57 protein-coding genes (1 of these 57 running past the window's edge) are annotated in these 55,562 nt (G+C 63.3%); 30 read left to right on the top strand and 27 right to left on the bottom strand.

The annotated features are described in order from the left end of the window. Positions 1-103, bottom strand: the start of a protein-coding gene (locus LB526_RS26980) for a DUF1236 domain-containing protein (RefSeq protein ID WP_224529617.1). 197 nt of this gene lie to the left of the window's left edge; 103 of the gene's 300 nt are visible here — the first part of the coding sequence; it begins with the start codon at positions 101-103; its stop codon lies beyond the left edge, outside the window. Between the two features lie 274 nt (positions 104-377). Here LB526_RS26980 and LB526_RS26975 point away from each other — a divergent pair, with 274 nt between their 5' ends. Both LB526_RS26975 and LB526_RS26970 read left to right on the top strand, forming a co-directional pair. Beyond that, positions 378-1,253 carry a DUF1236 domain-containing protein gene (locus LB526_RS26975; protein ID WP_318013289.1) on the top strand — a complete coding sequence of 292 codons (876 nt, stop codon included), beginning with the start codon at positions 378-380 and terminating at the stop codon, positions 1,251-1,253. Between the two features lie 286 nt (positions 1,254-1,539). Beyond that, positions 1,540-1,887: an exopolysaccharide production repressor protein gene (locus tag LB526_RS26970; RefSeq protein WP_224529620.1), complete on the top strand. Its 348-nt coding sequence runs from the start codon at positions 1,540-1,542 to the stop codon at positions 1,885-1,887. Between the two features lie 297 nt (positions 1,888-2,184). On the opposite strand, the gene LB526_RS26965 is transcribed toward LB526_RS26970, so the two are convergent. Then, complete coding sequence (locus LB526_RS26965) at positions 2,185-2,592, bottom strand: hypothetical protein (RefSeq protein WP_140845421.1); 408 nt, start codon at positions 2,590-2,592, stop codon at positions 2,185-2,187. A gap of 347 nt (positions 2,593-2,939) precedes the next feature. Next, complete coding sequence (locus tag LB526_RS26960; RefSeq protein WP_224630373.1) at positions 2,940-3,434, bottom strand: cytochrome b; 495 nt, start codon at positions 3,432-3,434, stop codon at positions 2,940-2,942. Positions 3,435-3,677: 243 nt separating this feature from the next. Here LB526_RS26960 and LB526_RS26955 point away from each other — a divergent pair, with 243 nt between their 5' ends. Continuing rightward, on the top strand, positions 3,678-4,220 hold the full coding sequence (locus LB526_RS26955) for a J domain-containing protein (protein WP_224630372.1): 543 nt from the start codon (positions 3,678-3,680) through the stop codon (positions 4,218-4,220). A gap of 636 nt (positions 4,221-4,856) precedes the next feature. Here the strand turns inward: LB526_RS26955 and LB526_RS26950 are convergent. The 6 genes from LB526_RS26950 to LB526_RS26925 form a co-directional block, all read right to left on the bottom strand. Beyond that, on the bottom strand, positions 4,857-5,702 hold the full coding sequence (locus tag LB526_RS26950; RefSeq protein WP_224630371.1) for a hypothetical protein: 846 nt from the start codon (positions 5,700-5,702) through the stop codon (positions 4,857-4,859). A gap of 323 nt (positions 5,703-6,025) precedes the next feature. Then, complete coding sequence (locus LB526_RS26945; RefSeq protein WP_224548515.1) at positions 6,026-6,277, bottom strand: hypothetical protein; 252 nt, start codon at positions 6,275-6,277, stop codon at positions 6,026-6,028. 119 nt (positions 6,278-6,396) lie between these two features. After that, a complete protein-coding gene (locus LB526_RS26940; RefSeq protein WP_224630370.1) occupies positions 6,397-6,726 on the bottom strand; it encodes a hypothetical protein in 330 nt (109 codons plus the stop codon). A 71-nt stretch (positions 6,727-6,797) separates the two neighbouring features. Continuing rightward, positions 6,798-7,214, bottom strand: a complete 417-nt coding sequence (locus tag LB526_RS26935; protein ID WP_224630369.1) for a TadE/TadG family type IV pilus assembly protein — start codon at positions 7,212-7,214, stop codon at positions 6,798-6,800. Then, positions 7,204-7,653 (bottom strand): TadE/TadG family type IV pilus assembly protein, encoded by a 450-nt coding sequence (locus LB526_RS26930; protein WP_224630368.1) that lies wholly within the window; start codon positions 7,651-7,653, stop codon positions 7,204-7,206. The genes LB526_RS26935 and LB526_RS26930 overlap by 11 nt, the downstream gene beginning before the upstream one ends. After that, positions 7,650-8,900, bottom strand: a complete 1,251-nt coding sequence (locus LB526_RS26925) for a pilus assembly protein TadG-related protein (protein ID WP_140845415.1) — start codon at positions 8,898-8,900, stop codon at positions 7,650-7,652. The genes LB526_RS26930 and LB526_RS26925 overlap by 4 nt, the downstream gene beginning before the upstream one ends. A 280-nt stretch (positions 8,901-9,180) precedes the next feature. Here LB526_RS26925 and LB526_RS26920 point away from each other — a divergent pair, with 280 nt between their 5' ends. Next, positions 9,181-10,398, top strand: a complete 1,218-nt coding sequence (locus tag LB526_RS26920; protein WP_224630367.1) for a TadE/TadG family type IV pilus assembly protein — start codon at positions 9,181-9,183, stop codon at positions 10,396-10,398. A gap of 39 nt (positions 10,399-10,437) precedes the next feature. Here LB526_RS26920 and LB526_RS26915 read toward each other — a convergent pair whose 3' ends face one another. Continuing rightward, positions 10,438-10,668 (bottom strand): hypothetical protein, encoded by a 231-nt coding sequence (locus LB526_RS26915; protein WP_140845461.1) that lies wholly within the window; start codon positions 10,666-10,668, stop codon positions 10,438-10,440. A gap of 72 nt (positions 10,669-10,740) precedes the next feature. Beyond that, complete coding sequence (locus LB526_RS26910; protein ID WP_140845413.1) at positions 10,741-10,974, bottom strand: polymerase; 234 nt, start codon at positions 10,972-10,974, stop codon at positions 10,741-10,743. 379 nt (positions 10,975-11,353) lie between these two features. Here LB526_RS26910 and LB526_RS26905 point away from each other — a divergent pair, with 379 nt between their 5' ends. The 4 genes from LB526_RS26905 (at position 11,354) to LB526_RS26890 (ending at position 15,596) form a co-directional block, all read left to right on the top strand. Beyond that, positions 11,354-11,734 carry a cupin domain-containing protein gene (locus LB526_RS26905; protein ID WP_224630366.1) on the top strand — a complete coding sequence of 127 codons (381 nt, stop codon included), beginning with the start codon at positions 11,354-11,356 and terminating at the stop codon, positions 11,732-11,734. Between the two features lie 270 nt (positions 11,735-12,004). Next, positions 12,005-13,267: a DNA polymerase IV gene (dinB, locus tag LB526_RS26900; protein WP_224630365.1), complete on the top strand. Its 1,263-nt coding sequence runs from the start codon at positions 12,005-12,007 to the stop codon at positions 13,265-13,267. Between the two features lie 223 nt (positions 13,268-13,490). After that, positions 13,491-14,729: a patatin-like phospholipase family protein gene (locus LB526_RS26895; protein ID WP_224630364.1), complete on the top strand. Its 1,239-nt coding sequence runs from the start codon at positions 13,491-13,493 to the stop codon at positions 14,727-14,729. A gap of 162 nt (positions 14,730-14,891) precedes the next feature. Beyond that, positions 14,892-15,596 carry an SDR family oxidoreductase gene (locus LB526_RS26890; RefSeq protein ID WP_224529669.1) on the top strand — a complete coding sequence of 235 codons (705 nt, stop codon included), beginning with the start codon at positions 14,892-14,894 and terminating at the stop codon, positions 15,594-15,596. A gap of 38 nt (positions 15,597-15,634) precedes the next feature. Here LB526_RS26890 and LB526_RS26885 read toward each other — a convergent pair whose 3' ends face one another. Beyond that, positions 15,635-15,865, bottom strand: a complete 231-nt coding sequence (locus tag LB526_RS26885) for a hypothetical protein (RefSeq protein ID WP_095768274.1) — start codon at positions 15,863-15,865, stop codon at positions 15,635-15,637. A 154-nt stretch (positions 15,866-16,019) separates the two neighbouring features. After that, positions 16,020-16,463, bottom strand: coding sequence for an SRPBCC family protein (locus LB526_RS26880; RefSeq protein ID WP_095768273.1), 444 nt, complete (start codon positions 16,461-16,463; stop codon positions 16,020-16,022). A gap of 572 nt (positions 16,464-17,035) precedes the next feature. Here LB526_RS26880 and LB526_RS26875 point away from each other — a divergent pair. Genes LB526_RS26875 through LB526_RS26865 form a run of 3 tightly spaced genes read left to right on the top strand, consistent with a single transcriptional unit; the run spans position 17,036 to position 21,531 of the window. Further along, on the top strand, positions 17,036-18,460 hold the full coding sequence (locus LB526_RS26875; protein ID WP_140845407.1) for a family 16 glycosylhydrolase: 1,425 nt from the start codon (positions 17,036-17,038) through the stop codon (positions 18,458-18,460). 12 nt (positions 18,461-18,472) lie between these two features. Continuing rightward, a complete protein-coding gene (locus LB526_RS26870; RefSeq protein ID WP_224630363.1) occupies positions 18,473-20,218 on the top strand; it encodes a type I secretion system permease/ATPase in 1,746 nt (581 codons plus the stop codon). Next, complete coding sequence (locus LB526_RS26865) at positions 20,215-21,531, top strand: HlyD family type I secretion periplasmic adaptor subunit (RefSeq protein ID WP_224630362.1); 1,317 nt, start codon at positions 20,215-20,217, stop codon at positions 21,529-21,531. The genes LB526_RS26870 and LB526_RS26865 overlap by 4 nt, the downstream gene beginning before the upstream one ends. Positions 21,532-21,647: 116 nt before the next feature. Here LB526_RS26865 and LB526_RS26860 read toward each other — a convergent pair whose 3' ends face one another. The 4 genes from LB526_RS26860 to LB526_RS26845 are packed head-to-tail and all read right to left on the bottom strand — an operon-like array spanning position 21,648 to position 26,705. Next, positions 21,648-23,426 carry an ABC transporter ATP-binding protein gene (locus tag LB526_RS26860; RefSeq protein ID WP_224630361.1) on the bottom strand — a complete coding sequence of 593 codons (1,779 nt, stop codon included), beginning with the start codon at positions 23,424-23,426 and terminating at the stop codon, positions 21,648-21,650. Next, positions 23,423-24,442, bottom strand: a complete 1,020-nt coding sequence (locus tag LB526_RS26855) for a glycosyltransferase family 2 protein (RefSeq protein WP_224548471.1) — start codon at positions 24,440-24,442, stop codon at positions 23,423-23,425. Before LB526_RS26855 ends, LB526_RS26860 begins: the two co-directional genes overlap by 4 nt. Further along, positions 24,439-25,548, bottom strand: coding sequence for a glycosyltransferase family 2 protein (locus LB526_RS26850; protein ID WP_224630360.1), 1,110 nt, complete (start codon positions 25,546-25,548; stop codon positions 24,439-24,441). The genes LB526_RS26855 and LB526_RS26850 overlap by 4 nt, the downstream gene beginning before the upstream one ends. Before the next feature lie 2 nt (positions 25,549-25,550). Further along, positions 25,551-26,705, bottom strand: coding sequence for an acyltransferase family protein (locus tag LB526_RS26845; protein WP_224529776.1), 1,155 nt, complete (start codon positions 26,703-26,705; stop codon positions 25,551-25,553). Between the two features lie 456 nt (positions 26,706-27,161). Here LB526_RS26845 and LB526_RS26840 point away from each other — a divergent pair, with 456 nt between their 5' ends. The 9 genes from LB526_RS26840 (at position 27,162) to LB526_RS26800 (ending at position 35,461) form a co-directional block, all read left to right on the top strand. After that, a complete protein-coding gene (locus tag LB526_RS26840; protein ID WP_224630359.1) occupies positions 27,162-28,040 on the top strand; it encodes an ABC transporter permease in 879 nt (292 codons plus the stop codon). After that, positions 28,037-28,879 (top strand): ABC transporter permease, encoded by an 843-nt coding sequence (locus LB526_RS26835; RefSeq protein ID WP_224630358.1) that lies wholly within the window; start codon positions 28,037-28,039, stop codon positions 28,877-28,879. Before LB526_RS26840 ends, LB526_RS26835 begins: the two co-directional genes overlap by 4 nt. Then, positions 28,876-30,018: an ABC transporter substrate-binding protein gene (locus tag LB526_RS26830; protein WP_224529705.1), complete on the top strand. Its 1,143-nt coding sequence runs from the start codon at positions 28,876-28,878 to the stop codon at positions 30,016-30,018. The genes LB526_RS26835 and LB526_RS26830 overlap by 4 nt, the downstream gene beginning before the upstream one ends. Further along, positions 30,011-31,171 (top strand): ABC transporter ATP-binding protein, encoded by a 1,161-nt coding sequence (locus tag LB526_RS26825; RefSeq protein WP_224630357.1) that lies wholly within the window; start codon positions 30,011-30,013, stop codon positions 31,169-31,171. Before LB526_RS26830 ends, LB526_RS26825 begins: the two co-directional genes overlap by 8 nt. Positions 31,172-31,376: 205 nt before the next feature. Further along, positions 31,377-31,622: a DUF1127 domain-containing protein gene (locus LB526_RS26820; protein WP_224630356.1), complete on the top strand. Its 246-nt coding sequence runs from the start codon at positions 31,377-31,379 to the stop codon at positions 31,620-31,622. 237 nt (positions 31,623-31,859) lie between these two features. Beyond that, the gene (locus LB526_RS26815) at positions 31,860-32,438 is read left to right on the top strand and encodes an OsmC family protein (protein WP_224630355.1); all 579 of its coding nucleotides are present in this window, start codon (positions 31,860-31,862) and stop codon (positions 32,436-32,438) included. A 57-nt stretch (positions 32,439-32,495) separates the two neighbouring features. Further along, positions 32,496-33,722 carry a flavin-containing monooxygenase gene (locus LB526_RS26810; protein WP_224630354.1) on the top strand — a complete coding sequence of 409 codons (1,227 nt, stop codon included), beginning with the start codon at positions 32,496-32,498 and terminating at the stop codon, positions 33,720-33,722. A gap of 33 nt (positions 33,723-33,755) precedes the next feature. Continuing rightward, positions 33,756-35,009, top strand: a complete 1,254-nt coding sequence (locus tag LB526_RS26805) for an NAD(P)/FAD-dependent oxidoreductase (protein ID WP_224630353.1) — start codon at positions 33,756-33,758, stop codon at positions 35,007-35,009. Next, positions 35,006-35,461, top strand: coding sequence for a MaoC family dehydratase (locus tag LB526_RS26800; protein ID WP_224630352.1), 456 nt, complete (start codon positions 35,006-35,008; stop codon positions 35,459-35,461). The genes LB526_RS26805 and LB526_RS26800 overlap by 4 nt, the downstream gene beginning before the upstream one ends. Positions 35,462-35,480: 19 nt before the next feature. Here LB526_RS26800 and LB526_RS26795 read toward each other — a convergent pair whose 3' ends face one another. From LB526_RS26795 to LB526_RS26775, 5 genes are all read right to left on the bottom strand, one after another. Next, positions 35,481-37,025, bottom strand: coding sequence for an alpha/beta fold hydrolase (locus tag LB526_RS26795; protein ID WP_224630351.1), 1,545 nt, complete (start codon positions 37,023-37,025; stop codon positions 35,481-35,483). Positions 37,026-37,209: 184 nt separating this feature from the next. Continuing rightward, positions 37,210-38,166: a DMT family transporter gene (locus LB526_RS26790; RefSeq protein ID WP_224630350.1), complete on the bottom strand. Its 957-nt coding sequence runs from the start codon at positions 38,164-38,166 to the stop codon at positions 37,210-37,212. Between the two features lie 104 nt (positions 38,167-38,270). After that, positions 38,271-38,552: a hypothetical protein gene (locus LB526_RS26785; RefSeq protein ID WP_224630349.1), complete on the bottom strand. Its 282-nt coding sequence runs from the start codon at positions 38,550-38,552 to the stop codon at positions 38,271-38,273. Positions 38,553-38,764: 212 nt separating this feature from the next. Then, the gene (locus LB526_RS26780) at positions 38,765-39,937 is read right to left on the bottom strand and encodes an NAD(P)/FAD-dependent oxidoreductase (protein ID WP_224630348.1); all 1,173 of its coding nucleotides are present in this window, start codon (positions 39,935-39,937) and stop codon (positions 38,765-38,767) included. A 17-nt stretch (positions 39,938-39,954) separates the two neighbouring features. Continuing rightward, entirely contained in the window at positions 39,955-41,274 is a 1,320-nt protein-coding gene (locus LB526_RS26775) for an aspartate aminotransferase family protein (protein ID WP_224630347.1), read from the bottom strand. A gap of 434 nt (positions 41,275-41,708) precedes the next feature. On the opposite strand from LB526_RS26775, the gene LB526_RS26770 reads away from it, so the two are divergent. Together LB526_RS26770 and LB526_RS26765 are read left to right on the top strand one after the other, a co-directional pair. Further along, complete coding sequence (locus LB526_RS26770; RefSeq protein WP_224630346.1) at positions 41,709-42,704, top strand: hypothetical protein; 996 nt, start codon at positions 41,709-41,711, stop codon at positions 42,702-42,704. Positions 42,705-42,761: 57 nt separating this feature from the next. Beyond that, a complete protein-coding gene (locus LB526_RS26765; protein WP_224630345.1) occupies positions 42,762-43,532 on the top strand; it encodes a hypothetical protein in 771 nt (256 codons plus the stop codon). A 33-nt stretch (positions 43,533-43,565) separates the two neighbouring features. Here LB526_RS26765 and LB526_RS26760 read toward each other — a convergent pair whose 3' ends face one another. Then, positions 43,566-44,546, bottom strand: coding sequence for a GlxA family transcriptional regulator (locus LB526_RS26760; RefSeq protein ID WP_224607889.1), 981 nt, complete (start codon positions 44,544-44,546; stop codon positions 43,566-43,568). A gap of 302 nt (positions 44,547-44,848) precedes the next feature. Here LB526_RS26760 and LB526_RS26755 point away from each other — a divergent pair, with 302 nt between their 5' ends. From LB526_RS26755 to LB526_RS26740, 4 genes are all read left to right on the top strand, one after another. After that, positions 44,849-45,709: an FAD binding domain-containing protein gene (locus tag LB526_RS26755; RefSeq protein ID WP_224630344.1), complete on the top strand. Its 861-nt coding sequence runs from the start codon at positions 44,849-44,851 to the stop codon at positions 45,707-45,709. Next, positions 45,709-46,185, top strand: a complete 477-nt coding sequence (locus LB526_RS26750) for a (2Fe-2S)-binding protein (protein WP_095768250.1) — start codon at positions 45,709-45,711, stop codon at positions 46,183-46,185. The genes LB526_RS26755 and LB526_RS26750 overlap by 1 nt, the downstream gene beginning before the upstream one ends. Positions 46,186-46,187: 2 nt before the next feature. Continuing rightward, the gene (locus LB526_RS26745) at positions 46,188-48,452 is read left to right on the top strand and encodes a xanthine dehydrogenase family protein molybdopterin-binding subunit (RefSeq protein WP_224630343.1); all 2,265 of its coding nucleotides are present in this window, start codon (positions 46,188-46,190) and stop codon (positions 48,450-48,452) included. 173 nt (positions 48,453-48,625) lie between these two features. Then, entirely contained in the window at positions 48,626-48,871 is a 246-nt protein-coding gene (locus tag LB526_RS26740) for a MoaD/ThiS family protein (RefSeq protein WP_140726707.1), read from the top strand. A 19-nt stretch (positions 48,872-48,890) separates the two neighbouring features. Here LB526_RS26740 and LB526_RS26735 read toward each other — a convergent pair whose 3' ends face one another. Beyond that, complete coding sequence (locus LB526_RS26735; protein WP_224630342.1) at positions 48,891-49,034, bottom strand: hypothetical protein; 144 nt, start codon at positions 49,032-49,034, stop codon at positions 48,891-48,893. Positions 49,035-49,871: 837 nt separating this feature from the next. On the opposite strand from LB526_RS26735, the gene LB526_RS26730 reads away from it, so the two are divergent. Beyond that, complete coding sequence (locus LB526_RS26730; RefSeq protein WP_224548393.1) at positions 49,872-50,048, top strand: hypothetical protein; 177 nt, start codon at positions 49,872-49,874, stop codon at positions 50,046-50,048. Between the two features lie 283 nt (positions 50,049-50,331). Then, positions 50,332-50,520 (top strand): hypothetical protein, encoded by a 189-nt coding sequence (locus tag LB526_RS26725; protein ID WP_224630341.1) that lies wholly within the window; start codon positions 50,332-50,334, stop codon positions 50,518-50,520. 291 nt (positions 50,521-50,811) lie between these two features. On the opposite strand, the gene LB526_RS26720 is transcribed toward LB526_RS26725, so the two are convergent. Next, entirely contained in the window at positions 50,812-51,267 is a 456-nt protein-coding gene (locus tag LB526_RS26720; RefSeq protein WP_224630340.1) for a very short patch repair endonuclease, read from the bottom strand. Positions 51,268-51,275: 8 nt separating this feature from the next. Continuing rightward, positions 51,276-52,367 (bottom strand): DNA cytosine methyltransferase, encoded by a 1,092-nt coding sequence (locus LB526_RS26715; RefSeq protein ID WP_224630339.1) that lies wholly within the window; start codon positions 52,365-52,367, stop codon positions 51,276-51,278. A gap of 77 nt (positions 52,368-52,444) precedes the next feature. Here LB526_RS26715 and LB526_RS26710 point away from each other — a divergent pair, with 77 nt between their 5' ends. Together LB526_RS26710 and LB526_RS26705 are read left to right on the top strand one after the other, a co-directional pair. After that, positions 52,445-53,842: an ATP-binding protein gene (locus LB526_RS26710; RefSeq protein ID WP_224630338.1), complete on the top strand. Its 1,398-nt coding sequence runs from the start codon at positions 52,445-52,447 to the stop codon at positions 53,840-53,842. Then, on the top strand, positions 53,839-54,786 hold the full coding sequence (locus tag LB526_RS26705; RefSeq protein ID WP_224630337.1) for an O-methyltransferase: 948 nt from the start codon (positions 53,839-53,841) through the stop codon (positions 54,784-54,786). Before LB526_RS26710 ends, LB526_RS26705 begins: the two co-directional genes overlap by 4 nt. A 43-nt stretch (positions 54,787-54,829) precedes the next feature. Here LB526_RS26705 and LB526_RS26700 read toward each other — a convergent pair whose 3' ends face one another. Next, a complete protein-coding gene (locus LB526_RS26700; protein ID WP_224630336.1) occupies positions 54,830-55,252 on the bottom strand; it encodes a DOPA 4,5-dioxygenase family protein in 423 nt (140 codons plus the stop codon). Between the last annotated feature and the right edge of the window lie 310 nt (positions 55,253-55,562).

Raw genomic sequence — 55,562 nt, 5'->3', positions numbered from 1 at the left:
CGGTTTCCTGCTCCGGCGCGATCACGACATCCTGCGCGGCAGCCGCGCCGATACCAGCAAGCAGCAGGAAGCCAGCGGCGGCGGAGGTGAGGTGCATTTTCATTGGTCGTCTCTCCTATGTGGATCTGAATCGAATCGCCTGAATGCTGCGCCTGCGATTTTCCACAGCGGGTCGGCATTGCCGTAACGCCGTTCGTCTACCCTTGTTCCTGCAAAACTGGACCGGCGCCTGCAAAAACAGCTGCCGCCGTGTTCCGCGACCATCGCCTCCGACCGTGGCAACAATTTCGGAACAATGCGTTTCGGGCTGGGTTACCCATCCGAAGGGACCGACTTTCCGAGGAGAAAATCCAATGAAACATCTGCTGATCACAAGCATGATCGCGCTCGGCGTCGGTTGCGGCGCCGCGATGGCGCAGACCGAGTCCGCGCAGCCGAGCGGCGGCGACAACAATTGCACGGCCGGGACGGCCGATTGCCAAAAGGGCGGCAAGGCGGGCGGCCAGGCCCAGGGTGAGATGAAGTCGCAAACCCAGCAGAACGCCCAGGGCAAGGCCGGCGCAAACACCGAAGAGCAGGCTCAAGGCAAGACCAAGATGAAGACCGAAGAGCAGGCTCAGGGTCAGTCAGGCGCCAACACTGACCAGAACGCCCAGGACAACACACAGCTGAAGAAGAAGAAGCAGCAGGCGCAGGGCAAGAGTGGCACCAGCACCGAACAGAACGCCCAGGGCACCACCAAGATGCAGACTGAGCAGAACGCCCAGGGCAAGACCGGTACGACGACCCAGCAGAATGCCCAGGACAAGACGAAGACCGAGACCGATCAGCAGGCTCAGGGTAAGACCGGCACGACCACCGAGCAGAACGCTCAGGGCACCACCAAGATGCAGACTGAGCAGAACGCCCAGGGCAAGACCGGTACCACCACCACCCAGCGGAACGCCCAGGGCAACACCAACGTCGAGACCGACCAGAACAAGACGGCGTCGATCAATAACGTGACGGTGGAACAGAGGACGCAGATCACGCAGGTCATTCATGAGAGCCATGTCGAACCGGTTCGCGACGTCAGCTTCGACATCTCCGTCGGCGTCGAGGTGCCGCGCCACAAGGTGCGTCTGCACCGTCTGCCGGCCCGGATCGTCAAGATCGTTCCGGCTTATGAAAACTATGAGTATTTCGTCTTGGCCGATGGACGCATCGTCATCGTCGACCCGGACACCTACAAGATCGTAGTGATCCTGAGCTGATCCGGTCAGCATAGCGGATAAGGGCCCGCCCAGGTGGCGGGCCTTTCTGCATGGAGAGGCATCTTAAACCCGGCAGGCAGTCGCCCGCATAACGCTGCGGTCCATTAGGCATGACTTGAATGTCGCCGGCTCGGGAACGATCCGGCGCAATTGCCAGTTGTCACAGCGGAAGTCCTGCGTCCGTGGTCCCTGTCGGGGCCGGACGAAAGGGCAATGGGGCCGCCGGCAAACCGTTCAAGCTTGCGGTCCACCCGGAAAAGGTGCATGGGTCAAAATGGGTAGAGAAATGGGCGAGATCGCTGATGGCCGAATATGGTCGCGGCGCTCGGTTGGGCAAATGTATTTTCCGCAGTTTCTTGTGGGAATGGTTGGCACGCTTCTAGTGATCCTCGGCTGGACCTTCATGTCCACGGGATCTGTCTGGATGGCGATCGGTTGGACATTCCTGGCGGCCGTGGCTCTGCAAGCCGGCTATTTCGTGGCCGTGCTCTGGCTCGTGCACAGTGAGACCCGCGTAACCGACGAAGGCAAAGCGGACGTAAGCGCGGCACCCGCCAAGATGCCCGGACCGTTCGAGCGCGATGGCATCATCCACGCCCTCATCTTGCGGCTGTTCCCGAAACTGCTTCCCTGATCGCTTTGCGTCGGTTCCGGCCGCGGACCGATCATCTATTCCTTCTCGACAGGCATCCACGCCGCAATAGCCCGGCACGTTGCCTCTTGAATTCGACCGCAAAGGCCATGCTACACCTCGGCGCCAGGGGCCCGAGGCGCCATCCGTTGCATCGGAGCCGTTAGACCGCCACTAGCTTTGCATCGGCGATGGGCCGCCATCAACAAAATCGATGCGGCGCAACCAAACGCCGGCTGCAGCTCTCCTTGATCGGAGGCTGTAGCCGGCGCGCCTGAAATCCCTGCTCGGTTCGCCCAGCTAGCGCGCGGTGGCCGGTGAGGCCGAGCGCACCGTTTCCGTCGACGAGAAGACGACGAAGCCGAAGACCAGCACCGCGGCGGCCACGATCAGCGAGCCGATTGCCACGACCGGCTCGATCTCCGGGTGGCCTCCCGCCAGCATCCAGTAGAGCGCCGGCAGCATGATCACGATGCCGACCGTATAGAGGCCGTAATGGATCATGGCGATGCGGCGCTCGGCCTTGGCCGGGTTGAGCGCATAGTAGCCGCCGAAAATGGCGCTGGTGACCCAGCCAAGAAGGTTGATGTGAGCATGCGCCGGAAAGGCACCGTGATCGCCCGAAATCGCCATCTGTAGTCCGGCGGCGACGCCCAGGACGAGAAAGACGATGGCCGTCTTGAAGAAGAGTTCCGATACCCGTGGCATTTGTTGTCCTCCCAATGCCTTTGTAAACCCGACTCTGCGCAGTCTACATCGTGCGAGCGATATTAGCCATGACGCACCTAAGTCGGTGCGGCCTTCGGGCGAAAGCCGCGAGGTTTGGCGGCGGTTTTGCAAAAAAATGGCTCGCCTCTTTCGAAGCGAGCCGAAAAGGGAGCCGGGCTTGAGGTCGGCTCCATCCAGGTTGCCACCTGAATTCCAAGCAGAGCTAGCGTAACAAAGCCCGGAATTTATTCCACCGCAACGGGGCAAAGGTTTTCCGACACGCGGCCGCTAGCCTTTGCCGATCGGCCATCGCACAGAAGACGCCGCCGGCCCGCATATCTCCCCAATCAGCCGGCGGGCGAAAGCATGCGCTTCAGCGTCCCGTCCCTCAGCCAGAACTGATGGTAGAGCGCCGCCACGACGTGGACAGCGATCATCACGATGAATGCCGGCTTGGCAAGCGAATGAATGTCACCCCAAGGGTCGCCCAGATAGAACGCCAGAAGCCCGATTGCCGGCGTCGCCAGCAACAGCACATAGAACAGGCCGTGCGATACATGCGCGGCGACCCGCATCCATCTCGATCCATGACCGGCGGGGGCCGGCGCGCCGGATACCAGCCTGAGGACCAGTCGAACAAGCACAAGCGCGAGAACGGACAGGCCGACCCAGTAATGAGCTGAGCCCAGCGCCTGGTCGGTGGCCGATACCGGCTGGCCGTCTTCGGCGGCGTCCACGACGACCGTCATGCTCTCACCGAAGAAGAGCTGAAATAAAACCAGCGCTGCAATCAGCCAATGCAGCGCGATCTGAAAAATTGAATATCCACGTCTGGTTTCCATCGCGACCGTTCCCTGAATACAAGGCGTCCTACGCCTTAACGTTGTTGAATAGTCGCGAGGACGATGGCCGAATTTGGCTCGAAAGCTCCCGCAATTGTGGCCACAATCTTACATTTTCGTATGGCGAGCATTCGCGCCGGCCTTGGCGGTTCGAGACTGGGACCGGCACCTTGCAAGCGCGCAGCATTTGGGCAATGCTTGGGCTTGGGGGAATGGTTTCCGTAATTTCGGAAGCGCGATTACATGTTCATCGACTACTACGAAGTTCTGGAAATAAGCCCGAACGCCAATTCCGAGACCATCGAGCGGATCTTCCGCTACTTTGCCATGCGCTATCACCCCGACAATCGGGAAACCGGCAATGAATCGCGCTTCAGCGAGATCGTTGAAGCCAACAATACACTCCGCGACCCCGTCAAGCGGGCTCAATACGATATCCTTTACCGCGAGCATCTGGGTCTTCGTCATGAACTCACCGAGGGAGCGCGCGACGGCGGCGGCATCGAGCGGGATTCCGTCATCCAGGCCAATCTGCTGTCGCTTCTCTATGTGAGGCGCCGGCGGGACGTCAACAATCCGGGCATCGGCGACGACGAACTCGAGCGCCTGTCCGGTTGCCCCCGCGAGCACCTGGAGTTCCACCTGTGGTACCTCAAGTCGAAGGGCTTCATCGGCAGGACGGAGAACGGCACGTTCGCGATCACCGTGGAAGGCATAGATCACGCCGGGGTCAAGCAGGGCCGGAATCGCCCTGACGCCACCCGCCTGCTCGATCACGCCGAATGAGCCCGGTTTGCGTCGCCCTGATCGTCAAAGGTCCGCCTGCTGGCCTGAACCAGCGGCGGGCACGACGAAGGAACAGCTACATCCCGCAGGAATCGACCGTCCTCTCCTCACCTCCCGTATCTGGGCGGTTCCACCGGGGCCGCGGAGCATGCCATGCGCCTTGGAGGGCAGAACAGCATCGGTGACTTAGGCGCTGTGCGCCATCGAATACAAGGCGACTGAGGTCTGGCGCACTGCCGCAATTGGCACGGCTTGCGACGGCAAAGGCAGTCGCGAATGAAGGCACCGCCGGAGCTTGCTCTTGTGTGATGCAGTCCGTTCCTGGCCGGTGCGAGATCAAAGGGATTGCCTGCCCGCCCTGCCGGCGATAAACATGTCGTAGCACGATATATTATCCCGCGGCGCGCAGTAGAGCGTCCGCAAGCCGGCGTCTCGGTTTCGACCGCCGGCCACCCGGAAAACAGGTGGCAACCTGGTGCGGGATCAGCACCCGGCAATGGGGCTCCCGCTTTGGCTCGTCTCGACTGAGGCGAGCCATTTTTCTGCAGGAGACGGCGCGCCCGTCGCCCTGTCAACAAAAAACCGCCGGGCGAGGCCCGGCGGCTTTCGCTCGCCCTCCGGTCGGTTCGTCCGGCCTTATGGGGTTGTTGTGGTTGTCGCCGTGGCCGCGGCTTGCGCGTCGATCTTGCCCGCCAAAGTATCCTTGGCCCAGGCGGTGACGTCGGCGTCGACTGGCTTGTTGGCCATGTCGGCAAGGGCAGCGTCCAGCGACGCATCGGTGGGAGGCGGCGCGCTGTCAACCGCGGCCTGCGCATCGGCGATCGCCTGGGCATCGGTGGTGCTGATTGCCGCGTTCTGGGCGTCGATCTGCCCCTGAACGTCAGCGATCTGCGCATCGAGAGCCGCCTGCTGTTCGGGCGTGAAGCCCGTTGTGTCGGTCGCGTTGAGGTCGGCGAGTTGCTGAGTGAGGTCGGCCAGCTTGCTCTGGTCGGCGGCCAGTTGGGCGTTTGCCGCGTCGAGGTTGGCCTGGGCGTTCTTGGCTGCCGCGGCCTGCGTCACGTAAGCCTGGACGCCGGCGAACTTCTTGCTCTTGGAATTCATATAAGCGTTGATGTTGCGCTGCAGCGAGTTCAGCCGGCCGAGCTTGGCGTGAATGTTCTTGTCCTTGGGCGTGGCAGACGTGGTCGTATCGTCAGTCGTCGCGTCATCGGTCGAGTCATCCGACGCGCTGGCATCGGCGCTCTTGTTGTGGCCCGGAGCCGAGGCCGAGTTGCCGTGCGAGGCGCCGCTCTTGCCGCTGCCCCCGCCATTTCCATGACCGCCGCCGTTACCGTTTCCGTTGCCGCCGCCGTTTCCGTTGCCGCCGCCATGGCTGCCGCCATTGCCGTGGCCGCCGCCGTTACCGCCGGCGCCGGCAAGCGCGGGGGCGGTCGCGAGCGCGAGAATGGCCAGGGATGCCAGAAGTGTCTTTCGCAATGTCATTGTGCTTCTCCGCAGATGAATTGTCACTATGGCCCAACCGCTAGGCAGCCTCTTATGAGAATTTCCTAATGGCGTCGGATAAACTTTAAGCAACTGCGGTCGCGAAATGAGAGCATAGCCGCGGCCTCTCCGCAATTTTCCCAAAATACCAGGTTAACCCGTTGAAATTTAACGTAAATACAAAGGGCTTAGAATCTGTGGGCCGTTTGGAACAAAGAAGGCCCTTGTCTCGCCAGACCATGGTCCCAAGAGGCAATTGCCGCCGCGACAATCCCCTGCAATCGGATCACCTGCGCCTTTGGAACCCTGCCGAAAGGTCGGGGTTAAACAAGCGAAGGGACATTGCCTAAAAGGACAGTCACCATGAAACGAATTCTTCTCGTTGCCGCCTTTGTTGCTTTGTCCGGTGGTCTGGCGACGGCGCAGTCGGGCACGACATCGGGCAGCTCATCGACATCGTCATCCACCACAACGACGATGCCCAGCAGCCAGGGCACAGACACGACCACGACGAACTCGACCAATTCGAATTCAGCGAAGGACTGCGCGCCTGGGCAACAGACCGGCAGTGCCAAGCAGGCGGCGCCTGGCCAACAGGATACGAGCGCCAAATCCAACGCTCCCGGCCAGATGAAAACCACAACGGAAGGCTGCTAGCCACCAGGCACAAGTGGGGCTGGCTTTTTGCCGGCCATCAAGCGGAAGGATTTGGATCTTCCGTGCCATCAGTCTCGGTCGGCGTGTCGGTTGCCGTCTCCGGCTCCTGACCTTCGCCTGAACCGGTCGGGGAAAGCACGGTCAGGTCCATCCGGGCGATCCGGGACGCGGATTTTCCTTGGGCATTCGGCTCGCCGATGTCCGTCTCAAAGACCGAGGCTTTCGCGAGGTGGCCGACGCTTTCGGCGCGCTTGCCCGGGAAAGTTTCCGACGCCTGGGGTCTGCTCGCTTGATGCACGGCGCCTGGGCCGTGCTGGCTTCCAACAAGAGAGGTCATGGCTGCGCTCCTGATATTGGATGACAGCAACCCCTAGCATTCCTGGCTGGCGCCAGCCTTGCAGCTTTTTAGAGAATCCTAAGGTACATCCGTTCGTCCCTCTAGCTGCTGACCAGGGGCACGGTCACCGAGGTGGTGTAGCTGATCGGGTAATTGCTGAAATAGGGAAAGCTGATGACAAAGGCATAGCTGGCGTTGACGTGTGCCATGCGGAACCCGCCGCTCGCCGGATCGGTGGTGATGGTGACGTTCACATTCCGCAGGCCAAGCGCCTGAAGCTTCTGTGTGGCGATGGCCTGGATGTCGGCCTGCGTCAGCGTGTTGTTGAGCTGCAGGGAGCGCGCCGAGGCTTCGAGCGCGTAGCGCACGCTGGATACGCTGTTCATCGACCAGCCGAAGGCGAAGATGCCGAACAGGAGCATGATGAGAAAAGGCGCGACCAGGGCGAATTCGAGACCGGCGCCGCCCGCCTCATTAGCCGCAAATGCCGAAAGCCGGAGCCTTTGTTTAGCGCACACGGACCACCTGCACATGGCCGATCGCGGTATTGTCTGGGTATGGACCAAAGGTGAAGGGCGGGATCCAGGTGCCGGATGCCTGAATCTGGACGTAGACGGACGGCGCTTTCGGTCCACTGCATAAGGTCGACGCATCGACCACGGTGGTCCCACACTTATAGATGCGACTAATCGTAACCTGCGCGTCGGAAGGCTTGTTCTCCCAGCTCGACAGCGCGACAGTCTGGGTCGCGCTGTCGTCAGCGGAGCCAGCCATCACGAGGTTGGCCGCCGTTTTCACACCGGCGCGCATCGACAGCGAACCCGCGACATAGGACCAGCCGTCCATGATTCCGAGCAAGGCCGCGCACAAGACAGGCAAGACAAACGCGAGTTCCACCGCGGCGATGCCCGATTCATCGCGAATGGCCGGCATCAGTCGACGGGCAGCGGATTTCACTCTACCACCGCAACCGCCTGAGCGGCCGGGATGTCCTTCATCCCGAGGCTCGAGCAGTCCTGGTTGATGGTCGAGTTGCCCGACCACTGGATGGTATCGGCAACGACCTGGGTGCAGCCATTCACGCCCGAGAAATTGCCAAGATAGTTGACCTGTTGCCTGGGGAAGTAGATCGCGCCGGTCAAAAGCGAAGTCGCGGTGCCGTTGAAGGTGCTCTGCGCGGCGGTCCCCGTCCGGTCGCCATAGAACAGCACGCCGGAATAGGTGCCCGTAGTCGGGGCGGCCAGCGTCACGGTGGCGTTGCCGTTCATGCTGACAGTGTTGCTGCCGGCCATGAAGATCGTAACGTCGCTGCCTTGGATGACGGCACCCGCATTGATCTTCAAGTCGCCCTGGACGACGTAGACACCGGGGGAAAGCGTGATGTTGCCGTTGAGGCTCATGCCGCTGCAGTAGGTCCCGGGCTGGATCGTTTGCGTCGTCTTGTTGCCGTTGATCTTCTGGCATGGGGTCGTGGTCGCGGGAGCCGGCAAGCTGGCGAACGGATCGGCCGCCGGCAGCGCCTGGGTGATCGGGGCCTTGCAGACCATCGGCACCGGATTGTTCAGCACGACGCCGCCGGCCGAAATCAGGCAATCGGCCTGAAGCCCCGCCGACCCCTGCACCTTGATGGCATCGTTGGCGATCGAATTCGCCATGATGACGCAGCCGGCCAGTTTGACGCTGGTGCTGCCGGAGAAAAGTGCTGCCTGGGAGGCCGACGGATTGAGCGCTTCGATGCAAGCTTTGGAGGCGTCGGTGATCAGCGCCACCGCCCTCGCCCGCTCCGGTACTTTTGTCTGAGTGAAGATGGACGTGAAGATCCGGTCGAGATCCTGGTTGAGGATGACCTCGACCGCCTTCTTGGCCGTGTTCGGTCCCGACGCCGGCGGGGTGTTGACGACAATGGTGCCCGCACCAAGGCCATTCGAGGCGGCCGATGACGCGGCGGCGGCGGTGATGGCATCCGTGTTGGATCCGGCGATCTTTTCCAACGCGCCGGCATAGGCGGCCGCGTCGGCGATCGCCTGCAGCTTCAGGCTCGAATAGTACCAGTAGGAGGTCTCGACGCCGAGCCCGGCGCCGCCGACGACGACCGGCAGGGTGAGCGCGAAAATGGTGGCGACATTGCCGCTCTTGCCTTCGCAAAAGCGTCGAGAGCCGCGTCGAGAAAAAAGATTTCTGATGAACCGACCTGAAAAGGCCATGGCCGAGCGCACCCAAGCTATCCCAGCCGTTACGTCATCATTGCCGTATGAACGAATGCCTAATTATTTCGCTCGATTTTTGCCGGTGGGACCCTAGCGCTCCGCTGCCTCCGCCTTGCGCCGCACGCACTAAGACTTAAGGCCTATAAAAGATCGGACTTAAGGTTTAAGCGTCGGTAAAACCATGCATTTTAGCTCTCTCTGCATTTTATCTATTTTGGAAATCGACCGTAGAGACGGCGCGCATATCACTCTCGGACATATGACGAGGGCGAGCTCCATGTTGGGACGTTTTTTGGCATCGAGGGGCGGCAACTTTGCGATCGCAGCCGCGGTCGCCATGGTGCCGCTTATGCTTGGCGTGGCGGCATCCATCGACCTGATAGGCACGAGCGACGACGCCGCGCAGTTGCAGAACTCGCTGGACGCGGCCGGCTTGGCGATCGGCACGAAATACCTGCCAGGCATGTCGGCAAGCGACGTGCAGCAACTCGGCCAGACCTTCTTCGCCGCCAATATGAGCGCAGCCGACGCGCAGGAACTATCGGGCAGCCTCGCCGCCTTCCAGGCCAGCGCGAGCGGCGGTCCGGGCGCCTATTTCATTTCGCTGTCGTCGAGCGTCAGCCGGCCGGCCTTCATCAGCGGCATGCCGGCCTGGCAGGCGACGCGCACCGCCTCGGTCAAGCTCAAGCCCGGCGCGCAAGCCTGCGTGCTCGCGCTCGATCAGCACGCCGACGGCGCGGTCAACCTGCAGGGCTCGACCAATGTGGCGATGAACGGCTGCGTGATCGCGGCCAATTCAGACGCGCCCGACGCCGTCAATCGCGGCGGATCGGCGATCGTCAGCGCCGGCTGCGTCTCGACAGTCGGCGGCACGCAAGGGCTGACGCCGCCGAACGCCACGCTTTCCTGCGGCGCGCCGCATGAGAACCAGTATGCTTCGTTCGATCCGCTGGCCGACGTCGTTCCTCCCGCCTATACGCTGTGCCTGCCGGTGCCCAATGGCAAAACGGTGACGCTCTCGCCGGGTACCTATTGCGACAAGACCTTGTCGGGAAAGATCACCCTCAATCCGGGCACCTACATCATGCGCAACGTCACCATAAAGCCGGGCGGCAACGGCAGCCTGAGCGGCCAGGGCGTGACGATCTTCCTGATGGAGAACTCACAACTCTATATCAACGCCAACGAGCAGGTGAACCTGTCGCCGCCCACCAGTGGCCCCTACGCCGGAATCACCATCTACCAGGCTCACGGCAACACACAGGCGCTGACGCTGAACGGCGGATCGGGCTCCGTGGTCAGCGGCTTCATCTACGCCCCGGACGCCGTCATCACCTATGCCGGAAATTCGGACATGAACGCCCAGGGCAGTTGCCTGCGGCTGGTCGGCGATACCATCTCGATGACGGGGAACTCGGCCGTGAAGTCGGATTGCACGGCCGAACTCGGAGGCCGGGCGGCGTATGCGGGCCGGATGATCACCCTGGCGAAATGAGCACCAACCTCCTCCGCCAGGAGGAGGACGAGATTGCGCCTAGCCGACAATATCCGCACCCGCTCGCTCGTCGAAGAGCACGGCGCAGCCGCGCTTGAGAGCGACCTGCGTCAAGGCGTTGGCCGCATCCTCATCCGACGAGACGAAATCGCCGGTCAGGACGCGCAACTCCTCGACGGCCCTCGACATCGGCACGATACGGCCGGCCGAACGGTCGCTCACGCAGGCGTCGATGACGCACAGAAGATCGATGAGTTCGAAATTGTCCATGGCGGCCTCCGCCAGCGCCATCCCTTCGCTCCGTCAACGGCCCGGGGCGCGGACTGGTTCCCGCGCCCGGCTTCATCCGCGCGGCCTGGCGGGCGCGAGCTTGAGGTCGAAGCGGGCCGGCAGGCACGGCTCGAGGCAGGCTCGGCGCAGCGATCCGGTCGCAATCGTATCGACCGGGAGAAGGATCACCATACGGGCCTGGCGCTCGGGCCAGAGCGGCCTGCCGAAGACGAAGAAGACGCCGCCGACCAGGCCGGCCAGAAGCAGTGCGGCAAACAGATTGGCGATCATCTTACCGGGTTGCACGGCCCTCAACTCCAGGAGCGGTTTCAGGGAAAGGCGTGCCCGCCATATCGCAGGAATAGCGGGCACGCCGTGGTCAACCGCCGATGAAGGGACTTTGTCCGGCGGCTTGCTAGCCAATGATTTTGGTGCCGTCGTTGTTTCCTGAAAATAGGCGTGTCGGGCCTCTGCGTTCGTGCGATGGGACTTCGGTCCGAAGATGGCCCGGGACCGTCGCCCGAGGGCCTGGAATATCCACCTTCCACGACAATGCGCCAAGCGTTCGGCTGAGCTCGCGGTCACCTCTATTAATTAGCAATCGCTCATAATAAGGCTTTTGAATACACTCGCGGTCGCCGACGATCGCAACGTCAGGCGCCGCTTCACACATGGGAGGGATACCATGGCCGAAGTTGCAATGAAGGTGACGAAACTCGAATCCAAATCGCACAACAATCCCGATGAGATCCGCGCGCCCGCCAAGACGCGTGTCGAGATCGTCCGGCTCCCGGGCTATACGCTCGGGCGGATGAACATGCAGCCGGGCTGGAAATGGTCCGAATGCGTGAAGCCGGTGGTCAAGACCGACAGCTGCCAGGTCTCGCATGTCGGCTATGCCGTGTCCGGCTCGATCACCGTACGGATGACCGACGGCACGCAAAAGACCATCGAGGCGGGCACTTCCTACACCATCCCGCCCGGCCACGACGCCTGGGTGGAAGGCAACCAGCCGTTCCAATGCATCGAGGTGCTGAGCGCCGAAGAATACGCCAAGCCGGCATAGCGCAGACAGTCGCAATTTACGTTCAGAAGCGAAGGAAGGATCGCCTCGCGAGGCGATCCCTCCTCATGCTGCGGCGGCGTGTCCCGCGCAAAGGTCATGCGCACAACCGGCGTTCTATCTGTGGCTGCGTCCCCAGTTGTGGAAACCTGCACGGCCAAGCGTGGTGGCTTGACAAAGAGCTTCTTTTGTTCTCTTTATGTTCCGTTAATTCCCCTTACAAAAGACGCAGCTAATGCTGCAATGCCACACAAATGGCCAAGGGAGCGCGCGATGGCCGCCACGAACACCGCCGCGGCCGCCACCATCCTGCACGCTGACCTCGACGCCTTCTACGCCTCGGTCGAGCAGCTGCTCGATCCGTCATTGCGTGGCAAGCCGATCGCCGTCGGCGGAGGCGTGGTGCTGGCGGCCTCCTATGAGGCGAAAATCTTTGGCGTGCGCGGCGGCATGCCGGGCCGCAAAGCGCGCGAGCTCTGCCCTCATCTCATCTTCGTCGGCGGTCATTTTTCCGAATACCAGCGCCTCGGCGACGCCGCGATCAAGGTGCTCGACGACTTCACGCCGGCGGTCGAGCGCATCTCGATCGACGAGGCTTTTGCCGACGTCGCCGGCTGCACGCATCTGTTCGGATCGCCGCAAGAGATCGCGCGAAAAATCCGCGAGCGGGTGAAGGCCGAACTCGGTCTGCCGATCTCGATCGGCGTGGCGCGGACCAAGCATCTGGCCAAGATCGCCTCGCAGGTAGCCAAGCCCGACGGGCTGGTGGTGGTCGAGCCCGGCAGCGAGCTCGCCTTCCTGCACGACCTGCCTGTCACGCTGATGTGGGGTGTCGGCCCGGCGACCAAGGCCAGGCTGGCCGAAATCGGCGTCGAGACGATCGGGCAGCTGGCGCGCACCCATAGCGGCGCGCTGGAGCGGCTGATCGGCCATGCCGCCGGCCAGAAGCTTGCCGCGCTCGCCTGGAACCGCGACCCGCGAAAACTCGAGGCACACCGCCGCGCGCATTCTGCCGGCGCGCAATCGGCGCTCGGCAGGAAGCCGGCAGTGCCGCGCGTCTTCGTGCCGACGCTCCTGCATCTGGCCGACCGCGTGGCCAGCCGGTTGCGCGCCAAGGACCGGCCCGGGCGCACAGTGACGGTGCGGGTACGCTTCGCCGATCTGCGCGCTGTGAGCCGCTCGATCACCCTCGACCACCCGATCCAGGCGACCGCGATGCTGGCGGAGATCGCCGAGGAACTGGTGCGCGGCGTGCTTGCCGCCCATCCGGGCGAGAGGGACATCTCGCTGCTCGCCATCTCTGTCTCGCATCTGGAGGAGCATGCCGAGCTGCAGCTCGAACTGCCGCTCGGGCTGGCGGACGAGAAGCTGAGGCCCGGCAGCCGCAAAGGCCTGGCGCGCTTCGGCGCCGACCGGGCGGTGGACAAGATCCGCCAGCGCTTCGGCAAGGAGGCGGTCGGCTACGGCACGGTAGCGCTGGAAGGTCCGCGCTCGGTGCCGGACGGGTTTAGGGAATTGGCCGAGAAGGAGCTGTGAGTGGCTGAGGCATCTCCTCTGGCGCCATTGGAGATTGACGAAAGCCTACGCGCCGTCCGTGCGCTGCGTACCAACCGCTTCGGGTAATCTCCCCGTCCGTCGGCGCGGGCCGATTTCCAATCTGTGAAGTTACGCGTTCCCCCACTTGCAAGAATGTCGGTGCTGGGCTCGATTGCGCAAAGCCAGGCTTAAGGACGCCGGACGGACAGGCAAGGGGGCCGCGATGGAGCCGATTGCGGCTGGATCACCACCGGACGCGGATGGCAGCGCGCCCGAGCGCTATGATCTCGGCCTCTGCCTGTCGGGCGGCGGCTACCGCGCCATGCTGTTTCATGCCGGCGCGCTATGCCGCCTCAACGAGGCCGGGCTGCTCCAGAAACTCGACATGGTAAGCTCGGTCTCGGGCGGCTCGATAGCCGCCGGGCTGCTGGCGGTACTTTGGCCGCGTTTCGCCTTCGTCAACGGTGTCGCCGCCAATTTCGATATCTATCTGGACAGGATACTGGAGTTCTCGCAAGTCTTCCTCGACGCGCCGTCGATCTTCAAGGGCCTGCTCAACCCGTTTTCGAGCGCGGCGCGCGAAGTCGCCGCCTGCTACGAGAGACATTTGTTCGACGGCTCAAGGCCGATGCTGAAGAGCCTGCCGGAAAAACCCTGGTTCGTGTTCTGCTCCAGCAATCTCGGCACCGGCTCGCTGTTCCGGCTGTCGCGGCGCTACATCGCCGACTATCGCATCGGCGTCGCCTACCAGGCCGACCTGCCGGTAGCTCTCGCGGTTGCCGCCTCCTCGGCCTTCCCGCCTTTCCTGTCGCCGCTGCGGCTCGACCTCACGCCCTTCGCGTGGAAGAACGACAAGCTCGACCCCTCTGTCGGCCCGCCGGTGCCGCCGCGGCGCGCCGTGCTCACCGATGGCGGCGTCTACGACAATCACGGCATCGAGCCGGCGCTGAAACGCTGCCGCTGGCTGCTGGTCAGCGACGCCGGCGCGCCGTGGCAGGCTTCGAGCGCCGGCTACCGGAACTGGTTCTCGCAGTTGAAACGCGTGCTCGACACCACCGACAACCAGGTGCGCTCGCTCAGGCGCCGGGATCTGGTGGCGCGTTTCCAGGCGGCCAAGGACGCCGACGATCGTGGCCTGGCCAATAACGCGACCCGGCCCGGCTATGCCGCGACGCGCGGCGTCTTCTGGTCGATCGCCAGCAAGCCCGACACGGCCGAGCCGACCTTCGTGCAGACCGCCACCACCGCGCCTGCCGATATCGGCACCTCGCTGCATTTCCTAGGCAGCGAAGAGACGGTCGATCTGGTGAACTGGGGCTATTGCGCCGCCGACCAGGCGCTGCGGGGCTGGTACGAGCCGGCAGTGGCTGCCGGCAAGGGCGTGCCGCTGAAAGCGGGTGACGTGAAGCCCGGCCGCTGCGCGCGAGTGTCGAAGACGCTGATGAGCATGTTCAAGGTTTGAGGGTGCTCGAACTGCCAATTTCCCCCTTGTGGGGGAGATTGGCAAGTTCCGCCGCCTTCGCCAATTATCAATCGCCTTGGCGCAATCCAATCCGGTTCATCCCCTGCCCTGCGCATGCTAACAGGGTCGCTTTCAACCCAAACACCCGGGATGGACAGCGACATGGCGATAGACAAAGTAGCTTTGGTGACGGCGGGCGGCAGCGGCATGGGCGCAGCGGCAGCCAGGCGCCTGGCGGCGGACGGATTCAAGGTCGGCGTGCTGTCCTCTTCCGGCAAAGGCGAAGCGCTGGGCAACGAGCTCGGCGGCTTCGGCGTCACCGGCTCCAACCAGTCGAATGAGGATCTGAAGCGCCTTACCGATGGCGCGGTGGAACGCTGGGGCCGCATCGACGTGCTGGTCAACAGCGCCGGCCACGGGCCGCGTGCGCAGATCATCGAGATCAGCGACGAGGACTGGCACAAGGGCATCGACACGTATTTCCTCAACGCCGTGCGCCCGACCCGGCTGGTGACGCCGGTGATGCAGAAGCAGAAGGGTGGCGTTATCATCAATATCTCGACCGCGTGGACGTTCGAGCCGAGCGCGATGTTCCCGACGTCGGCCGTGGCGCGCGCCGGGCTTGCCGCCTACACCAAGATCTTCGCCGACACTTATGCCCCCGACAACATCCGCATGAACAATGTGCTGCCGGGCTGGATCGACAGCTTGCCGGCGACGAACGAGCGCCGCGACAGCGTGCCGATGAAGCGCTACGGCACTTCGGATGAGATCGCCGCGACGATCTCGTTCCTGGCCTCGGACGGAGCCGCCTACATCACCGGACAGAACATCCGCGTCGATGGCGGCATCACAAGAGCAGTGTGAAAGGAGCGGTGTGAGGCAAAGAGGACGCCGCCCCTAGATCATCCGGGCCTGCGGGAATTGAGAACCCACAGAAAGACTATCGAGGCGACCAGGACGATCGAATTGCCGACCACGATGTTCCAAAAACGTGTCGGATCGTCCGCCAGAGCGACCCAATGCAACTTGCCGCGGACTTCGCCTGTCTTGATGCCGCAGGCAATGTTGTAGATCGCGATGGCGGCGAGCGCCGCCATCAGGACAAACAGGTCATTGTTCTTGTTGCGATCCATGGAAGCGGCTTTTAACAGCACTTGGTGAAATTTTGCTTACCTTGGGTAAGGCGGCGGCCGGAAGACCGACCGCCGCCCGCTCTCATTTTGACGCACCAGAAGGTTACGGCGAAGGGCGCCGGAATCTACGCACTTTTCCTGGAATTGCTCCGACTTACTGGTTGATCTCAGGCTCGACGAGCTTGGCCAGGTTGCGCAGCGATTCCTGCCAGCCGAGATAGCAGGCCTCGGCGGGGATGGCGTCCGGGATGCCGGCCTGGGTGATGTTGACCTCGGTGCCTACCGAAACCTTCTTAAGGATCACGGTCACCTCTATCTGGCCCGGCAGGTTGGGATCGTCGAAGCGGTCCGTGTAGCGCAGGCGCTCGCTCGGAACCAGCTCGACAAATTCGCCGCCGAAGGAATGGCTGTCGCCGGTGGTGAAGTTGCGGAAGGACATCTTGTAGGCGCCGCCGACCTTGCCCTCGAACTCGTGGACCGTGCAAGTAAAACCGTTTGGCGGCAGCCATTTCGCCAGCGCATCAGCCTCGACGAACGCGCGGTAAACCTTCTCCGGCTTGGTCGCCAGGACGCGGTGCAGTTGAATGGTGCTCGGCATGTCTCGATATCCTCTCTTCGTTGATCGATGCCCCAAGGACGGGCAGCCCTCAGCCGATCCGACAGAGGCTGTCAAATTTTGTGGCGCGCGGCTACCCTGCCACCCTTGCAGCGGAGGCTGCGGACGTGAGCGCTTCGATCAGGCTGGGCATCGTCGGTGGCGCGGGCTGGCTGGGCGCAATGTGCCGCGATGTGCGACGTCGTTGGCCATCGCTGTTCGTTCGGTCGATCGCTTTTGTCGAGCAAACCGAAATCGGATTCCGGCTCGAATATCCAACGTCGAACATATGGCGACTCAGCCCTTGCTCACCGCGCGCAGCCGCTGGTCGATGGCGGTCACGCGCGGCATCTTGCCCATATTTCAGCATGAGCCTCGCAATATTGAGTAAAATTGAGTAATTCGGGGTGTAATTATCGCGCATAAATTGTATTAGAAACCCCTTGTTATGTCTATTTCTAATCATTATCGATCAGCGGTAATTTTTTATCTGTACTGTGACGCGAATCCTTGGAACCATAGGCCGGCTTGCAGGTTGGCCTGAAAATCAGCCGCCACCAAGAAAGGAGTGTCCGATGAGTTTCGTCGTCAACGCGGTAGGCGTTCCTCTTTATTATAGCGGCGCTTCCAACCATTGGTTTTCGGCAACGTCCGGACCGACATTCAACGGCAGCAGCGGCAACGACTCAATCTGGGCCTCCAGCGGCGTCAACGTCACCATGTATGGCGGCCAAGGCGACGACATCTATTACCTCTATTCAGCGGGCAACAAGGTGGTCGAGTACGCCGGACAGGGCATCGACACGATCAACACATGGATGAGCTACACGCTGCCGGACAATGTCGAGAACCTCGTCGTCACCAACGCCCACAACTATGCCTTCGGCAATGCGCTGGACAACATCATCACCGCCAAGGCGGGCGGCCAGACGATCGACGGCGGGGCGGGCAACGATGTGCTGATCGATGGCGGCGGCGGCGCGGATGTTTTCATCATCGCGAAGGGCAACGGCAGCGACTCGATCGTCAATTTCGCGTCGAACGATGCTGTGCGGCTCGATGGTTACGGATTCACTTCGTTCGCCGCCGTCCACAATGCCATGATCCAGGCGGGGCCTAATGTGGTGCTGAACCTCGGATCGGGCGAAATCCTCGAATTCAAGAACACCACGATCGACAAATTCCAGCCCAACCAGTTCCAGCTGCCGATCGACAAATCCGGCATGACGCTGTCCTTCAGCGACGAGTTCAACACGCTGAACCTGCACAACAGCCAGGGCGGCACCTGGGATACCAACTTCTGGTGGGGGGCGCCGAACGGCAGCACGCTAACGCGCAATGGCGAGCTGCAGTGGTATATCGACGCCAATTACGCCCCGACCAGCTCGGTGCATCCGTTCAGTGTGCAGAACGGGGTCCTCACCATCACCGCGGCGCAGGCACCGGCTGACATCAAGCCGCTGATCAACAATTACGAATACACCTCCGGCATCCTGACCACGCATGACTCCTTCTCGCAGACCTATGGCTATTTCGAAATGAGGGCCGACTTGCCGGAACACGCCGGCGCCTGGCCGGCCTTCTGGCTGCTGCCGGAAGACGGCTCCTGGCCGCCGGAGCTGGACGTGATGGAGATGTACGGACAGAAACCGAATTCGCTGCTGATGACCGCGCACACCAACCAGACGGGCCAGCACACCACGGTCGGATCCACCGTGAACGTCATGGACACCGCCGGCTTCCATACCTATGGCCTCCTTTGGACCCCGGACAAGCTGGTGTGGACCTATGACGGCGTGCAGGTCGCGCAAGCGGCGACGCCGTCCGACATGAACAAGCCGATGTACATGCTGGTCGATCTCGCGATCGGCGGACAAGCCGGCGCGCCGCCCGACCATCTCGCCACGCCGGCCCAGATGAAGATCGACTATATCCACGCCTATACGCTGGATGAGCTGCAGCAGAGCCATTTGAACGTCACGGGCGAACACACAGCCTAGGCGGTCGAGCCAATGTCACAGGAGAGCACTCCGGGTGCGATCAGGCAGGCCGGCGTGCGGCCGATGTTCCTGCGCGCCGTAACCGATGTCGGGCTGTTCTCGCTGCTCATCAACCTTCTGCTCCTGGTCATCCCGCTCTACCTGCTCCAGGTCTATGACCGGGTGCTGCCCTCCTCCAGCGTCGAGACGCTCGTGTATTTGTCGGTCATCGCGGTCGCGGCGCTCGGTTTCCTCGGCTTTCTCGACGCCGTCCGAGCCGTCTACACGCAGCGCGTCGCGGCGACGGTCAATGACAGGCTTGGCGCCAGAGCGTTCGCCGCTTCGCTCGGTTCCGGCAATGCGCCGTCGCCGCTCACCGACCTTGCCTCGGTCTGCGCCTTCATCCGCTCGCGCGGTGTCTCAGTGCTGTTCGACCTGCCCTTTGCGCCGGTCTTCCTCGCCCTGCTCTACCTGATCCATCCGCTGTTGTTCTGGGTGACGCTCGGCGGCGAGGCGCTGCTCGTCGTGCTGGTCTTTGCCAACCAGCTTGCCATCGGCAGGAACGATGCGCTCTCGGCGGAGCGTTCGGCCTTGGCCAGCCGGGCCGAGCAGGTCTTTGCCCGCAACGCCGACACGCTGCGCGCCATGGGCATGGTGGAAAACGCCGCGCGCGCCTGGGGCCGGCATGTGGCGGAAGCGCTTGTCCTGCACGACCGTTCGGCCGGCGCCAACGCCGTCTTCAGCGGCGCTTCGAGAGCGCTGCGCATGATGCTCCAGCTGGCGATCCTCGGCACCGGCGCCTGGCTGGTGCTCAAGGGCGAGATGACGGCCGGCATGATCTTCGCCTCCTCGCTCGTGTCGTCGCGCGCGCTGCAGCCGCTCGACCAATTGATCGGCTCCTGGCGGCAACTCGGTGAGGCGAGGCGTGCCTGGACGCGGCTGGGGACCGCACTCGCGGCGCAACCGGCAGAGACGCGCAAGCTCGTCTTGCCCGACCCGACCGGTGCGATTTCGGCGCAGGATCTTTTCTTCATTGCGCCAAATGCCGCCTTTGGCGTCGAACCGATTCTCAAGCGATTGAGTTTCGCTATTCAGTCCGGCGAAGCGGTGGCGATCGTCGGCCCGAGCGGTGCCGGAAAGTCGACGCTGGCGCGCCTGCTCGTCGGGGCCGCCCAGCCGAGCGGCGGTACGATCAGGATCGACGGCGCGGAGCTCAGGACGTGGGACGAAAACCAGCTCGGCCGGCATATCGGCTATCTGGCGCAGGAGATCGAGCTTTTCCCCGGCTCGATCGCCCACAACATCGCCCGCTTCGACGCGCAGGCCGATGACGCCGCGATCGTGGAGGCAGCAAAGCGCGCTGAGGCGCATGAGCTGATCCTTTCGCTGCGTGACGGCTATCAGACGACGATCGCCGGGACGCTGTCGGGCGGCGAACGGCAGCGGATCGGACTGGCGCGCGCTTTCTACGGCAATCCGCGCATCCTGGTGCTGGATGAGCCGAGCACGCATCTCGACGGCGCCGGAGAGACGGCACTGGAAACGGTGCTCGCGGCGGCCCGCGCTGCGGGCGTCACCACGATCGTGATCACGCATCGCCCTTCGATCGCCACCGCTTGCGACCGTGTGATGGTCTTGCGCGGCGGCGCGATCGAGGCGTTCGGACCGAGCGCCGAGGTGCTGCGCCAGCCGGGCAAGCAGCGGAACACGGTGGTCACAGGATCGTTCGCGCCGACCATCCGCGCCTCACACGGCATCGCCACGGGCCCTGGACGATGACGCAGAGCCTCATCCTCGACGGCCGCCCGCGCACCGACTTCCGGCGCACGGCCTTCGCCGGCTATGCGGCGATCGCGCTGATGGTCGGCGGCTTCGGTTATTGGGCGGCGAGTGCGCCGCTGGCAGGCGCGGTGATCACGCAAGGCACGATCGCGGCGACCAGCGGCAACATCCTCATTCAGCATCGCGAGGGCGGTATCATCAGGCAGTTGCTGGTGCATGAAGGCGACCGCGTGCGGGGGGGCCAGGACCTCATCCTGCTCGACCGGACCGCCGCGGAAGCCGATCTCAACCGGCTGACAAGACAATGGATCGCGCTCAAGGCAAGCGCGGCGCGGCTGGAGGCCGAGCGCGACGGCCTAGCCACGCTGGCGCCGATCGCCGACCCCGCGCCGGCGCCGTTCCAGCAGGAATTCGAAAACCTCATCCGCGAGCAGCAGAAGGAATTCGACGCCAGGCTTGCGCGATTCCGGTCGGAGCAGTCGATCCTGGCGCAGCGCGTCGCGATGCATCGCGAGTCGGTCAAAGGGCTGAACGCGCAGAAGGCCGCAATCGAGCAGCAGGCCGAGGTGGTGAAGAAGGAGCTCGGCATCAAGACCGACCTTCTGAACCGGGGCCTTACCGACCGCAGGGAATATTCGCAGCTTTTGCGCTCGGAGGCCGACCTCGTCGGCCAAGCCGGCGCGCTCGAGGCGGACCTCGCCTCGGCCAGCACGCAGATCGTGGAAGCGGAGGCGCAGACCGAACGCGCGACCACGCAGCGCGTCGAGGAGGCGCTGACGAAGCTCGACGATGTGCGCATCAACCTCGCCGACATCGAGGAGCGGATGCGCGCCGCGCAATCGGTGCTGAAGCGCACGACGATCACTGCGCCGGCGGCGGGCATCGTCGTCTCCTCGACCTATAATTCGCAAGGCAGCGTGGTCACGCCCGGCGAAAAGATCATGGAGATCCTGCCCACGACCTCGGGCCTGGTGGTCGACGCCAGGCTGCGGCCGAAGGACATCGACCAGGTGCATGTCGGCCAGCAGGCAAAGCTCCGGCTGTCGGCGCTCAACGCGCGCCTGACGCCGGAAGTCCCGGCCACGGTGAGCGAGATCTCTGCCGACCGGTTGATCGACGAGGCCACCCACGAACCCTATTTCCGTGCCAGGCTGAAAATCGCTGATGCCCTGCCCCCCGGCGTGAAGGCGGACCAGCTCTATCCCGGCACCCCGGTCGACACCTTCATCAGCACCGGCAACCGGACCTTCTTCGAATATCTGGTACGCCCGATGATGGACTCGTTCGCACGGGCGTTCAGGGAAAGGTAGGGCAGCCCTTCCGGCCGCCTCGGAACGCCGCTTTGCGCCAGAACCGTCCTCGCTTCGGCACATAGGAGGAGGAAGTGATGACGAAGAAGATGCGGGCGAGCCCCTGCTCGGGCTCCTCACTCCGGCCGATACAACTCATCCATACTAAGCTTCGCCATCTCAGTGAACGGCGCCTGTTTCTTCACTCTACCATGCTCCAGGATCACCAGGTCGTCGCAGAACGAGATCGTGCTGCGGTGGTGGCTGATGACGATCGTGGTGCGGCGGCCGGCGCGCGACTTCAGCGTCTCGACGATTGCCGCTTCCGAAAGCCCATCCACCGCGTTGGTGGCCTCGTCGAGGATCAATATGTCGGGGTCGCGTACAAGAGCGCGGGCGAGCGCGATGCGCTGCCTTTGCCCGGCCGAAAGGTTCACCCCGCGATAGCCGACCACCGTCTGGTAGCCTTGCGGTAGCGTTTCGATGAAGCCGTGCGCCTCGGCAAGCTCGGCGGCGCGGCGGGCCTCCTCGAACGTCGCCGTGTCCTTGCCATAGGTGATGTTGTCGAGGATCGTACCGTCGACCAGCTCCAGCTCCTGGCTGGCCAGAGCGATGTGGCGGCGCCAGTCGGCCGGGTCGATCTCGCCGAGCGGCGCGCCGTCGACGAGGATCTTGCCTGCATCCGGCTCGACGAAGCGACAGAGCAGGTTGACGATCGTCGTTTTGCCGGCGCCGGAGCGGCCGATCAACGCCGTCGAGTGCCCGCTCACGATGTCGAAGCTTGCCGCGTGCAGCACCGCCGCGCGCTGCTCCTCATCGGCATAGCTGAAGCTCACGCCCTCGAAGGCGATTTTTTTCGTCAAGGTGGCGAACTGCCGGCTGCCCTCGGGCGGCGCAGGCTTGCCATCGGGATCGAGCAGCCAGGTCACCTCTTCCAGCGAGCCGGAAAGACCCTGCAACTGGCTCCAGGTCATCTGCAAGGCTCTGATATGCGGCTGCAGGCGGTAGAGCAGGATGAGGAAGGCGGCGACCAGCGGGAAACTCAAGCCCGCAAGCCAGGCGCCGATCACCACCGCCAGGAACAGCATGGCGTGCAGAACTTCGGTCAGCGGCCCCAGCGCGCCCTGGCGGTTTGAGAGCAGGAAGGCCGCGCGCCGCACGCCGTCGGATGCCTTTTCGAACGCCGCCTTCTCACGCGCCTCCTGGCCGAAGATGCGGATCAGCCGGCCAGCATGGACGAGATGCAGCATTTGCGAGGCCAAGGCGCTGTTGCGCGCCGAAACATTGCGGCTGGGTGCCCTGAGATGCGCCGACAGCGCCATATGCGCCGCTTGCACCAGCGCCAGCCCCAGCATCACCAGGAGCGTCATCGGCCACGAGAGCAGCAACAGAAAGGCGAGCAGGATGAGCGCCGCCGAGGCGCTGACGATCGCGCTGAGCATACCTTGGATGGCATCCGACGCCCGCCAGGATTCGCTGGAGATGATGTTGAGCAAGCGGCCCGGGCTTTGCCTGAGAAAGAAGGGATAGCCGACATTGAGCAGCCGCTCGGCCAGGGCGCCGCGTATCGCTTGGCTCGCCTTGCCGTAGATATGAGCGGTCAGCACCGAATTGGCGAAAGCGAGCAGGTTCTTGAGCAGGATCGAGCCGAGGATTGCGGCCGAAATCGCAATCAGCCGCTCACGCTCGCCTAGCCCGGCGCCGACCTTCTGCAGGAGGGCGGAGAGGCCGGCCATGCCGGTCGTCTCGCCATGGCCCATGATGATGCCAAGCAGCGGGATGATCAGCCCGATGCCGAGCCCTTCGAGCGCGGCACTTGCAAGTCCGAGCACGACGACGACGGGCATCAGGCCGAGCTGACGCCGTCCGAGCGCGCGCTGCAATATCGACAAGATAGGGGCTTTGGGTTCGATCATCGCGCGCCGGCCTCGGCCCTGGCCTCGGTGGTTTCCTGGGCGGGCCGCTCCTGCCGGTCAGGCCGCCCGGCCAGCACCAGGGCCATGAACTTCGCCGCGCCCGCCAGGTTCATCAGCACGATCGGCCAGTGCGACAGGCTGAGCTCCTGGTCGAAGCGCGGACCGCCGAAGAGCTCGCGCGTGGCCGCCCGCGTTGCCCAGTAAAAGTGACGAAGCAGCCACGGGGCGCGGCGCATATGTTTCAGGCAGAGCGCACCGTTGCCGAAATGATAGTCGCGGTGCAGCCGTTCGATCGCCCCGCGGTCGCGCCTTCCATGATGGTGGAAGATCGTCATATCCGGCACATACTCCACCGCCATACCGGCCAGCATGGCGCGCACCAGGTAATCCGTATCCTCGGCCGAGCGCAGCGCTCCGCCGGCGCCGAAGCGTTCGTCGAAGGGACCGATCAAGGCGGCAACATCGCGATGCATGGTCATGTTGCAGCCGAGCACGAAGCCGCCCGGATGGACGGCGCGCGTCAGCCGCTTGCGCTTTTCGCAGCGATTGATGGTGAAGGGCAGGTCCCCGGCGTCGCCGATCTCGACGCGGCCGCCGCGGATCAGCCATTTCTCGCCACTCGCATAATGCCGCTCGAGATCGACGAGATAGTCGCGGTCGAGCCGGCAATCGTCGTCGACGAAGACCAGCACGCGCCCGCGCGCCCGCGCCATCCCGGCATTGCGCGCCGCCGCCAGTCCGGGCCGTGGCTCACAGATAGCCGTCAGCGCTATATCGGACGCCGTGGCGATCCGCGAGAGATAGTCGGCCGTACCGTCGCGCGAGCCATTGTCGACCACCACCAGCTCGGCGGCGAAGGCAGGATGCGTCCGGCAGGCGGCGCGGATCGAATCGATGCAGGACTTCAGCACCGCCGCGCGATCGCGCGTGCAGACGATGAAAGAGACCTCAGGCCGCTGGCTCGGGCCGGGAGGCGAGCGTAGATGCTGCAGCAGCGGATGGCGATCGGCGTTCATGCCGCCCCCATCCGATAAGGCGCAAGCACGGACGCCGCCGGCGCGGATTTGAAGCGATAGGAGACCCAGTCCGCGCGTTTGCCAGCCCATATCGAAGCCTGGCTCAGCCAGGGCGCCCAGGCGCCGGCGCGCAGCGCGTATTTCTCGCGGCGGCGGATGACGTCCCACTTCGCCGTCAGCGTCAGCAACTCATGCGCCAACGCCGGCCGCTGCTGGTCGTTGACGAGCTGGTAGAGGAAATAGAACAGGTTCAGCGCGCCGGCCTCGAAGCTCGGCCGCGATGCGGCCGGCAACTCGGCGACCCGGTCCTCCAGGCTGCGGATGAACGCGGCCGCGCGGCGCACAGTATCGAACGAAACACTATCGCCAATGGCGCGCAGATCCTGCGTTTCGTCCGCCAGCCCCTCGCGCTCGAGATTTTCGCCGACAATCCGGAGGTGCGTGCGCCGCATCTCGCTTGTATGCAAGCTGGTCACGCTGCCGGGATGCAGGCGGTAGACGAGCAGGCTTTCCGGCATCAGCGCCGCCGGATAGCGGTCGGCCAGCCGCCGGAAGAGATCGAAATCCTCGGCATGGCGGTAGCGGCCATCGTAATGCAGGTCTGCCTCGCCGATGACCCGGCGGTTGTAAACCACCGTCGGGTGCATGAAGATCGTGAAGAACTTCGACAGCACCGGGAGGAGACCGAGGCGGAACACCGGATCCACCCTGCCCCGTGCGACGCGGCCGTGCAGCAGCGTGTCGACAAGCGAGCCGCAGAAGCCGAGTTCGGGCCGCGCGGCAAACAGCGCCGCCTGGCGCGACAGGCGCCAAGGATAGGCAAAATCGTCGGCATCCATCCGCGCCACCAACTCGCCCCGGGCGATTGACAGCCCCTCGTTGAGGCTGGCGACGAGGCCGCGATTCTCGCGCGAGATTATGGCTACGCGGCCGTCCGCCTTGCGGAAGCGCTCCAGGATTTCCAGCGACCTGTCGGTCGATCCGTCATTGATGGCGATGATTTCGAGCCGGTCGTAGTCCTGCCGCAGGATCGATTGGATTGCAGCGCCGACATAGAGCTCGGCATTGTAGATCGGCAGCACGACGGAGATGAGCGGGCGTATCATTGTTAGCTCCGGTCCGTCGGCTGCAGATCGAGCGCCGCTTCTGCGCCGGGATATGTGGCGCCGAACCGCCGGGTCTCGCTCGGCGCACGAGCGCGTGGCCGCGCGATATAGGGAAAATAGCGCTTGAAGCTGTTGAGCGGCTTTTCGAACAGCACCCAGGACAGCGAGGCGACAATCAGCGTGGCGGCGCCCGCGACCAGGAAGCGCCCCGGCCCCTCCTCCGAGACGTTGAGCGGGATCCACGGCTGCGCCTTTACGGTGTAAGCGAGGAGGATCGCGTGATAGAGATAGACGCCGTAGCTGATGCGGCCGAGGAAAAGCAGCGGAGGCAGTTCGGCCAGCCAGCCGAGCGTGCCGGGAAGGCCGTTCGAGCACATCGAGACGATCGCCACCAACGGCACCAGCGGCAGCACCTGCACCAGGAGCCAGCGCGGCCATTCCCATGTCGAGTTCGCCGGCCCCGGATCGGACAAGACGACGAGTAGGAAGAGCGCCACGAAGGCCGGCCAGCCGAACCGCATCCAACGCGGCACGCCGGCGCCCCTGGCGCGACGTACGGCAAGCAGCGCGCCGCAGGCAAGCGCATCCATCGAGGCCGGCGGCAACAGGTCTCGGGCCAGCGCCGGGTTGGCGGCGATCGGCCAGTAGAAGCGGTAGGCGAGCGAAAAGCAGATGAGGCCAATGGTGATCGCCTCGATGCGCCTGCGCGGCGCCAGGAGGACGATCAGCGGCCAGGCGATGTAGAACTGCTCCTCGATGCTGAGGCTCCAGAAATGGCAAAGCAGCCAGGGCGTCCAGTCGTTGCGATGCGCGTACCAGAAGTTCGACAGATAGAGCGCGTGCCAGACGAGCGACGATCCAGCCTGTTCAAGATCGGTAAACCAGACGAAGGCCAGTACCGCGAAATAGGGCGGGAATATTCGGATCGCGCGCCTGGCATAGAAGGAGCGCAGCGCCGATCCAGCCGCGAATTGATCGGCGTCGCGTGCCTCCAGCAAAAGCCTGGTGATCAGGAAGCCGGAAAGCACGAAGAACAGCCGCACTCCGAGATGACCAAGGAAGGACGTGCCGCCGGGCGCGAAGAAATGCGAATAAAGCACAAGCGTGACGGCAGCAGCCCGGAGCGCGTCAAGCTGGAGGTCGCGACCGCCGGGCATCATTCGCAGCCGCTGGTGCTGACGACATGGCCCGGGCCGGCGGCCGCAACATCCGTGCCGGTCAACGGAAAACGCAAGCGTGCCGACTCCTAAACCCTATATTCGCCTACGCTAAAGGACTGCGGCACAAAATGGTGCGGTGCAACACAGAATAGTTATCAGCCTGAATGAAAACGTGACCGTTCGTTCCAGGAAATGACACGTCTATGCCGCTATTCTGCCTTTTTTGACGAAGCGCAGGCTCCAACCAATGCGGATGCATCAAGCTCTTCGAAGCTGCTGGAGAACCGCTCAGACAACGCCACAATGTAGCCCGGCGACATACCAAAAGGGGTTACCCTCCTCGCTTCCATCTCTCTGGCTCAATCACCGCCTGTAGACATCGCGGCGGCAATGAAACAATCTTCACTGCGGGAACAAAAGCGCTTCGAAGAAAGCGCGGACCTTCGGGTGCGCATGAAAAATCGATGGACCTTGTACGATCCACGCCTGGCCTGGATGCTCGTTGCACCGGTGCTCTTGCTGCTGATCTTCTTCCTGGTGCTGCCGATCGCGGTGATGGCGGCTTATACGTTCTTCACCTTCGTCACCGCAGGCGTCGAAACCAGCGCGCTGACCACCGCCAACTGGCAGGAATTCTTCACCGACAGTTATTATTCCGGCTTCCTGCTGAAGACGTTGAGGGTCGGCGCGATCACCGCGCTGCTATGTGGCGTGCTCGGCTATTTCCCGGCCTATTTCATCTGGGCCACGAGCTTCAGGCACAAATGGCTGCTCTTGCTCCTGCTCATCGTGCCGTTCTGGATCAGCTTCACCATCCGCACCTTTTCCTGGATCAACATCCTTGGCGAACAGGGCGTCATCAATGTCGCGCTGCTCAAAATGGGCATCATCAATGCACCGCTGCCGATGCTCTACAACGAAGGCGCGGTGATCCTGGGGCTGCTGCATTTCCTCCTGCCCTATATGATCCTCAACGTCTATGTCAGCCTCGAGGGCATCGACCGAACGCTGATCTCGGCGGCCCGCTCGATGGGCTGCACCAGTGCGCAGGCGTTCCGCGAGGTGACGTTGCCCCTTTCCTTGCCGGGTCTCGCGGCGGGCCTGCTGCTCTGCTTCGTGCTGGCGGCCGGCAGCTATGTGACGCCGCAGCTCTTGGGTTCGGGCCGCGACGCGCTGTTCGGCAATTTGATCTATGACACCATCATGAGCGAATTGAACTGGCCGCTGGGCGCAACGCTGTCGATCGTGCTGTTCCTCGTGCTCGGCTTCTTCGCCGCGATCTACACCCGCTACATGGGTATGTCGCAGATCGTGAAGGGGTTGGGCGGATGAAGGCTGCGCGGCCGAACAAGGACGGCAAATGGGCCTGGCGGCTGACCGGCTTCGTCACGCTCTGCGTCTACGTCTTCATGTTCGCGCCGATCGTGGCGACCGTCATCCTGTCGTTCAACGCCTCGATGTTCGGCGGCTTTCCGATGACCGGCTTTTCGCTGCAATGGTACGCCAAGCTGATGAACAATGACGCGGTGCTGACGGCTTTCCGCACCTCGCTGTGGATCGCGCTGGTCACCGCCGCCGTCACCACGGCAATAGGCGTCGTCACGGCCTTCGCGCTGGCGCGCTTCGACTTCCGCGGCAAGCAGGCGCTGAGCACGCTGGTGATCCTGCCGGCGCTGGTGCCGGAAACCATTCTCGGCGTCGGCCTTCTGGTGCTGATCAAGGCGATCGACCAGCCGCGCACAATGCTGCTTCTCGTGCTCGGCCATATCCTTTTAGCCGTGCCCTATGTGGTGCTGATCGCGCAGGCGCGCATGGTCGGCATAAGGCGCGTCTATGAGGAGGCGGCGCTCTCGCTCGGCGCCTCGCGCCTTTCGTCCTTCCGCGAGATCACGCTGCCGCTGCTCATCCCGGCGGTCGTCGGCGGCGCGCTGCTCGCCTTCACCATTTCGTTCGACAACACGTCGGCCAGCCTGTTCTGGCGGCCGGCCGGCGTCGAGACCATGCCCACCCAAATCCTTTCGATGCTGAAAATCTCGATCAGCCCGGAGATCAACGCGCTCGGCACCGTGATGATTGTGGTGACCGTCGGCATCCCGCTGATCGGCGGGGTGCTAATGCAAAGCCTGACAAAACTGAGAAGACGCGGCGAACCCAAGGAGGAAGCACGATGAAACTGACCACCACCAAGCGGCTGGAGCGGCTGCACGACCGCTATGTCAACGGCGATCTCAGCCGACGGACGTTCCTGAGCCTGACCGCGGCTGCCGCGGCCTCGGCCGGTCTCTCCATGCCATGGATGAGCCGGGCGCTTGCCGCGGTCGAGCAGGTCCGCTTCGACGGCTGGGGCGGAACGGTGCAGGACGCGATCGACAAATATGCCTTCCAGCCCTACACGGCCAAGACCAAGATCAAGGTGGTGCAGGGCACGTTCGGCGACGAGAACGAGATCATCACCAAGATCAAGACGGCCAAGCCCGGCGACTTCCAGATCGTCCATTCGTCCGGCGTCAACTACTACATCAAATATATCAATGCCGGGATGAACTCGGAGATCAACGAAGCCAACATTCCCAACATGGCGAATGTGCTGCAGCCGATGATCGAGCCGTTCCGCAAGCTGACGCCGAAGCTGTCGGCCGTGCCTTACGACTACGGCACCACCGGCATCGCCTACAACACCAAGGTGATCTCGCCGGAAGAAGCCAAGGAAAAGGGCGCCGGACTTCTGCTCGACAAGAAATATGCCGGCAAGGTCGGCGGCTATTCCGACATGACCACCCGCGTCTGGTACGCGGCTCTCGCCACCGGACAAGATCCCAACAATCTCAAGGACATGGACGCGATCTGGGCCAAGGTGCGCGAGACGCGCGACCTCGCCAAGAAGTTCTGGAGCTCCGGCGCGGAGTTGATGGACCTGCTCTCCAAGGGCGAGATCGTGGTGACCGACGCCTGGTCGGGCCGCGTCGCGGCGCTGCAGGATCAGGGCCACCCGATCGGCTATCTCGATCCGGCCGGCTCCTATGCCTGGATGGAGGACATGCTGATCCTGAAAGGCTCGCCGATGGCCGAGTGCGAGGAGCTGATCAACTTCATGCTCGATCCGGCGACCTCGATCGCGGTGGCCGAAGGCCAGAGCTATCCGCCGTCGCTCGACCCGAACAAGGTCAAGCTCACCGACAAGATCGCGAAGCTGCCGGCTTTCGATCCGACCGGCACGATGAAGGCGTTGACCTTCGCCGATCCGGTCTATTGGGCGACCAACGAGGACGCCTGGACCAAGCAGTGGAACAGGATCTCGAAAGGTGCCTGACAGCCAGGGCACGACACTCAATCCCCGGCCGGCCTCGGCCGGGGCGGAAGGCGCGAGCGCGGGCGCCGGGGCGAGCAGCCCGGCGGTCGAGTTCCGCAACATCGACATCGCCTACGGCAAGTTCGTCGCGGTACGCGATTTCTCGCTGTCGATCGGCAAGGGCAGCTTCGTCACGCTGCTCGGCCCTTCGGGCTGCGGCAAGACGACGATCCTGCGCTCCATCGCCGGGTTGGTCGATATTTCTGCCGGCCAGATCATGATCGGCGGCCGGCGGGTAGACGACGTGCCGATCTACAAGCGCAATATCGGGCTGGTGTTCCAGAGCTATGCGCTGTTTCCGCACAAGAGCGTGTTCGACAATGTCGCCTTCGGGCTGAAATACCGCAACGTCGCCAAGCCCGAGATCAAGCGCAAGGTCGGCCTGGCGCTCGACATGGTGCGGCTGCCGGGCAGCGAGAAGAAACTGCCCTCGCAATTGTCGGGCGGCCAGCAGCAGCGCATTGCGCTGGCGCGCGCCATCGTCTTCGAGCCGCAGGTGCTTCTGCTCGACGAGCCGCTCTCAGCGCTCGATGCCAACATGCGCGAGGAGATGCGCGTCGAGATCAAGAAGATCCAGAAGGAAACCGGCATCACCGCCATCTTCGTCACGCACGACCAGGAAGAGGCGCTGTCCATGTCGGACCGCATCGTGGTGATGAATGCCGGCTCGGCCGAGCAGATCGGCACGCCGGAAGAGGTCTATGAGCGGCCAGCCACCGCCTTCGTCGCCGACTTCCTCGGCAAGGCCAACATGCTGTCAGGCACGGCGAGCCGATCCGACGGGCCGACCATTGTCACGCTGACCAGCGGCCAGACGATCAATGTCCTGTCACCCAGGCCGCTGCCGCAGGGAAGCGCCGTTACCGTCGTGGTGCGGCCGCAGAAACTCGCGGTGGGCGCCAAGGCGAGCGCCAACCGGTTGTCAGGCCGGGTCGTGTCGGCCTCCTATCTCGGCGGCAGCGCTATCTACGAGGTCGACATCGGCGGCAAGGCGAACATCCGCGCCAACGCCCCGATCGACGGTCGCGTGCTGCGCGAAGGAGAAGCGATCGAACTCGGCTTCGACGCCGACGACTGCGTCTTGCTGGACGAGGCCGGGCTGCGGATTTCCTGAGATCGCGACAGGGCGGCGCAAAGCATCGGGCTGCCCGCGATCCAGTCCGGCTTCAATCAACCCCAACCCGGCTGGGCGTCAGTCGCGAAACCTCCATTTCCACGGCAATTTCGACGCCCGCTCCAACGCTCGTTCCCCCGGTCGTAAGCCACAAGTCCGCCCATCGACGACGCGAACGGTCGCGCCGCAAAAGATGGAGACGACGATGACGACTTTGGAACACACCGCCCATGAACCCAGCCGATCGGGTCTCGGCCCGATCAATTTTGCCGGCCGTGCGCTGCGCCTTGTCTACCGTGCAATGAGGATGCGCAGCGACCGCGCCGCCATGCAGGCCATGCCCGACTATCTGCTGAAGGACATGGGTATCGCCCGTTCTGAAATCGATCATTACACCTCGATGCGCTACGCCTCCGACGCCGGCGGGATGGACATCCGCAACGCCCATTGATCGCCGATGGCGATCGTCGCCACGCCGTCGACAGGCCCCGGGCTTCCGCACGCCCGGGGCTTTTGCGTTCCGGCGCATTCGGGTCAAGACACTTCGTTACAAACGATACGTCCAACGCAATTTCCACGGTAGGCGTATGAAAAATTCCACGGTCGCATCCACTCTCGTTCAAACGCTCCATCGGCAAACAGAGGCCGTCACGGCAACCAAGCCGCAAACGAACCTTTGGAGATGAAGATGCAACCCAACACCAAACCTGCACGGCTTCCGCTCAATGGCGTCGACACGCCGAACCTTTTGGCGACGATCAATTTCGTCGCCGGGCAGCCGGAGCTGGCCAAGTTCCAGTTCCGCGCTCACAACGAGTGGATCGAGGGCACGCACAGCAAGACCGTCATGAACGGCTTCTTCGGCGCCAGCCAGGAGCAGAAGCACGAGAAGCCGCATTATGCCGATGCCGACCATCCGGCGATCCTGTGCGGCGCCGACAATGCGCCGACCCCGGTCGAGTGGCTGCTGCACGGGCTGGCGGGCTGCCTGATGGCGGGCGTCGCCAACATCGCCGCCGCGCGCGGCATCAAGCTCACCAAGGTGAAATGCTCGGTCGACGGCGACATCGACCTGCGCGGCATCCTCGGCATCTCCGACGAGGTCCGCAACGGTTTCCAGAACATCCAGGTGTCGTTCGAGATCGAAGGCGACGCGCCGGCCGAAAAGCTCCAGCAGCTGGTCGAGCAGTCGCGCGCCCGTTCGGCCGTGTTCGACGTGCTGACCAAAGGCGTGCCGGTCACCGTCGGCATCAAGACCATCCAGTAAGCAGGCCGGCGGTCCGGAACCGATCCGGGCCGCCGCCTGCCGAGACGGAAATGAACCATGAGACGCTCGGACGTCGTCATCATCGGCGCGGGCCAGGCCGGGCTTGCGCTCAGCCATTGCCTCGGCCAGGCCGGCATCGACCATGCCGTGCTGGAGCGCGGCCGCATCGGCGAGCGCTGGCGTTCGCAGAGCTGGCGCTCGCTCAGGCTGCTCACGCCGAACTGGCTGAACGCCCTGCCCGGCTCGCCCTACGAGGGCGGCGATCCGGACGGCTTCATGACCAAGGAGGCTTTCGTGGAAAGCCTGGAACGCTACGCCTGGCAATGGAATGCACCCGTCGAGACCAATGTCGAGGTCATCGCTGCCAGGCGGACCGTCGAAGGCTTCGCCTTGCGAACCAGCGCCGGCGAGCTGTCGGCACGCGCGGTCGTCGTCGCGACGGGACATTGCGACCGGGCGGTCATCCCTTTTTCGGCTGAGATGCTTCGCGGACCGCTCAGCATCCACGCTTCGCAATATCGCTCGCCTGGCGAGCTGCCGGGCGGCGGTGTGCTGGTTGTCGGCGCCTCGTCCTCAGGCGTGCAGATCGCCGACGAGCTCGTCCGCGCCGGGCGGCGCGTGGTGCTTTCGGTCGGCAAGCATACACGCCTGCCCAGAACATGGCGCGGCCAGGATATCTTCTTCTGGCTTTGCGAAATGGGCTTGATGGCACAGCGCCAGGAAGACCTCGCCGATCCGGAAGGCGCCCGGCGCCAGCCATCGCTGCAGCTCGCCGGCCGACCGGACAGGGCAGATGTCGATCTCGCCACGCTGCAGGCGCTCGGCGTGGAACTCACCGGGCGGGTGCATGGCGTCGGCGACCGCGAGATCGGCTTCGCCGGCGATCTTGGCCAGCACATCGCGGCAGCCGAAGCGAAGCAAGCGCGCCTACTCGACCAGATCGATCGCTTCGCGGGTATGACGACACCGTACCGGCCCGAGCCGGTGGCGAGGCCGGCGACGTGCGCGGCGCGGCTTTCGCTGACGGACGGATCGATCCGCAGCATCGTCTGGGCAACCGGCTATGCGCGCTCGTTCGGCTGGCTGGAGCCGCTGGCGCTCGGCGCCGATGGCGAGCTGGCGCATCAGGGCGGCGTCACCAGCGTGCCGGGTCTCTACGCGCTCGGCTTCCGCTTTCTGCGCAAACGCGATTCCAACTTCATCGGCGGCGTCGGCGCGGATGCCGAGGCGATCGCCGCTGAAATCTCCCGTTATCTCGATTGCAACGCCCGCAAGGCGGCCTGAGGACTTGAACATGGCAAACAACCTCATCTCCCTATGGCCGCTCCGAAGCATGGCCATTACGACGCTATCGTCGTCGGCGCGCGCTGCGCGGGCGCGGCGACGGCGATGCTGCTTGCGCGCGCCGGCCTCAAGGTGCTTGCGATCGACCGCAAGCCTTATGGATCCGACATGCTGTCGACGCATGCGCTGATGCGACCGGCCGTGTTGCAGCTTTGGCGCTGGGGTCTGCTCGAGCCGCTGCTCAAGGCCGGCACGCCGCTCATCGAGACGACGACCTTCCATTATGGCGACGAGGAGATCACCATCCCCCTTGCCGCTAGCTCGGACCTCCCCGGCCTCATCGCGCCGCGGCGCACCGTGCTCGACCGCATCCTGGTCGATGCGGCGCGCAAGGCCGGCGCGGAGATCCTGCACGAGGTCGCGGTCGGCGGTCTTTTTGCCGACACGCGTGGCCGCGTGCGCGGCATCGAGATCCGCGCCGCCGGCCGTACTGCCGTGCGGGTCAGCGCCGATATCGTCGTCGGCGCCGATGGCATCGGCTCGCTGGTGGCAAAATGCGTCGACGCCCAGCCCTTGCGGCGCGGCGCGGTGTCGGCTGCCCATGTCTATGGCTATGCGCCAGTCGAGCCGGGCGCCGGCTATCACTGGTACTTCCGCGACGGGATCGCCGGCTCGTTAATCCCGACCAATGACAGCCTCGCCTGCATCGTCGCTTCGGTGCCGACAGGCCTGTTCGACCAGCGCTTCCGCCTCGGCCACGCCCGCGCCCGGATGGATGTGCTCGAGACGCTTTCCCCGACACTGGCAGCACAGGCGGCCCGGGCACCCAAGGATGCGCGCCTGCAGGCGTTCCGCGGCGTGCCGGGCTATATCCGCCAGCCGCACGGCCCGGGCTGGGCGCTGGTGGGCGACGCCGGCTTCTTCCGCGATCCGATCACCTCGCACGGCATTTCCGACGCGCTGCGCGACGCCGAGAGCCTCGCGCGGGCAATCCTCAGTGGGTCCGAGGCAGCATTCGCGGTCTGGCAGCAGCAGCGCGACATGATCGCCAACCAGATCCTCGACACCACGGACGCCATCGCCGGCTTCGATTGGACGCTTGACGATCTCGGCGAGCGGCATCGCCGATTCAGCGCCGTCCTGAAGGCCGAGGTGCAGGCGCTGGCCGGGCAACCCATGCCGGCCCGCCGCGCTACCGCATCGAAGCCCTCGACCTATCGAGCGCCGGCCAACCAGGACGGGCCGCCGGCCGATTTTTCCCGCAACCGAACTGGAGCAAGACCATGACTGTGCATGTGATGAAGGACGGGTGGGTCGGTGTCATCAAGGGCCGGCCAAAGGTGGGCGCCTTTGCCGAACGCTCGCGGCGCACGCAGCCGCAGGATATCGACGCCTTTGCCGAGATGACCGGCGATCGTAATCCGCTGCATTACGACAAGGCGCTGGCCGAGGCTTCGGTCTTCGGCAAGCTCATCGTGCAGGGCGGCGTCACGTCCGGCATCCTGAACGCGGTGGTCGCGGAAGACCTCCCCGGCCCCGGCTCGGTGTTCCTCGAAGTCTCGTGGAAATTCGTCAAGGCGGTCGGCGTCGGCGAAATGATCACCGGCCGCGTCGAGGTCAAGGAGGTGCGCGCCGACAAGCCGATCACGAAGCTGGAGACATCGGTGCGCAACGAAGCGGGCGAGCTTTGCCTCACCGGCACGGCGACGGTGTTCACCGTGCCGCTCATCGGCGGCTGAGGGCTTCGCGAGTGCCCGGTTACCCGCCCGCCGTCTCGGCGATGAAGGCGCGGACGTGGTCGATGAACTCCTCAAAGGCGGGCTCGCCTTCGAGCAGGATATGGTTCTGGCTATCGAGCTCGATGAAGCGGGCACCGGGAATGCCGGCGGCCATGGTGCGGCCCGACTCCACCGGCGCCACGTTGTCGTCGCGCGCATGCAACACCAGGGTCGGCACGCGCACCTTGTCCAGCAAGTCGCTGACATCGATCACCGAAAAGGCGTTCTGAAGACGCCAGGCATCGTCGGGCGAGACGGTGCGCAGCATCAAATCGTCCATCCAGGCGAAATGCTCGTGCGTGGCGCCAGGAATGAACATGGAGCAGAAGGCCTGGCGAAACATCGGGTTCGGCTTGCCCCAGCTCTCGCGCATCAGCGTCGCCACGGCCTCGCGCGTCGCGATCTCGCCGGCGTCACCGCGCGCCCGCCAGCCTTTGACGTAGCCGCCGTAGAGGATCATGCCCGACACTCTCTCGGGGTGGCGGATGGCATAGGCGATCGAAACCGCGCAGCTCTGCGACAGGCCGAGCAAGGTAAAGCGGTCGAGCCCGGTTGCGTCGACCACGCATTCGAGATCCGACACCATGGTTTCGAACGAGATGTCGACGACGTGCCTTTGCGACAGGCCATTGCAGCGCTCGTCATAGCGCACCAGCCGGTTGTGACGTGACAATTCCCGCATCCAATGCCGCCAGATCGGGCTGTCCCAGTCGAAGGTGAGATGCGACATCCAGTGCGCGGCGCGCAGGATCGCCGGGCCACTGCCGGTGCTGGCATGGGCGAGCCTGGTGCCGTCGAGAGCCCGGCAGAACTGCACGGCGCGGCCGGGATCCTGTGGCGACGCGGCAGGCTTCGACGGCGGCGCGAGGGGAGCGGACTGCGGCGCGCGTCCCGTGGCTTGAGCGGCGGCCGACCGGACCTTGTCCTCCAGCGCCTCGATCTCGGCGGCTATACTGGCGTCGTCGGGCGCCAGGCGGCGCAGACGCCGGGCGAACGGCAGCGCGCGTCGCGGCTCATTCCCCAGGCGCTCGACCAGCTCGCGCAGGATGCCAAGCTCGACGATCTCGACCTCGCTGGCGATGGCCTGCCGCCAGGCTTCATAGTCGAAGCAGCGTTCGAGCGAGAGATCGGCAAGAAAGCCGCCTCGGATCGAGGCCAGGGCGGCTTCGAGCTCCTCGGTCGAGCGTGATGAAAGATCGGCCTTCACCAGCGGCGCCAGCCGCGCATAGTCCGTTTCGATGTTGAGCGCGACAGCATTGCGATCGGCGGCAAGAACGGATTCGTCGGCGCCCAGCACCTGGCGGATCTTGGACAGGCTCCAGCGCAAGGCGCCGCGCGGATCGTCCGGGATGTCCCAGAATATCTCGCACAGCCGCTCGCGCTGGTGCTGCCTGGCGGTGACGGCGAGGTAGGCGAGCAGCGCCCGCGTCTTGCGCGATGGCGGCAGGTGAAGCGGCTCGCCGTCGCGCGTGACCTGAAAATCGCCAAGCACGCGCAGTTCCAGCATGTGCTGACCGCCGTTCATGCGTCCACGCGCTTGTCGATCGCCATGATCCCCTTCGGCCTTGGCCGACGCTGCGAAGGGGCAGCCAATAGCAAAATTGGCTAATTTAGGAAAGCTTGGTCCGGACGGCTCACCGCCCAAGGAACCGGATCGACTTGGCGGCTCGGGCAGCCGCATATGTCTATCAAGGGACGTGGCCGCTCGTTCACGCCTTTGCCGGAACCGGCCTCGACTTGATCGCCGTCGCCAGCACGACCCCGACCACGATGAAGGCCGCGCCGAGCAGATCGTAATCGTGCAGGCTCTCTCCGAGCAGCAGGTAGGCGAGCACGGCGACGAACAAGGTCTGCAGATAGAGCAACATGCTTGCCCGGCTGGCGCCGAGGGTCTCCACGCTTTGGTTATAGAGATAGTACATCAGCGCGCCGCCGGGACCCGCCAGATAGGCAAGCGCGAGCAGGCCGTCGGCATTCAAGGCGGAGCGCTCGTCGTTGAAGATTTCCCAAAGGTGGAACGGCAGCGCCACCAGCGCGCCGGCGCCAAGCAGAAGGACCACCAGTGGCAGGAGCTCGAGGCCGAATTTTGAGCGGCGGAGCAGCACCGTATAGAGCGCCCAGCAGAAGGCGCTGCCGACGATCCACAATTCGCCGATGTTGAAGCGCAGTTGCACCAGCGCGTCCAGCTTGCCATGCGCGACGATCACCAGCATGCCGGCAAGTGCTGCAACCGCGCCGAGCGACTTCCAGAGCCCGAGCGGCTCGCCCAGCACGAGACGCGCCAGTACCATGGTTATGATCGGCGACATCGCCATGATGATGCCGGCCGTGGTGGCGTCGGTGTCGTTGAGGCCATGGTAGATCATCCCTTGGCAGAGCGTCAGGCCGATGGCGCCGACGGCAACGATCTCCAGCGGCCGCGATTTGAGCAGCGCCAGCATGGCGCCGTGATGGCGGTGCACGATCGGCAAAAGAATGAGGCAGGCGAGCGCCAGCCGCCAGAAGCATAGCCCCCAGGGCGGCATTTCCGGCGCCACCCACTTTGCCGCGATATAGACGCCGGCCGAAAGCAACCAGCACAAGGCAGCGGCGGGATAATCAGCCAGCGACGGTATCGCTCGGGCGACCGGCGCTTCCGCCGGATGCGCTATCGGTATCGCCTGCATCGCATGTCCCCCACTCCATGAAGGTCAGCCCAGTCGCGGCCGACAGTCTATCTCATGACGGGAGTGTTACATAGCCGGCCCGGCAAAAGCGCACGCGGCAAGGATCAATGCGACGTGTCGCCGGCCATATGCAGAAGATCCCATGCCGAGCCGACGCGACCGTGGAACTGCGATGCGAAGCGTTTGGCCTCGATGTCCTCGAGGCCGTCCTCGACAAGGGCCTCGATGCTCCGCCGCAGCAAGGCGAGCTGCATCTGCCGCGCATGTCTTGCGTCGGTTTCGCGCATGATGGCCGTGACGTGATATGCCACGACCGGCTGGCCAAGACAGGACAGGAGCGCGCCTGACCCTGCCGTCGCTGCAGTGACTGCTTCCTCGATATTCATTCCGGCGCTCCTCATCAAAAGATGCTGGGCGCCTCCCCGGCAGAATGGCGACGGTATCAGTCGCTTCTTTTCTCATTTCGGCCGTCGTGAACTCTTCGCTCGCGGCCGAAATCAGTATCCTCCAGAACCCTATTAAAGGCGACCGGATAGTTAATCGATGGTTAACGGGGACGCTCGCATCTTACGCGTCAGGGGCCAGCTTGATGCATCGGTCAGTGACCGAGGACGTTGCGCTCGGCCGACGGCGCCAGGCTCTGCGAACCGGGCACCGAAACCGGCGCACCCTGAAGCACCCAGTCGGCCGCGATCTGGCCGATCACAGGGGCGAGCTGGATGCCATAGCCGCCGGCGCCGGCAGCGGTGATCAGCGTCGGCTCCGAGGCATCGAATGGTCCGACGAAGGGGCGATGGTCGGCAGTGACGGGATAAAGGCCCGCCCACCCCCGGCCGAGTCGCGCGCCCGGCAGGTCGGGCACGCGTTCCAAAAGCAGCTCGGCCAGATCGACCTTCGACTGCTCCTCGCACTGGTCGTTGTAATTGTCGGGGTCCTCCGGCGCGATCGAATTCACTTTGTGGATTTCGGCGATCAGCTCGCCTGGTTTTTCGTGGCGGAAGTTGAGCCCGCTGCCTTCGCCGTTCACGAGGTCCATCACCATCGGCATCGTGTAGCCGAGCGGCTCGTCAAGATGGATGACGACGGCCTCGTGGCGCTCGGGCCAGATGTGGAGGCGCTGGCCGAAAAGCGCGGCGACTTGCGGCGCCCAGGCGCCGCCCGCATTGACCACGACATCGCAATCGATCAGTCGTCGCTCGCGATCGACCGGGCCGCCATCGGTTTCCAGCATGTAGCCGCCCGGGCGCCGTTGCACCCCGACCAGCTTGCGGTACTGACGGATTTCGCCGCCCTTGGCACGGACGATGCGGGCCAGGAAATTGCACATCTCGTGGGGATCGAGGAAGCCATTGTCGGGCCCGAACAATCCGCCTTCGAGGCCGTCGGGATTGATGTGCGGAACAAGATCCCTGAGCTCGTTCGCGCGGACGAGACGCGACCTCAGCCCCGCCTCGGCCTGGATTTCGACCGATCTCGCGAAGAGCTCCATCTGCGCGGGCGTACGCGCCAGCCGCAGATAGCCGATATGGTTGAACCGAAGCCCCTCGCCTTCCCATTCGCGGAACCGGCGCAGCGAATGGACGCGCAGCATGATCTCGAACGGGTCGGTGAATTGCGATCCGACGACGCCGACGGACCGGCCGCTCGACCCCGAGGCAATCGAGTGCGCTTCGAGCACGGTCACGCGCGCGCCCTGCTCGACGAGGTTGAGCGCCGTGCACATGCCCAGCGTGCCGGCTCCGATCACCACGACATGAGGAGAAGCTGTCATCTGTGGTCCGCCTGCTTTCACGACTGCGCGGCGACGTCGCCCAAGGTCTCGTCGATCGCTTGAAGCATGGCGCTGGCATCTTCCTCGGTCATCGGCGTCGACAACGCGAACAGGCCGTAGCTGGCGGACAGGACGCCGCGGCCAAGCAAACCCTTGTGGAAGGTGTCGAACTTCCTGTGCTCGACCGGCCCTGGGTAGATCGAGCGGTAATCCGTGACGGGATGCGACGTGAAATGAACCTTGAACAGCGAGCCAAGGCCGACGCATTGGCCGGCAAGCCCATGCTTTTCGAATGAGGCGGTAATCCCTTCGCGCAACGATGCGCCAAGCCGATCAAGATGGGCAAAACTTTCTTTCGTCAGCGCCCGCATCGAGGCAAGGCCGGCGCGCATGGTCACCGGATTGGCGGTGAAGGTGCCGCCATGCGGCAGTGCGGGCTTGCCTGCGGTCGGATCGAACACCGCCATGATATCGGCGCGCCCGCCGACGGCGCCGACTGGAAAGCCGCCGCCAATGATCTTGCCCAGCGCCGTCAGGTCGGGCTCAATGCCCCACAAGCCTTGCGCGCCAGACCATCCCAGCCGAAACGAGATCACCTCGTCGAAGATGACGAGCGCACCTGCGGCATGGGCGATCTCGACCATGGCGTGGAGGTAGTCGCGGCGCGCCGGTATGAGGCCGGCACGGTTGGGCATCGGGTCGATCAGCACGGCCGCGATAGTCTCGCCGTCGGTGGCGAAGACGGCGCGCAGTGCCTCGGTGTCGTTGAAGGGCACGGCAATAACATCGTCCAGCACGCCGCGCGGCGTGCCCTTTGCATAGGGCGTCGACCTGGGCAGGTCGCCCCAGTTCGCCGGTGAGGAGTCCAGGCTGACTTCGGCGAAATCGTAGGATCCGTGATAGGCGCCTTCGATCTTGACGATCTTCGGCCGCGCAGTGAAGGCGCGCGCAGCCTTGATCGCCATCATCACACCCTCGGTGCCGGAGTTGGTGAAGCGGATCTGGTCGACGGAGGGCAGCCGCTCGACCAGCAGCTCGGCAAGCTCGATCTCGCTCAGCGTCGGGGCGCCGAAAGCGGTGCCGAAGGGCAGCTGCTCGACGACGGCCGCGGTGACATCGGGATGCGCATAGCCATGGATCATCGCGGTGAAATTGTTGATGCAGTCGTAATAGGCATTGCCGTCGACGTCCCAGATCCTGCACCCCTCGCCGCGCGCGGCGTAGATCGGAAACGGATCGACGAAGACCGTGGTGCGCGTATTGCCGCCCGGCATCACCTTCCTGGCGCGCTCGAACAGGGTTTTCGATCCAGGCATGGCGTCGGGATAATGCGGCATGGCGTTCCGAAGGCGAATTCGACTGTTGAAACAGCGGCGCGCCGCTCGTCACGAAGCTACGGCTCGTTTGCGCGCCGGCGCAATCGGCCAGACCGGTCATGCGACCCGACCAGGGCCATCGCGGACCCTCATCATTTTGCGCGGCAGCAACCGCGCGCTTAGACTGCCCGACATTGATCAGCCCGCCACCGAGAAGTTCTGCTCCGAGACGATCAGTCATGACATCTAGTCCATTTGGATGATGCATCCTGCCCCTAAAGGCGTACCTGGTATAAGCAGCCCGTCAACTGCGCAAAATACAAGTTGTCCAATCTGTAGATGGAGTTCAACACGGAGCGAACCGCCAAGACCGAAAATCTTAATTTTGCGCACAGCCGCTATGACGTGTTTCTTGAGCATCGCGAAGAATACCGGCAGACAGAGGACCGTGGCCAGTGACGTCCATACATGGATCTTACGAGGAGTTCGAAGACGACCCGCGCCCGGCGTGGGTTCGCTTCAGCATGCGCCACTGGAGGTGGAGCGCCATTCCCGGATGCATCCTCCTTTTGGCGGCGGTATCTCCCCCAGACAACAGCGCCGAAATCCAGCAACAGATCGCGGCAGCGCGAGGCGAACTGGCGTCGACAAAAGCGCAACTGGGCCTGAGTCAGGATGCCGAGCGCACAGCAAGCGCCCAGGCAAGGCTGTTGGCCAGCACCTCCGCAGAGCAGACAAAGGCCCTGAGAGAGGCGAACCAAAGCAACGGAACCCTCAAACTCGATCTGGAAGCGGCGCAGCGCGTCATCAAAGACTTGAAGGCACAGTTGATTTCTGCAAACGAAGCACGCAACGCTGTGGAAGTATCCCTGGCCGAGGCAAATCAATCGGTTGCCGAAGAGCGCCATAAGGTCGAACAATTCGAGCACCAACTCGCCATGGCTCGCCAGGCCGGCGAGGCCGATCAGAAACGCGCAAATCTGGCTGCGGCCGAGCGGGCCACCGCCCTAAAGGACCTCCAGCTGGCGGTTACTGCCGCAAAGCATGTCAACCAGGCATTGGATCTGGAACACACGCGCGCGGTTTCGGCCGCAAGCGATGCCGATGACGCCCGTCGGGAAAGAGACGCCGCGAAGCAGGCGTCTGCCGACTTGAGTGCAGCGCTGGAGCAGGAGCGGCAAAAGCTGACCGACATGTCCGTCGCTCTCACCGCTGCGCGAAAGGCGATCGACCTCGTCAAGGCGCAAAGTGCGCGCCACACAGCGCAGACGGAGCGTGCACCCGGGACGCGTTCCGCCGCGGTTCCACTTGCCAGCCAGAATGGCCAAGCTGTCCGCCGAACAGGCTTGCAGGATAAGAACAGAGCGAAGATCCCAAGATCACCGAAACGGGTTCTGGTGGCGACGACGATCACTCTCCCCGACGCGTTGCTTCCGACCCCGCCTCGATGATGATGGTCAGCAGTACATTTGGATTGGCACGAACGCATGCCCAGGAGGGGTCCTGAAATGGGCAAATACGTGGCGGTCGCTTTGATGATCGCAGCCGCTACCGGGCCGGCGGCCGCCCTTGATGTCGGCGGTGGCGGCAAGGTCGGCGGCATTGGCGTCGGCGCTGGACTGGGCGCCGGATCACAAGGTGTCTCCGCTGGCTTGGGGGCAAATGTCGGCGGCTTGGGCGGCGCAAGCGTTGGCGCGTCGGTGAGCTCAGGCGGCGTCAGCCTTGGCGCGTCGGCAGGCGCAGGAGGGGCGAGCCTTGGCGCGTCCGCGAATGCTGGTACCGGGTCCATCGGCGCCAGCGTTTCGACGGGTGACGCTGCAGGCAGCGCAAGCGCGGGCGTGTCGACGGGTGCCGGCACGGCAACGTCAGGCACCGGGGATACCGCGCCCCCCGACAACCCCACCGTTTTCTCTGCAAAAAGCGCAACAGCCGCGATCAGCCTGCCATCCGTCCTCAAACCTTCCAGCGCACGTGGCGGGGAGTTCGGGCGGTTTGGAGCGGGGTATCCTTTTGCGCCCCTTGTATCGCTGAAAGCGAAGCCAGGCACGCCGCCCAAAGTCGTGAGCGCTTGCCGCGCGGCGATCATGTCGGCCACGACGCCGCTTGGTGCTGTGCGCGTATACGCGGTCAGTGCCGGTCCGATGCGCCAACGCAAAGCCGGTCTGGCGGCGCCGATCGAGGTGCGAATAAACTATGCGCTTCCAGGCGGCATCCAAGTTCGACAAGCGAAGGTCCTGTGTCGCCTTAGTGCGACGGGGAAGGTCATCGCCGTGACATAGGGACCAGCTAGCCGAAGTCGTGCACAGGGACCGCTATCTGGCGATGTCACTCGCCGCTGCCCGGTTCGGGTGCCTGAGATTGGTCGGCGTGATGCCGGCCTGTTGGCGAAAGACACGGCTGAAATGGCCGGCATTGGCAAAGCCGCAGCGATAGGCGATCTCGCCGATCGCGAGGTCGCTGCCTTCCAGCAGCGATCTGGCATAGTGAACCCTGAGCGCAAGATAGGCGGCCATCGGGCCGATGCCGAGCTCGGCGCCGAACAGGCGCTCGAGCTGGCGGCGCGAGCAGTTCTGCCTGGCGGCGATCTCGGCGATCGGGATCGGCTCCTGCAGATTGCTTTCCATCAGGAGCAGCGCCCGCTTCACCGCGCGGCTCGCGGCCGCTGGAAAAAGGTCGCCGACCGGCTGCACGTCGCGGCTGGAGCGGATACGGTCGAGCACGAGAATCTTGGCCGCCTTTTCCGCCGCCTTCCGGCCGATGAATTGCGAGACGAAATAGCCGGCGAGATCGGCCGCGCCCGTGCCGCCGGCGCAAGTGGCGCGGCCGCGGTCGACGGAATAGAGGCTGTCGGCATGCGCGTTCACATCGGGGAACTCGGCGCGAAAATCCTTGATGTGGAACCAGCTGACCGCAGCGCTGTAGCCGTCGAGCAGGCCGTAGCGCGCCAGCACGAAGCTGCCGGTGCAGAGCGCGGTGAGCGGCACGCCCTTCTGCGCAGCGCGCAACAGGAACGCCTCCTTTTCCGAACTCAGCTTGCGGCTGGTGTCGAGCAGGCCGCCGACCACCACGACATTGTCGAAATCCTCCGGATTGCCCATCGCTCTCGTTGGCAGCAATTCGACGCCGCAGCTGGCGCGGATCGGCAGGCCGCGCTCGCCGACGATCTCCCAGTCGAACTCGATCCTGCGGCTGCGGTCGCCCTCGTCGCCGGCGAGCCTCAGCGTGTCGATGAACAGCGACAGCGGCGACAAGGTGAAATCGCGCACCAAAAGAAATGCGAACTTCTTGGCCATTTTTTTGCGAGCCGACGCCCCCTGCCTTGTCTCAAAGCCATTTTCGACCATTCCGCACGGTCGGCGCTGCTTCGCCAACGCCGCCACGCGGGCAATAGGCGACGCGCGTGGCGTTAATCGCATGAATGGCTCCGCCTGGGCGATTGCCGCATCCGGCTCTGTCGCGCGGCCTGGCCCTGGCCCGCCCTCTGGGCGCATCTGGAATAGGGCTCTGGCCCAACCCGGACATGCACGAACGGGATGGCCATTATAACCAGACGCTTTATAACGGGCGATCCGATTATGACCACCAAGGGGAGACGATGCGTTACATACGTCCGCTTTCAATCGAAGATGCCGTTGGCGAGCTCGCCAAGGCAGTAGGCCCGGCCGCGATCCTGGCCGGGGGCAGCGACCTTTTGGTGAGGATGAAGGGCGGCTTCATCGAGCCCGAGCTGATCGTCGACATCAAGGCGATCGGCGGCCTGGCCGACATTGCCGAAACGGCCGACGGTTTTCGGATCGGCGCCGCGGTGCCCTGCGCGGTGCTGGGCGAGAACAAGGCGCTCAAGCAGGCATGGCCCGGCGTCGTCGAGGCGGCCAACCTGATCGGCTCCAAGCAGGTGCAGGGCCGCTGCACCATCACCGGCAATCTTTGCAATGCCTCGCCCGCCGCCGACAGCGTGCCGGCGCTGGTCGCGGCCGCGGCACAAGCAGTCGTCGCCGGGCCTTCGGGCAAGCGCACGATTGCCGTGGAAGCCGTGCCGACCGGACCCGGCCGCACGTCTCTGGCCAAGGGCGAGATGATCGAGGCGATTCTGCTCGACAAGCGGCCTGAGCATGCGGGCGACGCCTATCTGCGTTTCATTCCGCGCACCGAGATGGACATCGCGGTGGTGAGCGCCGGCGTCAACCTGACGCTGGACGAGAAGGGCGCGATCAAGACCGCCCGCGTGGCGCTCGGCGCCGCCGCACCCACGGTGCTTCTGGTCGAGGAAGCCGGGCAAGTGCTGGTCGGCTCGAAGCTCGACGAAGAAACGCTGGAGCGGCTGGCGAAGATCTGCTCCGGCGCTTGCCGCCCGATCGACGACAAGCGCGGCACCATCGAATTCAGACGGAAAGTCGCGGGCGTGCTGGCGCAGAGAGCCGCAACGACCGCCTACACGCGTGCGGGAGGCAAATAATGGCCGGTATAGCTGTATCAACCACGATCAACGGCGACGCCGTCGAATATCTGTGCCAGCCCGATGAGACGCTGCTGGACGTGCTGCGCGACCGGCTGGGGCTCACCGGCGCCAAGGAAGGCTGCGGCACCGGCGACTGCGGCGCCTGCAGCGTCATCGTCGACGGCAGGCTGGTCTGCTCCTGCCTGGTGCTGGGCGCAGAAGCCGAGGGCCGCAAGGTCGAGACCATCGAAGGCATGGCGCATGGCGACCAGCTGCATCCGCTGCAGCAGAAATTTCTGGAGCATGCGGCCTTGCAATGCGGCATCTGCACCCCGGGCTTCCTGATCGCGGCCAAGGACCTGCTGGAGAAGAACCCCTCGCCCACCGAGGAGGAAATCCGCTTTGGGCTGGCCGGCAATCTCTGCCGCTGCACCGGCTATGACAAGATCGTGCGCGCCGTCCAGGATGCGGCAAACGTGATGAAGGGAGCCTGATCATGAACTTCGATCCGCGCTACTCCGGACGCAATTTCTCCTCGGTCGGCACCCGGCCGGTCCGCCCCGACGGCGTCGACAAGGTGACGGGACGCGCTCGCTACGGCGCCGACTTCAACATGGCCGGCCAGCTGGTTGGCCGCGTGCTGCGCAGCCCGCACGCGCATGCGGTGATCAAAAGCATCAACACGTCGAAGGCGGAAAAGCTCGCCGGCGTGAAGGCGGTGATCACGGCGAAGGACCTGCCCGACCTCACCGACGGCGATGCCGCCATGTACGACATCCTCGACAACTGCATGGCGCGCAAGAAGGCCCTCTATGACGGCCATGCGGTGGCCGCGGTAGCGGCGATCGACGCCCGCACCGCCCGCCAGGCGCTGAAGCTGATCGAGGTCGACTATGAAGTGCTGCCGCATGTCACCGATGTCGACGAGGCGGCGCAGCACCATGCGCCGCTGATCAACGATCAGGTCTATACCGAGGGCCTGGAGGAAAAGCCGGCCAAGCCCTCCAACGTCACCAAGCGGACCCAGTTCGGCCATGGCGATGTCCACAAGGGTTTCGCCGAGGCCGATTTCATCGTCGAGCGCTCGTTCAAGACCGAGCAGACGCATCAGGGCTATATCGAGCCGCATGCCTGCGTGGCGAGCGTCAACCCGGACGGCACGGCGGAGCTTTGGGTGTGCACGCAGGGCCATTTCGTCTATCGCCAGCATTGCGCCCAGTTGCTTGGGCTCGAAGCCTCGAAGCTGCGCGTCACCTCGTCGGAGATCGGCGGCGGCTTCGGCGGCAAGACCCATGTCTGGGCCGAACCGGTGGCGCTTGCCTTGTCCAGAAAGGCCGGCCGCCCCGTAAAACTGGTGATGACCCGCGACGAGGTTTTTCGCGCCTCGGGCCCGACCAGCGCCACCTCGATCGACGTCAAGATCGGCGCCAGGAAGGACGGCACGATCACCGCGGCGGAAGCGACGCTGCGCTATAGCTGCGGCCCCTACGCCGGCTCCTGGGCCGAGATCGGCGCCATGACGGCCTTCGCCTGCTACAAGCTCGAGAACGTCAAGACGGTCGGCTACGAAGTGCTGGTCAACCGGCCGAAGACCGCGGCCTATCGCGCGCCCTCCGCGCCGATGGCCGCCTTTGCCGTGGAAAGCGCGGTGGACGAGCTCGCCAAGGAGCTCGGCATGGATGCGGTGGACTTCCGCATCAAGAACGCCGCGCAGGAAGGCACGCGCTCGTCCTACGGCCCGGTCTACGGACCGATCGGCATCGGGCCGACGCTGGAAGCGGTGAAGAGCCATCCGCATATGAAGGCGCCGCTGAAAGCCAACCAGGGGCGCGGCATGGCTTGCGGCTTCTGGTTCAACTTCGGCGGCCAGACCTGCACGGATCTGAACATCGGCATGGACGGCACGGTGTCGCTGGCCGTCGGCACGGTCGATGTCGGCGGGTCCCGCGCCTCGCTGTCGCTGGTGGCGGCGGAGGAGCTCGGCATCGACTACTCCAACGTCAAGGCGATCGTCGCCGACACGTCCTCGCTGGGCTACAACGACATGACCGACGGCAGCCGCGGCACCTTCTCCTCTTCGATGGCGACGATCTCGGCCGCGCGCAACGCGATCAAGATTCTCAAGGATCGAGCCGCGCAGATGTGGGACATCCCGGTGGAGGACGTGACCTGGGAAAAGGGCCACGCCATCGCCAAGGGCGAGAAATACGGCAACCTCTCGCCGCTGTCGCTGAAGGACATCGCCGCCAAGTCGGGCACGACCGGCGGTCCGATCGCCGGCCATAGCGAGCTCGTCGCCGACGGCGCCGGCGTCTCCTTCGCCACCCATATCTGCGACATCGAGGTCGACCCCGAGACCGGCGCGACCAGGGTGATCCGCTACACGGTGGTGCAGGACGCCGGCAAGGCGGTGCACCCGACCTATGTCGAGGGCCAGTACCAGGGCGGTGCCGCGCAAGGCATCGGCTGGGCGCTCAACGAGGAGTATATCTACGGCAAGGACGGGCGGCTGCAGAACGCCGGCTTCCTCGACTACCGCATCCCGGTCTGCTCCGACCTGCCGATGATCGACACGCAGATCCTGGAAATCCCCAACCCCAACCACCCCTATGGCGTGCGCGGCGTGGGCGAAACCTCGATCGTGCCGCCGCTGGCGGCGATCGCCAACGCGGTGTCGAACGCGGTGGGCGTGCGCATGACCCACATCCCGATGTCGCCGCCGCGCATCCTGGCGGCGCTGGAGGCGGAGCGGGAAGGCTGAGAGGTATCCAAGCTAGGGCAAGGTGTGGTGAGATTCAGGTCAGGCCGAGCCGAGAATGATGGCTTCCGAGAACCGGAGCGGAGCGTACTTGACGTACGTGAGCACCGGAAGCGCAGGAAGCCTTCATTCGCAGGCCGGCCTCACCTGAAATATCGACACACCTTGAGGCGCTAATGGTCGCCGTCACCCTCTGGGGCTCGCTCAGCGCCGTCGCCGGCGGCAAGGCCAAGCACGAGATCGAGGCCAAGGACATCAGGGAGCTGTTCCGCAAGCTGGCGGAACAGTATCCCGGGATCGAGCCCTGGATCGATCGGGGAATTGCCGTGGCGATCGACGGGACGATCTATCGGGATACGTGGAGCAAGGAGTTGCCCGAGGGGGCGGAGATTTTCCTGCTGCCACGGTTGGCCGGGGGGTGAATGACCCGGCGGCTGGCCGTCATAACGCCTGCCATTGGCTGTCGAGCCGCTGACGCAGTTCCCGCTGCCGTTTGATTTCGGCAACGGGCGGCGACGAATGCATCGACAGAACTGCTGCAGCACGCAGGCGTTCCAAGACACCGGCGAAGATATCCGCAGCCACCTCCAGCCGCGGGTTTCCTTGTCTGGCGCCATGATATTGGCGCTGTCGAATTTGAAACCGGGATGTCTGGCGACCGTGCCGGCCGCTTTGGTTGCCCTTACCGTCTAAGCCCGAAAAAGCTCAAGATGGCGAGAATGACGACGACGAGGCCGATGAGATAGATAATGCTGTGCATGGCAGGTCCTCCTATGGAGGATTAATAATTAGCGTTCGCTAATGTTCCTTAGAGCGGCTGCTCCAAGCGTCCTTCGTTCGGCAGGCGCCCTGTCTCCAGTCCATTCCCCCCGCCGGTCAGGCTCGCGGACACCACCTGCTTTCGAGCCGGGCCGCTCATGATTATCGGGCTGGTTATCGGTTTGGCCGGTCTTCCCGCACAACGTTGTAGAGAAGAAGCCCCGCGGTCAAAGACACGACCGCACCCAGCATGTCGGGTCCGGTCAGCCCCGAATAGTACACAAAAGCGAATGCCAACTCGGCCATGGTTCCACCTGGGTATGCGATCCTTGCTGAGAGAACCCTTAGGGCGCGCTAATGTTCCTATGGTTCGGAATGGATCTGAGAAGTCCAGACCCCGCCTGCCCATGATAGGCGCCGAAGAACATTGGGTTCCACAGATGGGCCCTCTCTCCGACTGAGGTCCCATTCGCCAGCGCATTGGTCCATCGCGCGAAACATAATCCCTGCGATCTCATTAGGGCTGCGCTGACGAGCAATCAGTCCCTTCATCGTCAGTTGGCTGGATCGCCCGCCACCTGCTCCCAGGTGGTGGGCATCCGAAGAAAGAACAGGGGCTGGGGACAGAGGTGGACAATGTCGATTTCCGAGGAGTTGCGGGACGTGAGTCTCCGCTATGAATGCCCGAATTGCCGCCGGCCGATCATCAGGAACGGTTCATGGTTCAAGTCGGTGAGCACCTTCCGGTGCGATGCCTGCAAGACCAAGCTCAGGCTTGGCTATTCGGCCAAGCTGGCGCTTTTCGAACGCCACGGCAAGGCGGCGTTTTCGGGGGTGTAACCTATGCGGATGAGTGCCCGCGAACCCTTTGGCGAGCAGCAGCTTGCTTTCCGAGAGCGGTGGGAGATGCCCCCGACGGCCGTAAACGACAACAGCGCGCTCCAACACGGCGATCTTTCCAATCTCGTCCCGGCCGATGACGGCCTTGCAAGGATCGCCACGAAAGCGGAGCGGATGGGCATTGCGGCGGCCGTGGCGATCGGCCTTTTCATCGGGCCGGTCGTGTTCACGTGCCTGATGCTGAGCGTGTGGAACGCGGCGTTGGACAGCAACGGAGGCAAGCATGATCGAGACGTCCAGGATCCTGGAAACCAAGGTGGCGGGCTTGCAAGACAGGCTGAGGGAAGCCAAGCTCAGCATGGATGACATGCTGGCCTTTCAAAAGGTCGCGGACGTGCTGGACAATGGCTACGGCGGCATCGACGTCGACGACCTGATCGCGCTTTCGTTTGTGGTGCCGGAGGAAGGTTGAGGGGTTAGGCGGGGCCGGTCTAATCTGGTCGAAGTCACCCTCTGGGGCTGGTTCAGCGCCGTCGCCGGCGGCAAGGCCGGCACGAGATCGAGGCCAAGGACATTTTCAATCCGACGTCAGCACCGGAACAATAAACGACCATAGGGCGTCTTGCCGGCGACCAAGTTGTTCGGTGAGGGAGTTGTCCCTCCCCAATTCAGGCGACCTTTCATACACGCTCTCACTCACTATGAAACTTCAGCCGGCAACTCCGCGGCGAGCGCAGCCTAAAGATTTTGACCGATTCGAGGATCAAGGTCGCTCCTCATGGAGGCAAGCAAAGAGGCCGCTCGTAGGTACTCGACCTTCTAAAAAACGAACTAGTTTCGCTCGCAGGCTGTCACCATCGTTCGTCTCGCACTGCCAAACCACCATAATCTCCCACCCTTGGGCAGAAAGCTCGGTCACCAGATGCTGATCCCGCCGAACATTCTTGTCGAATTTTTCCTGCCAGAAATCGGTATGCGACTTCGGAACGGTTGCCTTCGCACATCCGAGGTGACGGTGCCAAAAGCACCCGTGCACAAATATAATTTTCTTCCTACTCGGAAAAACAAGATCCGGCTTTCCAGGAAGCGAGCAACTATGGAGGCGAAATCGGTACCCAAGTCGGTGAACAAGCTTCCTCACCACCATCTCTGGAGTGGTATCTTTGCTCCGCACACGGGACATGAGGTAGGAGCGTCGCTCAGGACTAAGTCGATCCACGGCACAATTCACTCGGCAGCTTGCAGCGAAGCGCCTACTGACAGCTTCTTCCGTACGGCCGAAAATAGTCTTTGTGCGACAATCGGCGAGACGCTATTCCCAATCATTCGGAAACTATGCCAAACGGTCGGATGGAATTTGAACCAGTCTGGAAAGCCCTGAAGTCGCGCAGCCTCGCGTACCGTGATCACGCGGGGCTCGTCAGGGTGCAAGGGACGCACTGCTTGACGGGACCCCTTATCAGGTCCCGTTCCGGCGCGGATTGTTGGACATTGTCCGCCCCACGCGAGCCTCGGGTGTCGACCGATTTCGTCCATCTCCCCTTGTAGAACAGAGGCAAATCTTTCTGCAATTTCGACCCTATGAATGGTGCGACGGTGACCGGTTGTCTTTCCGTCATTCGAGGCTAGCGCCCTTGCATATGCGGAACGATCCGTGGTTTCGGGGAGTTCCCAAACATCAAATCCATCGGCTCCGCTGATGGCGATGGCGTGGTGAAGATCGCCGATCGCATCCGCCACTGTAGCTGGGAGACAGCGTTCAGCAAGGAGATCGGTTTCGTTAAAATTATCAACATACCGCTTATCATATCCGACTACGAAAATGCGCGGCCGCCTTGTCGCTGCGCCAAATTCAGAGCCATCGACCATTATAGGTCCAACAATCTCGTATTGATCGGCGACTTGCTGCAACGCGGATTCCAGAAACGGGCGGTTTTTGCGGTTCGCCAACCCACGTACATTTTCCATCAAAAAAAATCGGGGGCGCGCCTCCGCGACTACTCGAAAAAAGTGATACAAAAGGAGGCGGCGGGGGTCATCGGGATTAGAGCGCCCAATCTCGCTAAAGCCCTGGCATGGCGGCCCCCCCACGATGCCGTCGATGCTTTTTCCAATCATCGACTTAAGATCATTGCCCGTAAGATCCGCAATGTCGCCAAGACGAAGTTTGCCGTTAGGGAAATTCGTGGCATGAGAACTGGTCAAAATCGGATCGGTATCCACCGATGCGCCGACGGCAAAGCCAGCCTGCCGCGCGCCGAGGCCGAGGCCGGAGCAGCCACAAAACAAATCCGCTAGGATGATATCATTCGAAGGCATCCTAGTCGACATACCCTATTACCCTCTTGCTGGCGACGGTTGTTCGCCGCTATCATCAAAAAATTGGGGGACCGGAAGTGACTGAACCAACACAGCAGAACGGCCAAGAATCTGCCAAAGACGACCCGCTAGCTGTTGATGCATCCCCTACAAAAGAATTCTTTGTAGATACGATTACTCGCGACATCGCGCTGGATCGCGCGTTGGCTGATCTAGTAGACAATTGTATCGATGGTGCAAAGCGCCTCCGGGACGCCACGGAAGCGATCGGCGAAGATATGGCCGGTGGTCAAAGGTACAATGACCTTCATGCCCGCCTGACAGTTACCCCGGAAGAGTTCATAGTCGCCGACAACTGCGGCGGAATCGCGCTCGATGTCGCCCGAAAGTATGCTTTCAAATTCGGGCGCGCCGCCGGCTTTACTGAGACACCCAATTCAGTCGGACAGTTCGGGGTCGGGATGAAGCGCGCCTTGTTCAAGATGGGCAGGCGATTTGAAGTTAAGACTGCTGATACTCAGCATTCCTACAGGATCGATGTTGACGTACAGAAATGGCTCACTGAGCGCTCATGGGACTTCCGAATTGAAGACCTGGAGGATAATACCGCCGGGAAGATAGGAGTTGGAACAACCATTCGGTGCTGGGACCTGTATCCTGGAGTTTCGGAACTCTTCAAGCAAGATTATTTCCGTCGTAATCTCGTAACCAGGATCCGAACTGCTCAACAGCATTTCATGAGAAACGGGTTTGCGATCTATATCAACGACGAGGCTATTATTCCGAACGAATGGCAGCTTCAGACCGGATCGGGTATTGATCCATTGCATCAGCGCTTTGAAGATAAACTTGGGGACGGTCCGCCCTTGCGCACACGTATTTTCGCAGGTGTCGGATCGTCCAACCAAGCGCAAGCCGGATGGTATGTTTTCTGCAACGGTCGCTGTATCGTCGAAGCCGACCAATCATCAGCAACGGGATGGGGCGACATCGCTGGCGGCGGTGGAATTGGCATTCCTCGATATCACAATCAGTTCTCACGCTTTCGCGGTTATGCATTCCTAGATTGTTCTAAGTCGGAAAAACTTCCGTGGAACACCACAAAGACTGGTCTAGACTACGAGGACCCGGCATACAGGATGTTGATCGGTCGCCTTGTGACAGCTACTCGACCAGTTATTGATTTCTTGAACGAGCTTGATCGTGAGACCGATCTCGAAGAGGGTGACAGAGAACTGTCAACTTCACTTAGAGGTTCAACGTCGACGCCCATCGCTGATCTGCCAGAGCGTCCGGCGTTTTCGTATAGCGCTCCGATTAGGCGCGGGCCTGCTCTGAAGTCGATATCTTACAAGAAACCTGAATCTGAGGTCGGGCAACTTGCGGCAAAACTTGAGGTACGTGCCGCAAAGGACGTTGGTGTCCGCAGTTTCGAGTATGCTTATCAGCGCTTGGTCGTCGAGGACGACCTTTGACCGACAGCTTCCGCAAGATCGACTATCGCCTTCGACCCGCCAAGCATGCCGAACGGGCTATGTTGGTAGAGCTGGTGAAACGCCTGAGATTCTGCCCGACTGAGACCTACCAATATATTGGAATGGGATCGGTTGCCTTTATCGATCATCGCATGATGCATCGTCATGCCGGTATCGCAGATATGATAAGTTTCGAAGGTACCGACGACGAAACGATCCAAGAGCGGTTTCGCAGAAACGTCCCGCTTTCTTGTGTGAAGATGGAATTCGGCATGTCCACAACTGTCTTGCCGAAGTTAGATTTCACGAAGCGCTCCGTAGTCTGGTTGGATTATGACGATACACTTCAACGAACTATGGTTAGCGACATTGAGACTGTGGGAAGGACAGTCGCCGATGGGTCCTTTGTCGCGGTAACGTTCGCAATCAGCTTCCCCACTGAAGCCGACAAGAGACCAATCGAAATGAGCCGTCTTCTAGGCGAATTTCCTGAGTATGTGACTGAGGATACTAAGCCTGGAGAGATGGAAAGCGGCGGCCTCGCGCGCTTGGGCAGACAAGCGTTTAGCGATCTTTTAGCCAAAGCCATATCCGACGCAGATGCCGGCATCGAACAAGATATGAAGCGACGCGCCGAACAAGTCTGCTATTTCCGATATCGCGATGGTGCTCCGATGTGCACGTTGGGGTGGGTGATAACCTCGAATCGAACTGCAGCTGCGTTCCAGCAAAGCAATCTTGCTGCACTCCCCTTCTATAAGTCTGGGAGCGAACCGTTTAACATTCGCATACCTAAAATCACACCTTATGAGGTGCGAGAAATGGAACGGCGGCTGCCTGATATTCAGCATCCGGAACTTACTTGGATTCCTTCGGGCGAGCGGACAGCGTTTGCGTCGATCTATAGGTTTCTGCCGACATTCGGTGTTTTCGAGCCTGTCTGAGCGCGTCGCTACGCTTCCACCGGTAAGCGAGTCCCGCCTCCCCTCACACTTCCAGCGTCGGCTCAGTATTCACCTCCAGCGCCTCTTCCGCCTCGTCCTCCTCGCCGAGCACCTCCCCCTTCACCGGCAACGCCTGCCCTATCCAGATAGGGTCGATCAGGTGGTCGCGCTTGGGGTTGGTGGTGTTGGGGTGGATGAGGATGCTCAGGCCGCCGTGGTTCAGCATCAGCCAGGGGACCAGCGTGGCGAAGATCTCGGTGGCGAAGGAGACCTGGTACATGGACTGCTCGTGCGGGCCGACCGGCTCGTCGCGCCAGTTGCCGAGCCGCACGCGAAAACGCTCGCCGATGCGCTGGCGCAGCCATTCGGCCTGCCGGCGCTGCGCTTCATCGCCGTAATAAATATGGGCGTGATAGCTGGCGATTTCCGAAAGCGGTCTCGGATCGTGCGGCTTGGCTTGGTTCATCGCGATGCTCCCCTCCCCGATGGTTCCAGTCTGTCGTGCGGAACTCTAGGCGGTTCTTCGGTTCATGGAAACGGCGAGCCGCTCTACAGACTGTTCAGTGTGGGCGCGTTTGGCCGTGATCGCAGACGCCAGCCCCGCCCCATCTCGGCGCTGCGCGCCGAGCCACCTCTTCCCACTTCGTCTACGGCATGCACATTTCCAGGCGGCTGGCCTTTGGCGATAGCGTGCATGGAAGCTTGGCGCATGCATTATCTTATGCAGCGCTGGTCGACCCCCACTCCGTCTCGGCTTCGCCGAGCCACCTCTCCCC

The sequence above is a fragment of the Mesorhizobium sp. CA6 genome, from assembly GCF_020165035.1.
Taxonomy (GTDB): Bacteria; Pseudomonadota; Alphaproteobacteria; order Rhizobiales; family Rhizobiaceae; genus Mesorhizobium.
The sequence above is the reverse complement of the archived record's forward strand: the minus strand, read 5'-3'. Positions and strand labels throughout refer to the sequence as shown.

Bases quoted from the DNA above. Each gene is read 5' to 3' on its own strand.
- LB526_RS26975 (WP_318013289.1), top strand. From the start codon at position 378: ATGATCGCGCTCGGCGTCGGTTGCGGCGCCGCGATGGCGCAGACCGAG.
- LB526_RS26970 (WP_224529620.1), top strand. From the start codon at position 1,540: ATGGGCGAGATCGCTGATGGCCGAATATGGTCGCGGCGCTCGGTTGGG.
- LB526_RS26965 (WP_140845421.1), bottom strand. From the start codon at position 2,592: ATGCCACGGGTATCGGAACTCTTCTTCAAGACGGCCATCGTCTTTCTC.
- LB526_RS26960 (WP_224630373.1), bottom strand. From the start codon at position 3,434: ATGGAAACCAGACGTGGATATTCAATTTTTCAGATCGCGCTGCATTGG.
- LB526_RS26955 (WP_224630372.1), top strand. From the start codon at position 3,678: ATGTTCATCGACTACTACGAAGTTCTGGAAATAAGCCCGAACGCCAAT.
- LB526_RS26950 (WP_224630371.1), bottom strand. From the start codon at position 5,702: ATGACATTGCGAAAGACACTTCTGGCATCCCTGGCCATTCTCGCGCTC.
- LB526_RS26925 (WP_140845415.1), bottom strand. From the start codon at position 8,900: ATGGCCTTTTCAGGTCGGTTCATCAGAAATCTTTTTTCTCGACGCGGC.
- LB526_RS26920 (WP_224630367.1), top strand. From the start codon at position 9,181: ATGTTGGGACGTTTTTTGGCATCGAGGGGCGGCAACTTTGCGATCGCA.
- LB526_RS26915 (WP_140845461.1), bottom strand. From the start codon at position 10,668: ATGGACAATTTCGAACTCATCGATCTTCTGTGCGTCATCGACGCCTGC.
- LB526_RS26905 (WP_224630366.1), top strand. From the start codon at position 11,354: ATGGCCGAAGTTGCAATGAAGGTGACGAAACTCGAATCCAAATCGCAC.
- dinB (WP_224630365.1), top strand. From the start codon at position 12,005: ATGGCCGCCACGAACACCGCCGCGGCCGCCACCATCCTGCACGCTGAC.
- LB526_RS26895 (WP_224630364.1), top strand. From the start codon at position 13,491: ATGGAGCCGATTGCGGCTGGATCACCACCGGACGCGGATGGCAGCGCG.
- LB526_RS26890 (WP_224529669.1), top strand. From the start codon at position 14,892: ATGGCGATAGACAAAGTAGCTTTGGTGACGGCGGGCGGCAGCGGCATG.
- LB526_RS26885 (WP_095768274.1), bottom strand. From the start codon at position 15,865: ATGGATCGCAACAAGAACAATGACCTGTTTGTCCTGATGGCGGCGCTC.
- LB526_RS26880 (WP_095768273.1), bottom strand. From the start codon at position 16,463: ATGCCGAGCACCATTCAACTGCACCGCGTCCTGGCGACCAAGCCGGAG.
- LB526_RS26875 (WP_140845407.1), top strand. From the start codon at position 17,036: ATGAGTTTCGTCGTCAACGCGGTAGGCGTTCCTCTTTATTATAGCGGC.
- LB526_RS26870 (WP_224630363.1), top strand. From the start codon at position 18,473: ATGTCACAGGAGAGCACTCCGGGTGCGATCAGGCAGGCCGGCGTGCGG.
- LB526_RS26865 (WP_224630362.1), top strand. From the start codon at position 20,215: ATGACGCAGAGCCTCATCCTCGACGGCCGCCCGCGCACCGACTTCCGG.
- LB526_RS26860 (WP_224630361.1), bottom strand. From the start codon at position 23,426: ATGATCGAACCCAAAGCCCCTATCTTGTCGATATTGCAGCGCGCGCTC.
- LB526_RS26855 (WP_224548471.1), bottom strand. From the start codon at position 24,442: ATGAACGCCGATCGCCATCCGCTGCTGCAGCATCTACGCTCGCCTCCC.
- LB526_RS26850 (WP_224630360.1), bottom strand. From the start codon at position 25,548: ATGATACGCCCGCTCATCTCCGTCGTGCTGCCGATCTACAATGCCGAG.
- LB526_RS26845 (WP_224529776.1), bottom strand. From the start codon at position 26,705: ATGCCCGGCGGTCGCGACCTCCAGCTTGACGCGCTCCGGGCTGCTGCC.
- LB526_RS26840 (WP_224630359.1), top strand. From the start codon at position 27,162: ATGAAAAATCGATGGACCTTGTACGATCCACGCCTGGCCTGGATGCTC.
- LB526_RS26835 (WP_224630358.1), top strand. From the start codon at position 28,037: ATGAAGGCTGCGCGGCCGAACAAGGACGGCAAATGGGCCTGGCGGCTG.
- LB526_RS26830 (WP_224529705.1), top strand. From the start codon at position 28,876: ATGAAACTGACCACCACCAAGCGGCTGGAGCGGCTGCACGACCGCTAT.
- LB526_RS26820 (WP_224630356.1), top strand. From the start codon at position 31,377: ATGACGACTTTGGAACACACCGCCCATGAACCCAGCCGATCGGGTCTC.
- LB526_RS26815 (WP_224630355.1), top strand. From the start codon at position 31,860: ATGCAACCCAACACCAAACCTGCACGGCTTCCGCTCAATGGCGTCGAC.
- LB526_RS26810 (WP_224630354.1), top strand. From the start codon at position 32,496: ATGAGACGCTCGGACGTCGTCATCATCGGCGCGGGCCAGGCCGGGCTT.
- LB526_RS26805 (WP_224630353.1), top strand. From the start codon at position 33,756: ATGGCCGCTCCGAAGCATGGCCATTACGACGCTATCGTCGTCGGCGCG.
- LB526_RS26800 (WP_224630352.1), top strand. From the start codon at position 35,006: ATGACTGTGCATGTGATGAAGGACGGGTGGGTCGGTGTCATCAAGGGC.
- LB526_RS26795 (WP_224630351.1), bottom strand. From the start codon at position 37,025: ATGAACGGCGGTCAGCACATGCTGGAACTGCGCGTGCTTGGCGATTTT.
- LB526_RS26790 (WP_224630350.1), bottom strand. From the start codon at position 38,166: ATGCAGGCGATACCGATAGCGCATCCGGCGGAAGCGCCGGTCGCCCGA.
- LB526_RS26785 (WP_224630349.1), bottom strand. From the start codon at position 38,552: ATGAATATCGAGGAAGCAGTCACTGCAGCGACGGCAGGGTCAGGCGCG.
- LB526_RS26780 (WP_224630348.1), bottom strand. From the start codon at position 39,937: ATGACAGCTTCTCCTCATGTCGTGGTGATCGGAGCCGGCACGCTGGGC.
- LB526_RS26775 (WP_224630347.1), bottom strand. From the start codon at position 41,274: ATGCCGCATTATCCCGACGCCATGCCTGGATCGAAAACCCTGTTCGAG.
- LB526_RS26765 (WP_224630345.1), top strand. From the start codon at position 42,762: ATGGGCAAATACGTGGCGGTCGCTTTGATGATCGCAGCCGCTACCGGG.
- LB526_RS26760 (WP_224607889.1), bottom strand. From the start codon at position 44,546: ATGGCCAAGAAGTTCGCATTTCTTTTGGTGCGCGATTTCACCTTGTCG.
- LB526_RS26755 (WP_224630344.1), top strand. From the start codon at position 44,849: ATGCGTTACATACGTCCGCTTTCAATCGAAGATGCCGTTGGCGAGCTC.
- LB526_RS26750 (WP_095768250.1), top strand. From the start codon at position 45,709: ATGGCCGGTATAGCTGTATCAACCACGATCAACGGCGACGCCGTCGAA.
- LB526_RS26745 (WP_224630343.1), top strand. From the start codon at position 46,188: ATGAACTTCGATCCGCGCTACTCCGGACGCAATTTCTCCTCGGTCGGC.
- LB526_RS26740 (WP_140726707.1), top strand. From the start codon at position 48,626: ATGGTCGCCGTCACCCTCTGGGGCTCGCTCAGCGCCGTCGCCGGCGGC.
- LB526_RS26725 (WP_224630341.1), top strand. From the start codon at position 50,332: ATGATCGAGACGTCCAGGATCCTGGAAACCAAGGTGGCGGGCTTGCAA.
- LB526_RS26715 (WP_224630339.1), bottom strand. From the start codon at position 52,367: ATGCCTTCGAATGATATCATCCTAGCGGATTTGTTTTGTGGCTGCTCC.
- LB526_RS26700 (WP_224630336.1), bottom strand. From the start codon at position 55,252: ATGAACCAAGCCAAGCCGCACGATCCGAGACCGCTTTCGGAAATCGCC.